44 protein-coding genes and 1 pseudogene (1 of these 45 only partly in view) are annotated in these 57,671 nt (G+C 61.4%); 20 read left to right on the top strand and 25 right to left on the bottom strand.

Going from position 1 to position 57,671, the window contains the following annotated elements; translation table 11 throughout:
• Both ACIQLF_RS01950 and ACIQLF_RS01945 read right to left on the bottom strand, forming a co-directional pair.
• Positions 1–2,821 carry the 5' portion of a DUF4011 domain-containing protein gene (locus ACIQLF_RS01950; protein WP_400295002.1) on the bottom strand. The gene continues 3,557 nt to the left of window position 1, outside the view, so only the first 2,821 of its 6,378 coding nucleotides appear in the window; the start codon lies at positions 2,819–2,821; its stop codon lies beyond the left edge, outside the window.
• Between the two features lie 215 nt (positions 2,822–3,036).
• A complete protein-coding gene (locus ACIQLF_RS01945; protein WP_400293907.1) occupies positions 3,037–3,927 on the bottom strand; it encodes an Lrp/AsnC family transcriptional regulator in 891 nt (296 codons plus the stop codon).
• 283 nt (positions 3,928–4,210) lie between these two features.
• Here ACIQLF_RS01945 and ACIQLF_RS01940 point away from each other — a divergent pair, with 283 nt between their 5' ends.
• The 5 genes from ACIQLF_RS01940 (at position 4,211) to ACIQLF_RS01920 (ending at position 10,530) form a co-directional block, all read left to right on the top strand.
• Entirely contained in the window at positions 4,211–5,500 is a 1,290-nt protein-coding gene (locus ACIQLF_RS01940; RefSeq protein ID WP_400293906.1) for an MFS transporter, read from the top strand.
• Positions 5,497–7,242, top strand: coding sequence for an amidohydrolase (locus ACIQLF_RS01935; RefSeq protein ID WP_400293905.1), 1,746 nt, complete (start codon positions 5,497–5,499; stop codon positions 7,240–7,242). Before ACIQLF_RS01940 ends, ACIQLF_RS01935 begins: the two co-directional genes overlap by 4 nt.
• Positions 7,235–8,890 carry a thiamine pyrophosphate-binding protein gene (locus tag ACIQLF_RS01930; RefSeq protein WP_400293904.1) on the top strand — a complete coding sequence of 552 codons (1,656 nt, stop codon included), beginning with the start codon at positions 7,235–7,237 and terminating at the stop codon, positions 8,888–8,890. Before ACIQLF_RS01935 ends, ACIQLF_RS01930 begins: the two co-directional genes overlap by 8 nt.
• 113 nt (positions 8,891–9,003) lie before the next feature.
• Positions 9,004–9,990: a C-terminal binding protein gene (locus tag ACIQLF_RS01925; protein WP_400293903.1), complete on the top strand. Its 987-nt coding sequence runs from the start codon at positions 9,004–9,006 to the stop codon at positions 9,988–9,990.
• A 93-nt stretch (positions 9,991–10,083) separates the two neighbouring features.
• The gene (locus ACIQLF_RS01920; RefSeq protein WP_400293902.1) at positions 10,084–10,530 is read left to right on the top strand and encodes a UPF0158 family protein; all 447 of its coding nucleotides are present in this window, start codon (positions 10,084–10,086) and stop codon (positions 10,528–10,530) included.
• 38 nt (positions 10,531–10,568) lie between these two features.
• Here the strand turns inward: ACIQLF_RS01920 and ACIQLF_RS01915 are convergent, their stop codons facing one another.
• The gene (locus tag ACIQLF_RS01915; RefSeq protein WP_400293901.1) at positions 10,569–11,342 is read right to left on the bottom strand and encodes an aspartate/glutamate racemase family protein; all 774 of its coding nucleotides are present in this window, start codon (positions 11,340–11,342) and stop codon (positions 10,569–10,571) included.
• Between the two features lie 405 nt (positions 11,343–11,747).
• Here ACIQLF_RS01915 and ACIQLF_RS01910 point away from each other — a divergent pair, with 405 nt between their 5' ends.
• The 4 genes from ACIQLF_RS01910 to ACIQLF_RS01895 all read left to right on the top strand — a co-directional run bounded on the left by ACIQLF_RS01910 (position 11,748) and on the right by ACIQLF_RS01895 (position 16,706).
• Positions 11,748–13,418, top strand: a complete 1,671-nt coding sequence (locus ACIQLF_RS01910; RefSeq protein ID WP_400293900.1) for an amidohydrolase — start codon at positions 11,748–11,750, stop codon at positions 13,416–13,418.
• 88 nt (positions 13,419–13,506) lie between these two features.
• On the top strand, positions 13,507–14,700 hold the full coding sequence (locus ACIQLF_RS01905) for an MFS transporter (RefSeq protein WP_400293899.1): 1,194 nt from the start codon (positions 13,507–13,509) through the stop codon (positions 14,698–14,700).
• Positions 14,701–15,015: 315 nt separating this feature from the next.
• A complete protein-coding gene (locus ACIQLF_RS01900) occupies positions 15,016–15,624 on the top strand; it encodes an NADPH-dependent FMN reductase (RefSeq protein WP_400293898.1) in 609 nt (202 codons plus the stop codon).
• Between the two features lie 248 nt (positions 15,625–15,872).
• Positions 15,873–16,706, top strand: coding sequence for an alpha/beta fold hydrolase (locus tag ACIQLF_RS01895; protein WP_400293897.1), 834 nt, complete (start codon positions 15,873–15,875; stop codon positions 16,704–16,706).
• Between the two features lie 169 nt (positions 16,707–16,875).
• On the opposite strand, the gene ACIQLF_RS01890 is transcribed toward ACIQLF_RS01895, so the two are convergent.
• Both ACIQLF_RS01890 and ACIQLF_RS01885 read right to left on the bottom strand, forming a co-directional pair.
• Entirely contained in the window at positions 16,876–17,544 is a 669-nt protein-coding gene (locus tag ACIQLF_RS01890) for an alpha/beta hydrolase (RefSeq protein ID WP_400293896.1), read from the bottom strand.
• Positions 17,545–18,116: 572 nt separating this feature from the next.
• Positions 18,117–19,781, bottom strand: a pseudogene (locus tag ACIQLF_RS01885) (amidase); the annotation flags it as partial.
• Positions 19,782–19,944: 163 nt separating this feature from the next.
• On the opposite strand from ACIQLF_RS01885, the gene ACIQLF_RS01880 reads away from it, so the two are divergent.
• The 3 genes from ACIQLF_RS01880 to ACIQLF_RS01870 are packed head-to-tail and all read left to right on the top strand — an operon-like array spanning position 19,945 to position 23,103.
• Positions 19,945–21,444: a purine-cytosine permease family protein gene (locus tag ACIQLF_RS01880; protein ID WP_400293895.1), complete on the top strand. Its 1,500-nt coding sequence runs from the start codon at positions 19,945–19,947 to the stop codon at positions 21,442–21,444.
• Between the two features lie 2 nt (positions 21,445–21,446).
• Positions 21,447–22,013, top strand: coding sequence for a TetR/AcrR family transcriptional regulator (locus ACIQLF_RS01875; RefSeq protein ID WP_400293894.1), 567 nt, complete (start codon positions 21,447–21,449; stop codon positions 22,011–22,013).
• A 58-nt stretch (positions 22,014–22,071) separates the two neighbouring features.
• Positions 22,072–23,103, top strand: coding sequence for an agmatine/peptidylarginine deiminase (locus ACIQLF_RS01870; protein ID WP_400293893.1), 1,032 nt, complete (start codon positions 22,072–22,074; stop codon positions 23,101–23,103).
• A gap of 133 nt (positions 23,104–23,236) precedes the next feature.
• On the opposite strand, the gene ACIQLF_RS01865 is transcribed toward ACIQLF_RS01870, so the two are convergent.
• From ACIQLF_RS01865 to ACIQLF_RS01850, 4 genes are all read right to left on the bottom strand, one after another.
• Positions 23,237–23,668 (bottom strand): cupin domain-containing protein, encoded by a 432-nt coding sequence (locus ACIQLF_RS01865; RefSeq protein WP_400293892.1) that lies wholly within the window; start codon positions 23,666–23,668, stop codon positions 23,237–23,239.
• Positions 23,665–25,098, bottom strand: a complete 1,434-nt coding sequence (locus ACIQLF_RS01860; RefSeq protein ID WP_400293891.1) for an NAD(P)/FAD-dependent oxidoreductase — start codon at positions 25,096–25,098, stop codon at positions 23,665–23,667. Before ACIQLF_RS01860 ends, ACIQLF_RS01865 begins: the two co-directional genes overlap by 4 nt.
• A gap of 70 nt (positions 25,099–25,168) precedes the next feature.
• Entirely contained in the window at positions 25,169–25,537 is a 369-nt protein-coding gene (locus ACIQLF_RS01855) for a DMT family transporter (protein ID WP_400293890.1), read from the bottom strand.
• 18 nt (positions 25,538–25,555) lie between these two features.
• The gene (locus ACIQLF_RS01850) at positions 25,556–26,989 is read right to left on the bottom strand and encodes an APC family permease (RefSeq protein ID WP_400293889.1); all 1,434 of its coding nucleotides are present in this window, start codon (positions 26,987–26,989) and stop codon (positions 25,556–25,558) included.
• A gap of 195 nt (positions 26,990–27,184) precedes the next feature.
• Between ACIQLF_RS01850 and ACIQLF_RS01845 the strand changes: the two genes are divergently transcribed.
• Positions 27,185–28,642: an aldehyde dehydrogenase family protein gene (locus tag ACIQLF_RS01845; RefSeq protein ID WP_400293888.1), complete on the top strand. Its 1,458-nt coding sequence runs from the start codon at positions 27,185–27,187 to the stop codon at positions 28,640–28,642.
• Between the two features lie 158 nt (positions 28,643–28,800).
• A complete protein-coding gene (locus ACIQLF_RS01840; RefSeq protein ID WP_400293887.1) occupies positions 28,801–29,307 on the top strand; it encodes an Lrp/AsnC family transcriptional regulator in 507 nt (168 codons plus the stop codon).
• A gap of 38 nt (positions 29,308–29,345) precedes the next feature.
• Here the strand turns inward: ACIQLF_RS01840 and ACIQLF_RS01835 are convergent, their stop codons facing one another.
• Complete coding sequence (locus tag ACIQLF_RS01835) at positions 29,346–29,711, bottom strand: nuclear transport factor 2 family protein (RefSeq protein ID WP_400293886.1); 366 nt, start codon at positions 29,709–29,711, stop codon at positions 29,346–29,348.
• Between the two features lie 104 nt (positions 29,712–29,815).
• Positions 29,816–30,553 (bottom strand): VOC family protein, encoded by a 738-nt coding sequence (locus ACIQLF_RS01830; protein ID WP_400293885.1) that lies wholly within the window; start codon positions 30,551–30,553, stop codon positions 29,816–29,818.
• 135 nt (positions 30,554–30,688) lie between these two features.
• Here ACIQLF_RS01830 and ACIQLF_RS01825 point away from each other — a divergent pair, with 135 nt between their 5' ends.
• Positions 30,689–32,059, top strand: coding sequence for an MFS transporter (locus ACIQLF_RS01825; RefSeq protein ID WP_400293884.1), 1,371 nt, complete (start codon positions 30,689–30,691; stop codon positions 32,057–32,059).
• On the opposite strand, the gene ACIQLF_RS01820 is transcribed toward ACIQLF_RS01825, so the two are convergent.
• The 7 genes from ACIQLF_RS01820 to ACIQLF_RS01790 form a co-directional block, all read right to left on the bottom strand.
• Positions 32,056–32,553, bottom strand: coding sequence for a winged helix-turn-helix transcriptional regulator (locus ACIQLF_RS01820; RefSeq protein ID WP_400293883.1), 498 nt, complete (start codon positions 32,551–32,553; stop codon positions 32,056–32,058). The genes ACIQLF_RS01825 and ACIQLF_RS01820 overlap by 4 nt on opposite strands.
• A gap of 153 nt (positions 32,554–32,706) precedes the next feature.
• Positions 32,707–33,672 (bottom strand): peroxidase-related enzyme, encoded by a 966-nt coding sequence (locus tag ACIQLF_RS01815; RefSeq protein ID WP_400293882.1) that lies wholly within the window; start codon positions 33,670–33,672, stop codon positions 32,707–32,709.
• 73 nt (positions 33,673–33,745) lie between these two features.
• On the bottom strand, positions 33,746–35,671 hold the full coding sequence (locus ACIQLF_RS01810) for an FAD/NAD(P)-binding protein (protein WP_400293881.1): 1,926 nt from the start codon (positions 35,669–35,671) through the stop codon (positions 33,746–33,748).
• A complete protein-coding gene (locus tag ACIQLF_RS01805; protein WP_400293880.1) occupies positions 35,668–36,636 on the bottom strand; it encodes a carbohydrate ABC transporter permease in 969 nt (322 codons plus the stop codon). The genes ACIQLF_RS01810 and ACIQLF_RS01805 overlap by 4 nt, the downstream gene beginning before the upstream one ends.
• A complete protein-coding gene (locus tag ACIQLF_RS01800) occupies positions 36,633–37,538 on the bottom strand; it encodes a carbohydrate ABC transporter permease (RefSeq protein WP_400293879.1) in 906 nt (301 codons plus the stop codon). The genes ACIQLF_RS01805 and ACIQLF_RS01800 overlap by 4 nt, the downstream gene beginning before the upstream one ends.
• A gap of 45 nt (positions 37,539–37,583) precedes the next feature.
• Positions 37,584–39,059 (bottom strand): ABC transporter substrate-binding protein, encoded by a 1,476-nt coding sequence (locus tag ACIQLF_RS01795; RefSeq protein WP_400293878.1) that lies wholly within the window; start codon positions 39,057–39,059, stop codon positions 37,584–37,586.
• Between the two features lie 2 nt (positions 39,060–39,061).
• The gene (locus ACIQLF_RS01790) at positions 39,062–40,090 is read right to left on the bottom strand and encodes an NAD/NADP octopine/nopaline dehydrogenase family protein (RefSeq protein WP_400293877.1); all 1,029 of its coding nucleotides are present in this window, start codon (positions 40,088–40,090) and stop codon (positions 39,062–39,064) included.
• Between the two features lie 130 nt (positions 40,091–40,220).
• Between ACIQLF_RS01790 and ACIQLF_RS01785 the strand changes: the two genes are divergently transcribed.
• Positions 40,221–40,901: a GntR family transcriptional regulator gene (locus ACIQLF_RS01785; protein ID WP_400293876.1), complete on the top strand. Its 681-nt coding sequence runs from the start codon at positions 40,221–40,223 to the stop codon at positions 40,899–40,901.
• A 243-nt stretch (positions 40,902–41,144) separates the two neighbouring features.
• On the opposite strand, the gene ACIQLF_RS01780 is transcribed toward ACIQLF_RS01785, so the two are convergent.
• From ACIQLF_RS01780 to ACIQLF_RS01770, 3 genes are read right to left on the bottom strand one after another with little or no spacing between them, the layout of a single operon-like run.
• Entirely contained in the window at positions 41,145–41,945 is an 801-nt protein-coding gene (locus ACIQLF_RS01780; RefSeq protein ID WP_400293875.1) for an enoyl-CoA hydratase/isomerase family protein, read from the bottom strand.
• A 14-nt stretch (positions 41,946–41,959) separates the two neighbouring features.
• A complete protein-coding gene (locus tag ACIQLF_RS01775) occupies positions 41,960–43,180 on the bottom strand; it encodes a CaiB/BaiF CoA transferase family protein (RefSeq protein ID WP_400293874.1) in 1,221 nt (406 codons plus the stop codon).
• Between the two features lie 45 nt (positions 43,181–43,225).
• Positions 43,226–44,611 (bottom strand): SLC13 family permease, encoded by a 1,386-nt coding sequence (locus tag ACIQLF_RS01770; RefSeq protein WP_400293873.1) that lies wholly within the window; start codon positions 44,609–44,611, stop codon positions 43,226–43,228.
• Positions 44,612–44,747: 136 nt separating this feature from the next.
• Here ACIQLF_RS01770 and ACIQLF_RS01765 point away from each other — a divergent pair, with 136 nt between their 5' ends.
• Positions 44,748–45,512 carry an IclR family transcriptional regulator gene (locus tag ACIQLF_RS01765; RefSeq protein ID WP_400293872.1) on the top strand — a complete coding sequence of 255 codons (765 nt, stop codon included), beginning with the start codon at positions 44,748–44,750 and terminating at the stop codon, positions 45,510–45,512.
• Between the two features lie 37 nt (positions 45,513–45,549).
• On the opposite strand, the gene ACIQLF_RS01760 is transcribed toward ACIQLF_RS01765, so the two are convergent.
• A complete protein-coding gene (locus ACIQLF_RS01760) occupies positions 45,550–48,702 on the bottom strand; it encodes a DUF3427 domain-containing protein (protein WP_400293871.1) in 3,153 nt (1,050 codons plus the stop codon).
• Positions 48,703–49,008: 306 nt separating this feature from the next.
• Here ACIQLF_RS01760 and ACIQLF_RS01755 point away from each other — a divergent pair, with 306 nt between their 5' ends.
• Positions 49,009–49,581: a recombinase family protein gene (locus tag ACIQLF_RS01755; protein WP_400293870.1), complete on the top strand. Its 573-nt coding sequence runs from the start codon at positions 49,009–49,011 to the stop codon at positions 49,579–49,581.
• Positions 49,582–49,644: 63 nt separating this feature from the next.
• Here ACIQLF_RS01755 and ACIQLF_RS01750 read toward each other — a convergent pair whose 3' ends face one another.
• Positions 49,645–50,736 carry a UvrD-helicase domain-containing protein gene (locus ACIQLF_RS01750; protein WP_400293869.1) on the bottom strand — a complete coding sequence of 364 codons (1,092 nt, stop codon included), beginning with the start codon at positions 50,734–50,736 and terminating at the stop codon, positions 49,645–49,647.
• The gene (locus tag ACIQLF_RS01745; RefSeq protein ID WP_400293868.1) at positions 50,714–52,318 is read right to left on the bottom strand and encodes an ATP-dependent nuclease; all 1,605 of its coding nucleotides are present in this window, start codon (positions 52,316–52,318) and stop codon (positions 50,714–50,716) included. The genes ACIQLF_RS01750 and ACIQLF_RS01745 overlap by 23 nt, the downstream gene beginning before the upstream one ends.
• 903 nt (positions 52,319–53,221) lie before the next feature.
• Between ACIQLF_RS01745 and ACIQLF_RS01740 the strand changes: the two genes are divergently transcribed.
• Both ACIQLF_RS01740 and ACIQLF_RS01735 read left to right on the top strand, forming a co-directional pair.
• Positions 53,222–54,169 (top strand): hypothetical protein, encoded by a 948-nt coding sequence (locus ACIQLF_RS01740; RefSeq protein ID WP_400293867.1) that lies wholly within the window; start codon positions 53,222–53,224, stop codon positions 54,167–54,169.
• A gap of 363 nt (positions 54,170–54,532) precedes the next feature.
• On the top strand, positions 54,533–55,708 hold the full coding sequence (locus ACIQLF_RS01735) for an ATP-binding protein (RefSeq protein ID WP_400293866.1): 1,176 nt from the start codon (positions 54,533–54,535) through the stop codon (positions 55,706–55,708).
• A 270-nt stretch (positions 55,709–55,978) separates the two neighbouring features.
• Here the strand turns inward: ACIQLF_RS01735 and ACIQLF_RS01730 are convergent, their stop codons facing one another.
• The gene (locus tag ACIQLF_RS01730; RefSeq protein WP_400293865.1) at positions 55,979–57,247 is read right to left on the bottom strand and encodes a PIN-like domain-containing protein; all 1,269 of its coding nucleotides are present in this window, start codon (positions 57,245–57,247) and stop codon (positions 55,979–55,981) included.
• Between the last annotated feature and the right edge of the window lie 424 nt (positions 57,248–57,671).

Raw genomic sequence — 57,671 nt, 5'->3', positions numbered from 1 at the left:
GCCTGCGGGTGGAGGCGGCCAGGTCGTTTTCGGCCAGCGACATCCCGGCCTCGTCGGCGAAGACCAGGTGGTCCAGGGACGCCTTGATCTGCGCGCGCACGGCATTCGGGGACGAGCCCTTGTCATGGAGGTCGAGCGCGAATTCGCCCAGGCCCACCTCGTTGAGGCGCCTGCTCACCACTTCCAGCGCTGCACGTTTTTCCGCCACGAAAAGCACCCGCTGCCCCGTGGCCATGGCGTGCGCCAGCAGGTTGGTGATCGTCTGCGACTTGCCCGTGCCCGGCGGGCCCTCGAGCACAAACGTGCGCCCTGCCCGCGCGGCGGCGACGGCCTCAAGCTGGGACGCGTCGGCGGGCACCGGGCAGTCGGCTGCCAGCCGATCCAGGTCGACAGCTTCCTCCGCGGAATTGGGGCCGGCGGGGTCGGTGAATTCGTTGGTCGGGGATTCAACCAGGTGCCTGACCAGCGGCGAAGACATGAAGGTTTCCCAGTTGTCGTCCAGGTCCTTCCACATGCGGAACTTCGCGAATTGCAGGATCGCCAGGTCGGCGCTTCCCTCCACGTGGAACGGGAGGTCCGCCGCCAAGAGTGCATCGCGCAATGCGCCCAGCGCCACCTCGATGTCGATGCCCGATTCGTCGCGGACCGGGTCCTCGAACCCCGGAATGCGCAGCCCGAATTGCTCGTGCAGCTTTTCGCTCAGGCAATAGTTCGGGGTGGAGGTCCCCGTCTCATCCATCTCGATGCGGAAGTGCTTTCCGCGCCCCGCGGGTCGCAAATGGACGGGGACCAGGAACAGCGGGGAACGCAGGGCCCGACCGTCCATGGACCAGTTCAGCGAACCCAGGGCCAGATAGAGGTTGTTGGCGCCGTTCTCGTCAACGATCCGCTTCGCCGCGCCGGCCATCCTGCGCAGCTTGGAGAGATAGGTGGCCGAGTCCAGTCGGGTGTACGCCTTTCCCCGGGAAAGCAGCAGTTCGATCCGGCGCTCGACGGGCAACAACGGCCCGGTTTTGTACCGCTCTTTGTCCAATGCGCCGATCTCGTCGTCGGGCAGCAACTCGATGGCCCTGCCGTTGTTGACCAGGTCTTCGAGGCCGTCGACCACGCTGTCGGGGACCGCCAGCGTGAGGCGGGAGCGGTCCGTGAAATTCAGCAGGCGGTTGCGCAGGGAAAGATCCAGCAGCCCGTTCTTCCAGGCAGTGATGCGCGGCGGTGCCGTCTGGCCCGTGGCGGCCGGGGCCTGTTGCCGGCGCTCGGATTTCTCCCTGAAAAAGCGCTCAAGGGTGTCCGACTGCGCCGCACGGTACTCAACCACTGTGGGCTTGCCCGTCTCCGTGAATCCCCGGGCCGGCAACGGGTTGATTCCGCTGCGGCGCGCCTGCCGGATGTCGATGGCGTAGGCCAGCTTCCCGGTTGCATCGGGTCCCTCGTCAACGGGGCTTTGGGCGAACTCGCGCTTCGTCGCGTCGGAGGCCTCGACGATGGACATTCGTCGGTCGATGGTGATGGCTGTGGTTTCCACGATGCGCAGGTGGTCGGCACCCACAAGGTTCACCAACGCGCGGGCGCCCTCGACATCGAGGCTGCTGCTGGGCAGTCCCCCGTCGGGGATACGCCAGTACGCAAGGAATGCGTGCCCGCCGGCAAGCCAAATCACCGAGTTGATGCCCACTCGCTCGAGCAGCGCCGCCATGAGCAGCGTGGTGTCCAAGGCGGTGCCGAAGCGTTCGGTCAGCACCTCCTCCGCGCCGCGGATGTACTGCCCGCCGGCCTCGGCCAGATCCCAGTTCGCCCGCGGGTTGCCCAGGCGGATGCCGCGCGTGCACAGCACCTCGAAGAGGGCCTCGACGGACTGGTCCACCCGCTCGGCGCCGCCCAGTCGGACGTCGGCGTTCTCCCCGCCGGCGCGCATGCTGAACAGGTCGCCGGCTTCGGAGAGCAGTTCGGCGAGCCGGGGATGCTGCGGCTGCACAAACGCGGCCAGCAGCTCGGCGGTGGCTTGGCTGCCCGCGCCCGGCCAATGGCTTGCGGGCAGCAGGTCGACGTCGGCGGACTTCTCGGCCAGGAGCTTCGCATTCTCGGCCACCCGGACGATGAGTTTTCCCGGGCGGCGGGAGTCGATCAGGGCGAAGGCCGCCGGGTCCAGCGCCACGTCCAGGTCGTGGAGGGTCGTCTTGCCCGTCGGCAATTCCATGCGGCGCTCGGCCACCGCGGAGACCGCCAGGTTGCCGCTCATCACCACGGCCGTCACCAAGACCTGGCGCGCCTCCTCGCCGTGGTTGTCGAGCACCACCCGTTCGATGATGCGGGCATGCGTGTGCGCGGAGGCATAGGTGATTTTTCCACTATGGGCGATGTCGACCAGAATGGATCGTCCGCTCAGCACGCGGCCGGAAGCCGGAGGCTGGTCACCCGCGGCGAAAGATTGAACCAGCTCTGCCACTTGGCCCGCCGAATAATCCAGGTCCAGTTCGGCCAGGAAATCTTCGCAGGTTGCCAACGCCCGCTGCACGTCCGCTTCGGCGAATGCCGTGCCGTTCTCCCAGATTCGGTGGATTTCCTGCAGCCGACGGGTCCGTGCTTCCTGCTCCGTCGATGGCCCGGGATCAGCGGAAAACGACAAGTGATCACGCAATTGTGTGGAAAGGTCAACGATGGCCGCGGGCTGCGCTTGACTCCCCAGCGCCTGGTCGAGCTGGCCCAGCAGCCCCGTCCAGCCGGCGGCCGCGGTTCGCGCCGCGCGCTTTTCGGCCTCCAAGGAGTCCAGTGCCAGTGAGACGATTTCCAGCGCCGTTCCCACATAGTCACGGTGAATCATCAAGAAGGCCATCCTCAGTTAAAACGTTTGCACCGCCCGCCGCGGGACTCCGGATTTGTCCCTCCAAACCTATCCCACGCGGGAAATCAGCGGGCCACGGGCGCGTGAGCCAGGATCATCGAGCGGGGTTCGCCAAACCGGACCTTCGACGACACCCGCCGGCGAATCATTCGCCGCTCTCCGCCCCGCCCTCATGCGCTTCCCTGCCCGACAGGTCAGACCCGTCTGGCGTAGTCTTCCTTGAGCACTTCCAGGTGCGACCACGATGCCGTGCGCTTGATCCCCGGCAGCGCCCGCAGCTCCTCGAGCGAATCAAGCAGCGCGGCCGGCGACCTGCCCACCAGCGTCGCCACGGCGTCGAACCTGCCCACGGTCTCGGCGGCAAACTCGACGTCCTTCGAGTTCCGCAGCTGTTCGAGCACCTCGCCGTGGCCGCCGTTGAGGTTCAGCCCGACCCCCATGGAGAGCTGCCGCCCGTGCGCGCCGCGCGCCTCCACCGCGCTGATCTTGATGATGCGCAAATCCAGCAGCCTTTGCACCCGCACCCGCACCGCGGTGGCCGAGAGGCCCACCTCCGCGGCCAGGCGCCGGTAGCTGGCCCTGCCGTCGGCCTGCAGCAGCGCGATCAGCCGGGTGTCCGTGGGATCGATCGCCGCGTCCCCGGTGTACTTGGAGATGAAGAAACCCTTGAGCACCGAGGTGTAGACCAGGGTGTCGATCTTTGCCACGCCCGGCAGCCGGCGCACGTTCGCCAGGGTCCGGTGCAGCTCCTCGTGGCTGGTCACCCGGACCTCGGCGATCAGGTCGTGGGCGCCGCCCACCGCCGAGACCAGCACGGTGTCCGAGTCCCGGACCAGGCCGTCGGCAATGGCCCGGACCGGCCCCTCCGCCACGACCGACACGTGGGCGATCACCCGCTGCCCCAGGAACGACGGGTCCACCGCCGCGATCACCCGTACGGTCCCCGAATCCAGCAGCTGCTGCACCCGGGTGGCGATCGTCGCCCGGGGCGCACCAAGGTCCCTGGCAATGTCAAGGAAGCTGGCGCGCCCATCGACCTGCAGGGCCCTGATGATCGCCGTGTCGAAGTTTTGTGGGTCTTTCATGGCACCTTCTATATCTCAGGTTTGTTTCGACTCTGGTACAAAAACTGCTGTTGACTGCGTGATTCGTTTTTCTCTTGCGCACAAACATCGAAAGATCCAAACAATAGTGAAGATTACCGTACAAACTACGTATTTATTGTGTTTGCCGTCACGCTCATCCGTGGCTACAGTTGTCCAAATCACAAACAAGTTCTGGCTAGAGCCGGAAAAGGTGGAATCTCCCATGGAACAAAATAGGGCCGCAGTGAAAGAATTCAGTCACGCCCGTGCAAGGCGTGCCGGGATGGCAGCCTTCGTCGGCACCGCCATCGAGTGGTACGACTTCTACATCTACGCAACGGCGGCGGCGTTGGTCTTCGGCCCGTTGTTCTTCCCCGAGGCAGACCGGGCGGTCGGCATTGCCGCGGCCTTCGCGACCTACGCCGTGGGCTTCGTGGTCCGCCCGCTGGGTGGCATCATCTTCGGGCACATCGGCGACAAGTTCGGTCGCCGCCCGTCGCTGGTCATCACCCTGCTGGTCATGGGAATTTCCACCGCCCTGGTGGGCCTGCTGCCCACCTACGCCAGCATCGGCGTCTGGGCACCGACGCTGCTCATCGTCCTGCGCGCGCTGCAGGGCCTGGCCGTCGGCGGCGAATGGGGCGGCGCGGTCCTGATGGCCGTGGAACACGCACCTGAAAAGCACAAGTCCTTCTACGGCGGCTTCGCCCAGCTGGGCAACCCCGCCGGCGCCCTGCTCGCGACACTGATGTTCAGCGCCCTGAGCTCCCAGGGCGACGACTTCCTGCTCAACGGCGGCTGGCGCATCCCGTTCCTGATCTCCTTCGTGCTGATCCTGGTGGGCTTCTGGGTCCGCAACCGCGTCGAGGAATCCCCGGTCTTCGAGGCAAAGGTCGAGGGCGCCGTTCAGTCCCTTCCGCTGAAGACGGCAATCGTCGGCAACTGGAAGGCGCTGCTGATCGGCGTCGGCCTGCTGCCGTTGTCCACCGGCGGCTACCAGCTGACCACCACCTTCGCCACCGCCTACGGCACCGATCCGTCGGTGGGCCTGGACGAAACCCTGATCCTGAACGCCCTGGCAACTGCCGCGTTCATTGAACTCGTGGCGACCCTGGGCGTTGCCTGGCTGGGCGACAAATGGGGCCGCAAGCGCGTCATGTTCATCGGCCTGCTCGGCTCCATGATCCTGGTGATCCCGCAGTTCCTGGTCATGTCCACCGGACCGGAATGGCTGATCTTCGTGGCCTTCTGCGCCATGCGCCTGGTCATGACGGCAACCTACGCCCCGATGGCAGCGATCATGTCCCAGCTCTTCCCGCCGCAGGCCCGCTACACCAGCATCTCGCTGTCCAACGGCGTTGCCGCAGCCTTCTGGGGCGGCATCTCCCCGCTCGCGGCCACCCTGCTCTACGCGGCAACCGGAAACATCTGGCCGGTCCTCATCCTCTTCCTGGCCATGGGCGCACTGAGCATCTTCTGCCTGGCCATCGCCCCGCAGCACCGCGACGAGGAACCGACCTACGAAGCCGCACCAGCTAACACCATGAACGACCCGATCGAGGCCTCCAAATGAGAAAACTGCAGACCTTCGCCGCCCCGGCACGCACCTTCGTCCCGCAGTTGGTCACGGCGTCCAACATCCACACCATGGACACGAAAAACCCCTCCGCCACCGCCATGCTGCTGCATGACGGATACCTGCTGGCCGTCGGTTCCGAGGCCGAGTGCCGCGCCGCCGGCGCCGCACTGGGCCTGCCGGACCCTCGTGTGCAGGACTTCGGGGACGCCACCCTGGTCCCGGGCTTCATCGACGCCCACGCCCACCCACTGATGTACGGGCAGCTGAAGACCTGGGTCGATTGCGGGCCGGACAAGGCCAAGAGCATCCCGGAGATCGTGGCGCTGCTGAAGGAACGCGCGGAGCAGACCCCCAACGGCCTGCCGGTGCGCGGCTACGGCTACGAGCAGAGCAACCTCATCGAACAGCGCCACCCCACGGTCGCTGAACTCGACGAGGTCGCCTCCGACCGCGAGGTCTACCTGATGAACGCGTCGGGCCACGGCGGCGTCGTCAACAACCACACCTTCGAGCTGCACAGCGTCACCAAGGACACCCCCAACCCGGCGGGCGGCGAGTTCTTCCGCGACGCCGACGGCGAACTCACCGGCGAGCTCTCCGATGCGGCCTGCAACATCCTCACGGGCCTCGAGGGCGTGAAGATCGGGCACCACGGCCCCAACTTCCACCTGGCCGACGCCCCCGAGGAGCACCTGCGCCAGCTGCAGATCGCCCAGGAGGGCTTCCTGGCCGGCGGCGTCACCACCGTGGGCGACGCCCAGGTCTCCCGCCGCGAGTTCGACATGTACCTGCGCATGGCCGAGGCCAACCAGCTCAAGATCCGCGTGAACATGTACCTGCTCTCGCACCTTTTGGACGAGGCCGCCGACATGGGCATGCACGGGGCGTTCGGCAACGCGCAGCTGAGCTTCGCCGGCTTCAAGTTCTACGCCGACGGCACCCTGGGCGGCTGGACCGCCTACTTCCCCGACGGCTACGTGGGCGACCCCTGCCGCACCGGCCAGCTCTACCACGAGCCCGCCGCGTACACCGAACTGATCGCCAAGGCCCACCGCCTGGGCCTGCAGACCGCCACCCACGCGCAGTCCCCCACCGCGCTGGAGATGGTCATCTCCGCCATCGAGGCCGCCCAGGCCGAGCGCCCGGACGCCGACGCACGCCACCGGATCGAGCACTGCGGCCTGCCGACCCTGGAACAGATCGACCGCATGGCCGCGGCCGGCATCCACCCGGTCAACCAGCCGCAGCACTACTACAACTGGGGCGAGGGCGTCACCGAAGCGATCGGCACCCCCGGCGAGCGCTTCAACCCGCTGGGCGAATTCATTGCCGCGGGCGTGAGGGTGACCATCTCCTCCGACGCACCGGTGGCCGAGCCGCTGCCGCTGGAGGCCATCCAGGCCGCCGCGACCCGCGTGACCCGCCAGGGCCACAAGCTGGGCAGCGACAACCTGCGCATCACCGCCAAGCAGGCACTTGCAGCCCACACCATCAACGCCGCCCACGCGCTGGGCCGCGAGGACGACCTGGGCTCGCTGGTTGCCGGCAAGCGCGCGGACTTCGCCGTGCTGGCCGTCGACCCGCTGGCCGTGGAGGCCGGCGAGATCGCCGGGATCCGCGTCCTGGAAACCTGGGTGGACGGCATCTGCCACTTCACCGCGGACCGCACTGTCGATCGAAATACCGACCGCGACACCGTAAACACCAACGCACCCCAGGAGCCGGCACATGTCTAACCAGGAAACCGCCGCCACCATCGAGCTGCCCGAGGGCGTCGTGGCCAACAACGCCGGCTTGGACGTGATGACGGTGCTGCGCAACTACGGCATCGACACCATCTTCGGCATCCCCGGAACCCACAACCTGGAGTTCTACCGCCACCTGGCCCCGCTGGGCATCCGCCCGGTCACCTCCCGCCACGAGCAGGGCGCCGGCTACGGTGCCGACGGCTGGGCCCAGCAGACGGGCCTGCCGGGCGTGGTCATCACGACCTCCGGCCCGGGCCTGCTCAACGCGCTCTCCGCCGCGGGCACCGCCTACTGCGAATCCCGCCCGCTGATCATCCTTTCCCCCGGTGTGCCGGTGGGCGAGGAGTTCGCGGACATCGGGTCGCTGCACGAGACCAAGGACGCCACCGGCGCCGTGGGCGCGATCGTCGAGTGGTCCCGCCGCGTGCACTCGGGCGCCGAGGCGGTCCAGGCCGTCCACGACGCGTTCGAACTGTTCCGCTACTCCCGCCCGCGCCCCATCCACATCGAGATCCCGCTGAACATCCTCGAGGGCCCCTCGGACGCCCCGGCCCAGCTGCTGGAAGCCGTCGCCCCGCGCACCCCGCAGGCGGCCAACCCGGAGGCCATCGCCCGGGCCGCCGCGGCGTTGCGCACCGCCACCCGCCCGGTCATCCTGGCCGGCGGCGGTTCGCTGCGCGCCGGATCCGACGTCCTGGCCCTGGCCGAGGCCCTGCAGGCCCCGGTCGTCACGACGCTGAACGGCAAGGGCTCGATCCCCGAATCGCACCCGCTCTCGCTGGGCTCTGACATCCGCCTCGACGTCGCGCAGAAGTTCTGCGAGCAGGCCGACGTCCTGCTGGTGCTCGGCTCCAAGGTCGGCGAGGCGGAGCTCTGGTTCAACGAGCTCAAGCCCACCGGCACCGTGGTGCGCGTGGACATCCTCGAGACCCAGCTGAACAAGAACCTGGCCGCCGGCATCGGCCTGGTCGGCGACAGCGCGGCGGTCGTTCCGCAGCTGATCGCCGCGCTGGGCGACCACCGGGCACCCGCCGCCCCGGACCTGGCGGCATTGCGCGACCGGATGCGCGACGACGCACGCGCGCTCTCCCCCGCCTTCGCCGCGCTGGCCGAGCAGGTCGCCATCGCCGTTCCGGCCAACACCATCATCGGCGGGGACTCCTCGCAGGCCACCTACCTGGGCACGGCCAGCTTCGTCCCGCAGGACACCCCGCACTCGCTGCTCTACACCCCGGCCTACGCGACGCTCGGCTACGGCCTGCCGGCCTCCATCGGTGCCCGCATCGGTGCCCCGGAGCGCCCGGTGGTCTGCGTGATCGGCGACGGCGCCCTGATGTTCGCCATCCAGGAACTTGCGACCGCCGTGGAGCAGCGCCTCGACCTCGTGGTGGTCTGCGCGGACAACGGCGGCTACGGCGAGATCAAGCAGAACGAGCTGGACCGCGCCATCACCCCGGTCGGCGTGGACCTGGTGCAGCCGGACTGGGCGGCGCTCGCCACGGCATTCGGCGGCAACGGCACCAAGCTGGCCGACGCCGACGAACTGGCCCCGGCCATCCGTGCGGCACTTGCCGCCGGCGGCGTCCAGCTCATCCACGTGCCGATGGCGCTGTTCAACCAAGCACCGCTCAACTAACCGCGCATATCCAAGCGGCAACAAACCGGTGGGGTTGCGGGGAAGCACTTCTGCTTTCCCGCAGCCCCACCGGCATATCCGCCACCACCGTCTTCCCCGAACAGGAGTTTTCCGTGTCAGCCACACCGCTTTCCAAGCCTCAGGTCTTGATCACCGACGCCGCCGACCTCGACCACACCATTGCCCTGGACCTGCTCTCCGCGGCCGGCATTCAGGCCGAGTACCTGAACTCCCGGGACCGCTCGGAAATCCTCGCCGCGGCCCGCGGCTGCTCCGGCATCATCCTGGGCTACGCCTCCCTGGATGCCGGAATGATCGCCGAACTGCCCGAGCTCAAGGTCGTCGCCACCATGTCCGCGGGCTTCGACATGGTCGACGTCCGCGCCGCGGCCGACGCCGGCATCACCGTGTGCACCGTCCCGTCGGCGGCCACCCAGGACGTGGCAACCCACGCGTTCGCCGGGATGCTCGCGCTGATCCGGCAGATCCCCCGCTCCCAGGCGCTCACCCGGGCCGGGGACTGGACCGGCACCGGGCTCCCGGTTCCGCCGCGCCCGAGCAACCTGGTGTTGGGCCTGGTCGGGTTCGGACGCATCGCGCAGTACCTGGCCGAGCTCGCCGCCCCGGCGTTCAAGGAGATCATTGCGTACGATCCCTTCACCCCGGCGGAGTTCTGGCCCGCCACCGTGCGCCAGGTCGGGCTGGACGAATTGATTGCCACCTCGAATGTGTTGAGCCTGCACACCCCGCTGACCCCGAACACCGAAAACCTGATCGACGCCACGGCGCTGGCGGCCATGCCCGACGGCTCCTACCTGGTGAACGTTTCCCGCGGCGGACTGGTCGACGAAACCGCGCTGCTCGCCGCCCTGGATTCCGGGAAGTTGGCCGGGGCCATGCTGGACGTGCTGGCCCAGGAACCCGCCCCGGCAGACCACCCGTTGGTGGCCCACCCCTCGGCCATCGTCACCCCGCACACCGCCTACCGCAGCGACGCTTCGCTGCGCGAATACATTGCCCTGCCGGCCCGCAACGCCATTGCCGTCCTGCGGGGTGCCGAACCGGAAACGCCGCTGCGGGTTGCCGCCGCCGCACACTAGGACAAGGACCGCTATCTCTACCAGCCTTGCGCGATCACCACCCACGCGCAAGGCTGGTAGAGACACTGCACCGACCCGCGGCAAGGAAACACCATGCTGAAACTTGAAGACCTCGATCTGGAACGGATCGGTTGGGCCATGCAGGACGACGGTTCCATGGGTGCCCAGTTTTACCTAAGCCTGGACACTGGCGATGTCGTGATTCCCGGCTTCGAGGAAGACCTGTCCATGGAGGACATCGAGGAGGGCAACTACGCCCCGATCGAACGCATCGAATCCTACGAGTCCTACCGACACATGGAGGCCTTCACGGTTTCGCTGCCCGAGGGCCCGGCCCGCGCGGCGCTCGAACAGACGCTGATCCGCAGCCACCCCTTCCGGCACTTCAAGGACATCCTCGGATCCTTCCCCGACGAACGCGAGGCCTGGTTCGCGTTCAAGGACGCGGCCATGCGCACGGTTATCATCCGGTGGCTGGTCGGCGTCGAGGCCATCGAAGACCCCGAGCCCGGTTTCAGCGGAGAGTACGACGACGAATAGTTACCCCGCCGGACCGTGAACGCGTCAGCTCCGGAAGGCTATGCGCCCGCCGGATACCGCACGCAGTAACGCTCCAGGTCGCCGGTGGTCGCCACGTAGTGGGCCGCTCTGGCGTGGAGCAGCGTGCTGTCCAGCAGCGGCAACGGGGACAACGTGAACTGCTCGGCCAGCAGCGTCAGATCGGTGCACCCAAGGATCACCGAATCCGCGCCCTGGCTCTTGAACCACGACACCGCATCCAGGATGGTTGTCACGTCCTGCTCGATGCAGATGCCGCGGATCAGGCGCTGGAAGATGGCCTCGTCGACGGCCTCGGCAATCCCGGCCGGCGGCGTGATGACCGAGCAGCCATACGCCGCAGCCCCGTCCTGGTAGATGCCCGACCGTGCGGTTTGCGAGGTGCTGAGCAGACCCAGCCGGGACAGTCCCTGTTCCCGCGCCGCGGCGAAGACCGCCTTGGTGATGTCCAAAACCGGCACCGACACCGCGTCGGCCAGGTCCCCAAGCATCGCGCTGACGGTGTTCGCGGTGACCACCAGGAAGTCGGCCCCAGCCCGCTGGACCGCGGACAGCGCCTGCCGGATCGAGGCCTCGGCCGCAACCCGGCGGCCGGTCTTGAGGTCGTCGATCAGTTGGCCGAAGTCGATGGCCTGCAGGACCATCCTGACACTGCTGACTTGCGGCTCCACGGAGTTCAACGGATTAGCCCGGTTAATCTCCTGCAGGTACACGCAATCCGTGTGCACCGACATCCCGATGAGGCCGGGCACCAATGGTTGACGGTCTTTCGCATCGACCTGCTGTTCGGACACGGGGAATCCTTTCTGCGGGGCCGGCGATGGTGTTCCGACCGGCTGACGGGTTCAGCCTAGCGCCATCAGCCACAGAAATTGGCCCTATTGCTGGCCGTTGTTTTAGAGGATCGTGCCTTGAACGCCGGTGACTTGAACCCACGCGTGACAACGATTTTCAGGTGCGGGAACACCCCGCCGGACTACCCAACCGGCACCAACCCGGCCTCTGCGGCACTTCTTTCCAGAAGGTGAATCCCCCACCCGCCAACGAAGCGCGATTAAACAAAGTACGGGCATGCAAAGCCAAGCCAGATGGCATGTCAGGCGCAAAGATGGAATCAAGTCACTCGTGATGAAGCGCGCACCCGCGATTACGGTGGGTCACTCCTTTTCTCGCATTCCCACTTGAGAGGTCGAAGTTTCTTGAACAATCAGCCGGAATTGGTTCTCATCAACGGAATCATTCACACACTCGACACGCATCTTCCCCACGTTTCCGCGTTGGCCATTGTCGACGGAAAAATCATCGCCGTCGGCGCCGAAGCCCAGGCGCTGGCAGGGACAGCTACCGAGGTGCTCGACCTCCAAGGGGCAGCGGTCCTTCCGGGCCTGATGGACGTGCACAACCACCACATGCTCGCCGGACAGATGGACCTGTTCGAACTTAACGCGGTGCCGACCCTCGGGCTCGATGAGCTGCTCACGGCACTCGCCCGCTGGGCCGCGGAGCTGGGACCCGACGAGTGGATCGTGGGCGGCAGCTGGGGCTCGGGCCTCCTTCAGGAATTGAACTCCGCCGAGGCGCTGGCCCGCTTCGACGAAGCAAGCGGTGGACGGCCGGCACTCATCAAGGATGACTCCAAACACAACCGCTGGGCCAATTCCAGGGCCATGCAGTTGGCGGGGATCGATGACGCGACCGCGGATCCCGAGGGCGGACAGATCTTCCGCGATGCCAACGGCAAAGCCACGGGCGTGCTGCTGGAGGCCGGCGGGGTGCTGGTTGAGCAAGCCCGTGAACGCCTGCATCCGACGAGCACCGCAGACTTGTCGCGGGCCGCGGCACACGGCATCAAAATCCTTCACTCCTACGGCATCACGGGGTTCCAGGACGCCGCGACGTCCTTGCAGCTGATGCAGGCCTTGAAGGAATTGGATGACCAAGGCGATCTTCGGGCATGGGTTGTCACCAGCATGCAGGCCAACGACTTCATTTTTGGCACCCAACCCCTGGGTGAGGGGATCATCTCTGAACGCGAATCCACCCGTTCCGAACACCACCGCCCGGACTTCATCAAGATCTTCCTCGATGGGGTCCCGCCGGCAGGCACCGGCGCATTCATCGAGCCGTACCTGGACGGTGTCGGGTTCCCCGAATGCCACCGCGGCCACACCACCATGGACGCCTCCGACCTGGAAGGCTGGCTCATGGGCACCGCCGAGCGGGGAATCTCGGCCAAGATCCACTGCACCGGCGATGCCGCCGTGCGGCTGGTCCTTGATACCGTTCAGAAGGTGCGAGAGGCGGGCTTTGAGGGTCCGAAGTACCACATTGCCCACGGGCAGTTCGTGCACCCGGACGACATCCCCCGCTTTGCGGAACTTGATGTCACCGCCGACATTTCTCCCTCACTGTGGTTCCCCGGCGTGATCGCCGAGGCCATGACCACCGTGCTTCCACCCGAGCGCGCCTCAAGGATGCAGCCGAACAAGTCGCTGCTTGATGCCGGCGCGCGCATCGCCGGCGGTTCGGACTGGCCGGTGAGCGTTTCGCCGAACGTCTGGGAAGGAATCTACGGATTGATCACCCGCCAGGATCCCACGGGGCAGTTCCCCGGCACGCTCTGGGCCGAACAGGCCATCACCCTGGATGAGGCGATCCGTGTCTACACGATCAATTGCGCCGAGGCCATGGGTGTCGCGGAGCTGACCGGCTCACTTGAGGTCGGCAAGTCCGCGGACTTCGTGGTGCTTTCCGCCGACCCGTACACCGTGGACACGGCGCAACTCCCGGCCATCACCGCAACCCAAACCTGGTTCGCCGGCGGCAAGGTCTACGACCGCGCGGCCGACCGCGCGGTCCCCACCCGCTAGTTCCCTCCCACCGCACGCCCGCCGCCCCAACGGGACGGCGGGCGTCCACCCCTTCGCGGCACCCCGCCGCCCTCTTGAAAGAGGCCACATGACTACCTCCCTGGCTACCTCGCGCCTAAAATCGGCGACCGATCGAGGAACCTACACCTATATCGCCGTCTACAGCGCCGTGCTTTACATGACCCTGCTCATTGCCCCGATCATCGCCGCAAAGCTGGTGAACCAGTTCGGCCTGAGCTCCACGGAAGTCGGTGGATTGCTTTCCCTGGAACTGGGCGCGTTCAGCCTGGCCACCGTGCCCGCGTACCTCTGGCTGCGTCGGGTCAACCTTGTCACCGCCACCCGGGTGTTCACGCTGATTGCAGTGGCAGGAAACGTGGCCTCCGGCTTCGTCGACAGCTACGGGCTGCTGGTGGCCAGCCGCATCGTCACGTCCCTGGCCGCGGGCTCCATCACCGTCATCATCCTGACCTTGAGCAGCAAGACCGCCAACCCGAGCCGAGCCTACGGGTTGTTCGTCACCGCACAGCTGGTCATGGGAGCCATCATCCTGGCGGTGTTCCCCGCGGTGTTCGCCAACGCCAATGTTTCCGCCGTCTACTGGTCCATGGCAGGCTTGGCACTCTGCTGCCTGCTGTTCTCCGGACGCATCGACGGAAACGCGCTTCGCGCCGGTTCCAAGGCCGCCGATCCGGGATCGGCATCCGCCCGGGCCGTGCGCGTGCCGAAACTCAAGGCCGGGCTTGGACTGGCGGCGGTCATACTCTTCTACATCTCACTCAGCGGGGTCTGGTCCTTCATGGCGCAAATCGCCGGCGGCGCGAATATAAGCCTGAGCACCACCAGCCTGATCCTCGCCCTGGCCACCGTGCCCGGAATCGCTTCGTCCATGCTCGCGACATTCCTGGGAGACCACCCCAAGCGGGCGCTTTTCCTGGTCCTTGGCTATGTCGGGCTCGCCGCGTCCGTCGCCATGCTGGTCGGGCTCACCGGTGCCGTCCAGTTCGCTCTGGCAGCGATCCTCTTCAAATTCACGTGGACGTTCATCCTCCCGTACCTGCTGTCCTCGATCTCCGACCTGGATGCCAGCGGCCAGCTAATGAACACCACCAACCTGATGATCGGCACCGGTTTTGCGGTTGGCCCGCTCCTCGGTGGAATCCTCATCGAGGCCACGGGCGGATTCACGGCCATGTTGACCGTGGCCTGCGTGGGAGCCCTGGTTTCGATGCTTTTCGCCGCCAGCATTCAGCGCCGCACGCCCCGCGTGCTGGCCGGCTAGGGGCTCGCTGGGAAGGCCGTGCCCACCGTTTCAGATAATCGGTGGGCACGGCCTCGACATGTCCGCGATGCCGACAGGGTGAACTGCGAGGACAAAAACCGAACATCTTTGGCGGACGGGGGCGGGGGGCCAAATCCACCGCGCTATTTCACCGGCAAGCATCGGCATCCCCGGCGACGAACCCGAGACGCGGCTGCAGCGGATCCAGAACCTGATTTGGGACAACCGGGATCAGGGAGAAAACCCACAAGACGTTCACCAAATAAGCAGCCAAATCCTCTGGACGGCAGTGTTCCCGAGTGCTGGACTAGCCCCATGTCTACCTACAACATCGGCTACTTCGTCGGGTCCCTGGCCACCGGCTCCATCAACCGCATCCTGTCCAAGGCGCTGATCAAGCTGGCGCCCGAATGCCTCGCCTTCACCGAGATCCCCATCAAGGACCTCCCGTTGTACAGCTACGACTACGACGCCGACTTCCCGCCCGCGGGCCTGGCCCTCAAGAAGTCGATCGCCGAGGCCGACGGCCTGCTCTTCATCTCCCCCGAATACAACCGCTCCATTCCCGGAGCGCTGAAGAACGCCATCGACTGGGGCTCCCGTCCGTGGGGCACCAACTCCTTCGCCCGCAAACCCACCGGCATCATCGGGGCATCCGTCGGAGCCATCGGCACCGCGGTCATGCAGTCCTCCATGCGCAGCGTGCTCAGCTTCCTGGACGCACCGCAGCTGAACTCCCCCGAGGCCTACATCAACTTCAAGCCCTCGATCTTCGGGGAAGACGGCACCGTCAAGGACGAGTCGACCGCCGATTTCCTCACCCACTACATGCGCGAGTACGCGGCCTTCGTCCAGCGCGTCCTGGACGCCAACGCCGCGGGGCACATCGGGGATCCGGATCCGATCGCGAAGGTCGAGAAGTAGCTGCTGTCCTTACGTATCGGACTCCGCAGTTCCTATTGTGAGTGGCAGTCGTAAAGTGGCGTGGTGCGACGAATGCACTTTTTCGTGGCACCACACCTCAAGCCCGAAGCATGTACATGGCCAGTTCCATCGATTCTCCGCGGCATTCGTTCTGGCTCCCCGATCCCTTGCACGCCTGCTGCCTATTCCCTAGGGTGGGTCACGCGAGCCGGAACGATTATTCCGGCCACCCCGGGAGGAGCACCGTCATGGCCACACTCACTGTTGGCACCGAGAATCATGCACCGATCGATCTCTACTACGAGGACCAGAGCAGCGGAGTGCCCGTCGTTCTCATCCATGGATATCCGTTGGACGGCTCATCCTGGGAAAAACAAACCGTCGCACTCTTGGAAGCCGGCTACCGTGTCATCACTTACGACCGGCGCGGCTTCGGCAAGAGTTCAAAAGTCGCCTCAGGATACGACTACGACACCTTTGCCTCCGACTTGAAAGCGGTGCTGGACGCGCTGGATGTAAACGATGCCGTCTTGGTCGGTTTCTCCATGGGCACCGGCGAGGTGGCCCGCTACCTTTCACGCTACGGTTCGGGGCGAATCGCCAAGGCAGTCTTCCTGGGCTCGCTCGAGCCTTTCCTTCTACAGACCTCGGACAACCCGGAGGGCATTCCGCAGTCGGTTTTTGATCCGATGCTTCAGGCAGTTTCCAAGGATCGCTACGCCTTCTTCACTGAATTCTTCAAGAATTTCTTCAACACCGATGAGTTCTTGGGTAATCGACTCAGTCCGGAGGCGCTGGAGGCCAACAAGAACCTTGCTTATAGCGCTTCCGCGTATGCCTCAATCGCGGCCCAACCCACATGGCTCACGGATTTCAGGGCGGATATCGACCATATCGATGTGCCTGCTTTGATCGTGCATGGCACGGCCGATCGCATCCTGCCCATCGACAATACGGCGCGCCGCTTTGCGGCTCTCTTGCCCGCGGCCGAGTACCTCGAGATCGAGGGAGCACCACACGGGTTGTTGTGGACGCACGCAGACGAGGTGAACTCGATTCTATTGGAGTTCCTCGCGCGCTAGATCAAGCGGTTTTTCGGAGCGCTGAGGCCCGCAGGTGGCCAAGCGCGATCGACACATGGCGACCGGATCCCGTCGCGAAGGTCGAAAAGTAGCCTCCGACCAAGTGTGGGGATCGGGATGAAGCCCGATCCCCACACTCTGCCTTTGTCGGTTTCCCGGTCGGCCGCCCCTACTGCGTCAGCGCAGCCCGGCTGGCTGGCAGCACCTTGGCGCCGATCTCGGCGGAGATGAAGTCGCGCACGTCGTCGAGCTCGGCGGCGTTGATGCCGTGCGCCAGCCCCGGGTAGACCTTCTCGATGAGTGAGGAATGGACCGGAAGGAACTCGGCGGTGCGGGTGATCGCGACCGGTGCGATCACCCGGTCCTCGAAACCACGGCCCCAGAACACCGGCGGAAGGTTCTCGCGCAACGTCTCGTCTCCCGGCTGCGTTGCGCCCAGGACGAATCCGCCGAGAATCACCGGGGCAACGACACGTTCGGGCCGGGTGCGCAGCAGCTGGCTGGCCATGAGCCCGCCCTGGGAGAAGCCGACTGGCACGATCAGGGTGGCAGGGTCGACGTTTTCCTCGATCCAGGCCCAGATGGCCTCGGTTGCTTCCTCGACCGGCGCCGCATCCGGGTTTCCGGGCGTGGTGATCTCGAACCAGGCGGCCCCGCCGTTGCCCAATTCAAGCGGCGCCCGAAGGGAGGCCCATGGAAGGTCGAGGCCAAGTGCGGGAGCCAGGCCGCTGAGGTCCTGCTCGTTCGAACCAAAGCCGTGCAGGAAGAGCACGACCGCGGCGGGAACGTCGCTGGCGGTCCATCCGGTCGAGCGTACGTCGCGCAGTGTGGTGGTCATTCGGGGATCGACTCCTTGGGTTGCGGGATCCGGACGCCAACATGCGGCCCGGGCGCCCGGCGGATCGGCAGTTCTTCCGTTCCAGCATACATCGACTACTTGTAGCTTCAACCATTAATGTCGGACGGCCAACTCACGCCGGCCGCCACGCGATCGAACCTCGAAGCAAGACGTGGATGGCAGGCCATCGGGCCGCCATCCACGTTCGACCAACAACCCCGGGCCTAGATCTCGGCGAAGGCCCCCGCCGCAAGACGGTCGGCAGTCACGATGTGCGCAACAACCAAAGCCTGGCTTGAGGCGGGGTTGCCACCGACGGCCACCGGGATAACCTCGGCGGGCAGCATGGCCGAGGCTTCCCAGGTGCCGCCGGTGCGGCGCACCACCGCCGGGGCGCCGTTGACGGTCAGGGTGATCGCGTCCCAGGCCTGCGCGTCCACGGTGCCGCTGACACGTAGCAGCCGCGCACCCTCGTTGTAGTTCACTGGGTCGATTGCCGCACTCACCGTGATGGCAGGACATCCGCCGGCGGCGCCGAAGACTGCAGGGGTTGCGCGGGTGAACGTGTCACCGGTCAGCGCGGGAGCCAGCCCCGGGGCGCTGCGCAGTGCGGCCGTGGAATCGAACGCGTAGCCGTAGGCCAGCAGGCTGTTGTCGTCGTAGGCCGCGCCGGCAAAGGTCAGGCCGACCGGCATTCCCGTGTCATCCATGGTGCCCATGGGCACCGTGACGCTGGGGATGCCCAAGTGGCGCAGGACGTAGTTGCCATTGGAGTAGAACACGCCGTTTTTCCAGGCCTCGTCGGCGGAGGCGACATTGATGTCGGCATCGGCGAGGGCCACGTCGGCGTTGGCCGGGAAGACTATGCCATCGAGGCCTTCCGCCGTGAGCCAGTCCTCGAAGTGCTCCTTGCGCATGTTTTCGAGTGCGTTCAGGGCGTCAGAAAAGCCGGTCAGGGATGAGACGTCGCCCAGGCCGTCTGCCGCCATGCGCACCACGTCGCGGTAGCGGTTCTCATAGTCCTCGACCTCGATGTAGCGATCGGGCAGCGCTCCGGGAGGGGTCGGGAAGATTTGGTTGTGGTCGACGTCGGCCAAGCGATTGAGCGCCGGGTCGCTGTTCGCGCGCAGGAACGTGTCCCAGCCGTGGGCAATCAGTTCGTTGAATTCCATTTCCATCCACGGCTCGGGCATGATGCCCAGCGCGTTGAGCCGTTCCCCTCCGGGAGTGTCGCCCTCATACTTCTCCACGACAGGCAACCCAACCTCGATGACCGTGGCGCCCAGGGACTCGAGCCTTGTCCTGGCGTTTTCCCACAGCGCCAGGATGGAGGGGCGCACGGCAATCGGGAAGGCGGGGTCCTTGCCGAGATACATTTTGGGAACACCAAACCGCTTGCCTTCGAGGGCATGCGGATTCTCCAAGGAGTCGTACGATGCGGGGCGGACATCCGAGGCCATTGGAAGCCTGACAGCTTCCTGGTCGCGCCAAAAATCCCCGGTGGTGCATTCGTCGTCGGCGACGATGACGTCAAGGACGCGCAGCATGTCGGCGACCGTGCGCGCGTGCGGGACCACGACGTCGCGGGTGGGGAACAACGGCCAGTTGCCGCGGATCGAGATGACCCCGCGCGAGGGGGTGTAGGCGCACAGGGCGTTGTTCGAGGCCGGGCTTCGCCCCGAAGAGACGGTCTCCTCCCCCATGCCAAAGGCACACAGGTTCGCCGCGGTGGCAACGCCGGAACCGTTCGAGGAGCCCGACGCGTAGGCTGCCGCCAGGTAGTTGGTGTTGTAGGGGCTTTCCGCACGGCCGTAGACGCCGCGCTGCATGCCGCCGTCAGCCATGGGCGGCATGTTGGTCTTGCCCAGCAGGATTCCGCCCGCCTCCCGGATGTGGGCCACGGTGAAGGCGTCGCCCTGCGCCACCAAGTCCTTGAAGGCCGGGGAGCCGCCAGCCACCGTCAAACCGCGAACCATGTAGCTGTCCTTGACGGTGAACGGCACACCCTCCAAGGGCCCGGCCTCGCCGCCGCGGCGGCGCTCGTCCGAGACCGCGGCCTCGGCAAAAACGTCGGGATTCAGGATCGGCACTGCGTTCAGGCGAACGCCCGAACGGTCGTAGCCGCCGATGCGCGCCAGGTACGCCCCGACCAGTTCGACGGCGGTGGTCGAACCGTTTTCGAGCGCTTCGAGAATGTCGTCGATGCTGGCTTCAATGAGGCTAAACGGGGTTCCCATGGGGTCTGATTTCCTTCAAGTTGCTGGCGACTCCGGCCGAATCCGGCGGGTGCCACGGTGCGGACTGTGGGCCTTCAATCATTATTGACTGGATTTTCAGTTAATGCTAGTTTGTGATCCGCATAACAATCCTGAACCAGCAAAAAACGAGGAGGGGAAGCCCATGGAGAGCGAACAGCAACAGATGCAAGCACCAAGCCGGGACGAGCTGAAAGCGGCACGTCCGGACAAGTTCGGGCGCGTAGAGCGTGCCGGTGTTGAACTGATTCCGGAAGAGCAGCGCGATTCGACTCCCAAGAATGTTTTCGCCGTCTTCGTGGGCGGAAACCTCGCCTTCTCCGTCATCATTTTCGGCTGGCTGCCCATCACGTTCGGGCTGAACTGGTTCCAGGCGGTTTCGGCCAGCTTCGTTGGATTGGTCCTCGGACTGTTGATGGTCTACCCGATGACCCTGCTCGGGCCCAGGACGGGAACGAACAACCCCGTTTCCAGCGGCGCACACTTCGGAGTCCGCGGAAGGCTCATCGGCTCGGCCGTGACCCTCCTGTTCGCCATTGCCTATGCTGCAATCGCCGTCTGGACCTCGGGCGAAGCCTTGATCGTCGGACTCAACCGCTTGTTCGGAACACCCGACGGGCAGAATGCCATGATGATCGGCTATGCGGTCATCGCCGCCGAAATCATCCTGATTGCGCTCTTCGGCCACGGAACCGTCGTCACCATGCAGAAGTACGTGATCCCCGTGGCGCTTCTTCTTCTGGTCATCGGCGTCTTCGCCTTTGCGCCGGGCTTCGACCCGACAGTGGTGCGGGCCGAGTACCTAATGGGCGACTTCTGGCCGACCTGGCTCTTCGCGGTCACCATTTCCATGGGCGGCCCGATCTCCTACGCCCCGTCGGTCGGCGACTACACCCGCCGGATCTCCCACAAACGCTTCACCGACAGGCAGATAGCGCTGGCTTCCTGCGGGGGAATCTTCCTTGGCTTGTTTGCCGCGGCAATCTTTGGGGCCTACACCGCGGCCTCTTTCGTCGAGCTCTCCCCGTCCTACGTTGCAGACCTGATCAGCTACGCCCCGTCCTGGTACGTCGTCCCGATCATCCTCATCGCCTTGGCGGGCGGCCTTGGCCAGGGCGTCATCAACATCTACGCCAGCGGGCTGGACCTCGAGTCGATCGTTCCGCGCCTGACCCGAACGCAAACCACCCTGATCACCTCCGGCATCGCCGTGGTTGTCATGTACATCGGCGTCGTCTCGGCCAACGCGATCGATTCGATCACCGGCATGACCGTTGTGCTCAACGCGGTTGCCGGCTCCTGGCTGGCCGTCAACATCGTCGGCTTCTTCATGGCCCGCAAGGGCGTCTACGACCCGGCGGACCTGCAGCTCTTCGGGGACGGCAAGACGGGCGGCAAATACTGGTTCACCGGCGGCTGGAACCTGCGGGCGGTGATTCCCTTCGGCATCGGATCCGGCGTTGGGCTCATGATCGTCTCCAACAACTTCTACGCTGCACCATGGGCAAACATCGCCGGCGGAGTCGACATCAGCCTGCCCGCCGCCGCCCTGGTGACTGGCGCGCTTTATGCCCTGTCGCTACGGTTGTGGCCGGAGCATGTGGCATCAGGGTCGGTGCCCCGGCGTGAACACCTGGAGGGGTAAGCATGGCAGTTGACAACCAAAGACGCATTCTCGAGGCATGCGCTCGACGCATCGCGGAGAACGGCGTCAGGGGGATGCGGGTACAGGACGTGGCCAAGGAAGCGGGCGTTTCCTCGGGCCTTCTCTACTACCACTTCACCGATCGCGAAGGGCTGCTTGCTGCAACCCTGCGGTACGTCAACGATGCGTCACTGAGCAGACGGCACAATCTTGAAGCCAAGAACGACGAAACCTACGTCGAAATCCGCAGGCACCTGCTGGCCGAATTCGAGGACATTGAGTCGGTCAAGGCCAATTCGATCGTGTGGAACGAAATCCGTGCGATTGCGGTTTTCGAACCCGCGCTGGCGGAGCACTTGGAGGCCTCAACCGCAGCGTGGCAGACCTTTGTCGCGGATCTTGTCCGGGCGCACCGACCCATGGAGGAACCCGCTGCACAACAAATTTCACTGCTGCTAACCTCCCTGGTCGAGGGACTGTCGGGACGCTGGCTATCGGGCCAGATCACGACGGAACAAGCACACTCTGCCCTCGAAGCGGGAATCGAAGCGCTGCTTCCCCGGCCTTGAGAACAAATCTGTCATTCGGTGGAAAGGATCCACCGAATAGTTGAAGGAGAACACCCCCATGAGCACCTGGACGATGCCCAGCGAATGCGACCCGCAGGAAAAGATCTGGATGGCTTTCCCGCCGCATGGCGAGAGCTTTGGCGAAACAGACGAACAAACCGCCGACGCGCGTGCCGCATGGGTGGCAGTCGCCCACGCAATCCTCGAGTTCGAACCCGTCACCGTCATCGCGGACCCGCGCGACGCGGCACTGGCCAGGGAGATGCTGCACGCCGACATCGAGGTCCTCACCGCTCCCCTGGACGACGCCTGGCTGCGCGATTCGGGTCCGACCTTCGTCCTGAACGAAGCCGGCGAGCTCGGCGCCGTCGACTGGGTGTTCAACGGCTGGGGCCAGCAGAAATGGGCATCCTGGGAGAACGACTCCAAGCTTGGCGTCTTTGTCGCCGAACTCGCCGGCGCCCGGATCATCGACTCGGACATGGTCAACGAGGGCGGTGGCATCCACGTCGACGGCGAGGGCACCGTCCTGCTGACCGACACCGTCCAGCTTGACCGCTTCCGCAACCCGGACATGTCGCGCAACCAGATCGAGGCGGAGCTCAAGCACACGCTCGGGGCGCAGCGCGCCATTTGGCTGCCGCGCGGCCTGTACCGCGACTCCCAGCGCTTCGGCACCCGCGGCCACGTCGACATCGTGGCAACCATCCCGAACTCGGGCACCATCCTGCTGCACCGCCAGACGGACCCGACGCACCCGGACTACTTCCTCTACGACGTGCACCGCTCGACCATCGAGGAGTCGACGGCCCCGGACGGAAGCCCGTGGAACATCGTCGACATCCATGCACCCGCCACGCTCAAGGACGAGGAAGGCTGGGTCGACTACAGCTACGTCAACCACCTGGTGGTCAATGGCGGCGTGATTGCCTGCTCGTTCGGCGACGAGAACGATGCCGCGGCGGCAGAGGTCCTGGCGAAGGTCTACCCGGGCCGCAAGGTCGTCAGCGTCGATGCCCGCAACATCTTTGCCTACGGTGGCGGCATCCACTGCATCACCCAGCATCAGCCGCTTTCCAAGAAGGCCTAAGGCCCGGATTCCGCCAGGTGGTTCGCATCCCCTTAGGGATGCGAACCACCCGTTTTTGCTGCCCTGCCCCCGGCCGCCGATCCGGAATCCTCCGGCGATGACTTGGCGACCGCGGAAAGCGACAGGCAGCTTGCTATTCGTTGCCTGCCGGTCCGGGAGCACCCGGGGTGACGTAGACCTTGCGCAGGGTTTCGGTCACGGTCCAGACGGTCTTCATTCCCTCGCTCAGGCGCATGAGCGTCCCGGGGAACAGCTCGACGATCTGCGCCGGCAAGCCCGCGAACGGCCCGATGACCACGGTTCCGCGGCCGGCCGTGACCACGAAAATTTCCTCGGCCTCGACATCGAACATGGTTCCGGTGCTCATCTCCCAGACGCCGAAGTCGACACCGGCCAGGGAACCAAACCCGACCGCCCCGGTGGTGGGTGCATCCCCGCCGTCCTGCTCGGGCGCGACCGCCTCGTGCTCAAGTTCCAGTGCCGGGACGTCGACCTTGCTGCCGCCGCGCAGGGCCTGCTGCTCGTCGTTGGTTAGTGCTTCTGTGGTTGCTGCTGCGTTGCTCATGAATCGAATCCCATTCCCAGTGCGTCCATTGTTTTCAAGAAGAGTCCACGTTTGCCTTGGTTGCGGTCGGCCCTGGCCAGTTCGCCGGTCATCATCTTGACCCCGACGAAGGCCACCGGTTCCGGAGGGAACGGGATCGGCTTTTTCTTCACCATCTGCAATTCGGTGCGCTGGGTCTTTTTCCCGGAGAGCAGGTCCAGCATCACGTTCGCGGCGAAGCGGGTCGCGCCGACGCCCAGCCCGGTGAAACCTGCGGTGTAGGCGACGCGTCCGTTGTGCGAGGTGTCGAAGAAGGCGAAGAACCTGCTGCAGGAATCGATCGCCCCGCCCCAGGCGTGCGTGAACTTCAGGCCCTCCAGCTGCGGGAAGGTGAAGTAGAAGTGCGTGACAAGCTTGCGGAAGGTCTCGTGGTTCTGGTCGTACTCCGGCTTGATCTTGCCGCCGTAGTAGTACTCGGCGTCGTAGCCGCCGAAGAGGATGCGGACGGCCCCGTTGGCGTCCCGGGTCTTGCGGTAGTAGTGGAAGCGGTTGTTCAGGTCGGCCAGGCCCTGCTTGTCTTCCCAGCCCAGGGTCGCGAACTGCTCCTCGGTGAGCGGCTCGGTCATGATCGCGTAGTCGTAGACCGGGATGGTGTGCAGCCGGTGGCGCTTGAGCAGCGACGGGAAGACGTTGGTGGCCAGCGCCACGCGCCGGGCCTTCACGCTGCCGGCGGTGGTGCCGACCGTGATGGCCTCCGGGGTGTCGGCAAGGCCCGTGGCGTGGGTGTTCTCGAAGATCCGCACGCCCTGTTCCAGGCACACACGCCGCAGTCCCCATGCCAGCTTGGCGGGGTTGATCATCGCGGTGCCTTCCTTGTCCCAGAGTCCCGCGCGGTACACCGGCGACTTCACGCTCGACTGCACCTCTTCGCGGTCCAGGAATTCCAGCTCGGGGTAGCGCTTGGCTTCATTGCGCAGCCATTGCACCTGGTGTTCCTCAGTGGCCAACTTCAGGACGCCCGAGTAGGTGAATTCGCAGTCGATGTCGTAGCGCTCGACGGCCTCCGCCAGTTCGCGCAGGTTTTCCAGCCCGAGTTCGCGCAGCAGGTCGTTCTCCTCCGGCAGGTGCTGCCGGCCGTTGGAATCACCGTGCACCAGCGAGGCCTCACAGAAGCCGCCGTTGCGCCCGGAGGCTGCCCACCCCACACGGTGGCTTTCGATCAGCGTGACGGTGCGTTCGGGGTCGCGCTCCTTGGCCATCAGGGCCGTCCAGAGGCCGGAATATCCGCCGCCGACCACCAGGAGGTCGGTTTCCGTTGCCCCCTCCAGCGCGGGAAGCGCCGCGGGACGTTCCGGATCGTCCAACCAATAGGGAACATGGCTGATGGCCTGCAGGGCCGCATCGATCAGCGCATCGTCGTAGGCTTCGGCCACGTTTTCGTAGATACTCATTGTTTTCTTTCGTTTTCGATAACGCGTGACGAGGCGCTGCGCGCAGCGCCCCGTCACGCCTGTTGCGGGGTCAGTTGGACTGTTGTTCCAGTCCGGCGACCCCCAGCGGTGCGGCGGCTTCCGGCGCCGCACCCAGGTTGATCATTGCCACGCCCGCCACGGCGAGCAGGATTCCGGCGACCTGCCAGAGGGTGAGTTTCTCGGAGAACCACAGCACGCCAATCAGCGCGATGACCACGGTTCCCCCGGCAGACCAGATGGCATACGCCATGCTCAGCGGCACGTATTTCAGCACCATGCTCAGCAGGTAGAAGGCCACGCCGTAGCCGAGCACCGTGCCGATGGTGGCCAGCGGCTTGGTGAATCCCGCGGACATCTTCAGCAGCGTGGTGGCCACGATCTCCGCCGCGATGGCCGCAGCAAGCAGGAACCAGTGCATGGCGTGCGACCTTCCCGTTTACCTTTGTTCTTGGATGTCCTGCGGCTGCCGCTCGGCGGCCTTTCGCGCGTCGTCCTTCTGCACGAAGACCCACATCACCACGCCCGTGGCGAGCACGCCCAGCGCGATGGCCAGTTCCTTGTACCCGCCGTAGCCGGTGACGGAGAAGCCCGTGGCGCCGACAACCAGGATCACGACCATGAAGGCGGTCAGGACCAGCGAGAGCGGAACGAACCATGGGGCAAGCTTGATCGGACGGGTGGCGTTCGGGCGGTCCTTGCGCAGCATGAAGAAGCCGGAAACGGCGAAGATGTGCGTGAGGATGTAACCCAGGTTGCCCGTGACGATGATGGCCAGCGGCGACTGCAGCACCACCAGGACCACGATGTTCAGCACGACCATGACGTTCAGGGCCCGGACCGGCACGCCACGCTTGTTCAGCTTTCCGACGGCGCGGACGGTGATGCCGGACTTGCCCATGTTGAACAGCACGCGGGACGCATCCGCCACGGAGGTGGTCATGATCAGCAGCAGCGAGGCGATCAGGCACAGGACCATGACGTCGGATGCGCCGCCGACAAGGGAACCGAAGCTGTCGACGAAGAAGGTTGCCGGGTTGGCCTGGATGGCTTCCTCGCCGGCGTAGCCGCCGAGGGTGATCGGGATGAGGAAGAAGACGCCCATGCAGAAGAGCACAGCGGCCTTGATGGCCTTGGTGGTGTCCTTGACGGAGTCGCGGTATTCGGGTGCGAACGTTGCGCAGACCTCGATGCCGAAGGTGGTCCAGGCCATGATGTAGAGCCAGACGAGTGCCTTGTGCAAGCCCTCCATGCCGTGCAGGTTCCAGGTCAGTTCGGCCGGGGCCCACTGGCCACTGAAGAGCGGCAGGACGATGAAGGCGAAGAGCGGGATCATCAGGATGCCAGCGGTGATGTAGACGAAGGCCATGGTCATGCGCACGCCAACGATGTTGATCAGGTACATGAACAGGATGACGCCGATGCCGATCACGATGGGCAGGCTCAGCTCAATCGGTCCGAGGTTCACAACCCAGGTCGATTCGGGGAACCACTGCGCCTGGATCAGTGCGCCGGTGATGGCGCCGTAGGTTGCCAGGTTGGTGCCCCACGGGAACCAGTAGCCGACGCTGGCCAGCGGCGCGACCCAGGGTGCTCGCTTCTTCCAGGCCTCGGCCGCGTAGTGGGTGATGCCGCCGGAGGATTCGGGGAACATCGTGGCGAGTTCGGTGTAGATCCAGTTCACGCCCATGGCGATGATCATTGACACCGCCCACAGGAAGGCGGCTCCCCAGCCGCCGAGGTCTGCAATCGAGGCTCCCAGCGTGGCAATCAACGCCGCAGGCATGGTCATGGACATTGCGAATCCGTCGAACCATCGCATCTTCTTGGGTAATTGCTCTTCGCTCTCCGGGAGCGTCAATTGCTCGGACATTCGTGCCTTCCAAATCGATCACTGTCATTAGGACAAGTAGAAGCCTGCCAAAATTGCCGAAAAAGTCAATAGATTGGCTCTTGATTGTTTTTTCAGCAAGAAATGTTGCAAATTTACTCTTGACGCCAATCGTAGCCCGACTATAGTGATCTACATCATCAACGACGGATTCCTCTTGAAAGGGTTTTTGATTCCATGACCGCTGTATCCGTGCCGACCCGCACACAGCTATTTATTGCCGGAGAGTACTCAGATGGAAGCGGCCAGGAGCGCTACGACGTCATCAGCCCCTCCACCGGTGAATTCATCGCCTCGATCCCGGTTCCCACCGAAGAAGACCTTAACCACGCGGTGGCCAAGGCCCACGAGGCCAAGGGTGCCTGGCAGAAGCTCGGCGTCTTCAAGCGAGCCGAAATCTGCCACAAGATCGGTGACGCCATGGAGCGTCGCATCGACGAACTCGCCCACCTGCAGTCCATGGAGCAAGGCAAGCCGCTGGCCGAGTCCATCGCCGACGTCACCGAAGCCGCCCAGCTCTTCCACCTGCACGCCGAAGACGCCGTCCGCCTCAACGGCGAAACCATCCCATCCTCCGACACCGACAAGCGCATGTTCACCTTCCGCGCAGCAGTCGGCGTCTGGGGCATCATCACCCCGTGGAACTTCCCGTTGCTCATGTTCGCGGAGTTCGTTGCTCCGGGCCTTGCCACCGGCAACGCACACGTCGTGAAGCCGCCGGCAAACACCTCACTGACGGTTCTGGCCGCCATGGAATGCCTCATCGAGGCCGGCGTTCCGGAGGGGCTCGTCTCCATCCTTCCGGGCGAGGGCGACTTCGGCGCCAAGCTGGTCTCCCACGACGGCATCGACGCCATCGGCTTCATCGGCTCCTCGGCCACCGCCGCAAAGATCCAGAAGACCGCAGGCTTCAAGCGCTCCATCATGGAAGCCTCCGGCAACGGCCCGGTCGTTGTCCTCGCCGATGCCGACCTCAAGCGTGCGGCCAAGGCCGCCGTCGACGGCGCGTTCTTCTGCGCCGGCCAGGTCTGCTGCGCCACCGAACGCGTCATCGTCCACAAGGACGTTCACGAGGCCTTCGTCAAGGAAGTCCTTGAATACGCCAAGGCAACCGTGAAGCTCGGCGATCCGTTCGCGGAAGGCACCAACCTGGGCCCGCTGAACAACGAACTCGTTGCGGTCAAGATGGATACCCACATGGCGGATGCCCGCGAACGCGGCCTGGACATCGTCTTGGGCGGCCGACGCAGCCCGGACTTCGCCACCGATCTCTACTACGAATTCACGGTGGTGGACAACGTGACCGAAGACAGCCTGCTGAGCAAGGAAGAGTCCTTCGGCCCCGTCCTGCCGATCATCGTGGGCCAGGATGACGATGACATCCTGCGCATCGCCAACGGCGACGCACTGGGCCTGCAGTCCGCCGTCTTCACCCAGAACATGAAGAGCGCCTTCCGCTTCATGGAAGAACTCCAGACCGGCCAGGTCGTCGTCAACGACTCCAACGGCTGGTGGGACATCAACATGCCGTTCGGCGGAGCCGGCGGCAAGGGCACCGGTTGGGGCCGCATCGGCGGCGTCCACACGCTGCTCGACATGACGGACCTCCGCACCGGCGTCATCCACCTCAGCTAAGGTAAAAGACAGGTACGGCTGTGGCGATACGGAAGTATCGCCACAGCCGTACCCACTTAACAAGGAACCAGTGGTGCCAAGGTCAGGCCAACCGAATCAGGTGCCTGCCCGGTGTTCGCAATGAACGGTACCAATGGACGTTGCCCCGAAGGAATCCGATGACCGAACTCGATGACATTGACCGCCAGCTCATTGCCGCGCTGCAGCTCAATGGGCGAAAGTCCTTCAAGGAAATTGCCGAGGAAACCGGCATTCCCGCATCTTCCGTGCGCTACCGCGTGCAACGTCTGGAGGATTCCGGGACGCTGCAGATTGTCGGCATCGCCAACCCCCTCTCGATCGGCTTTGACCGCTTGGCCCTGATCGGGGTGCGTTGCGCACCGGGCAAGGCCAGAAGCGTCTGCAAGGAAATGGCGCAGCTCACCGAGTCCAGCTACGTGGTGCTGACCACCGGAAGCTACGACGTCATGGTCGAAGTGGTGTGCCGGGACCTCGAGCACTACACCGAGCTGCTCTACGACCGCCTGCAGCTCATCGACGGCGTCGTTGCCACCGAAACCTTCTTCGTCCTCGAGGCACACAAGCTGGCATACGGGTGGGGCGTGGGTACGCCGGCGGGCCTGAGCAAGCACCACATGGGGATCAAGCCCGGCGAAGAATCCTGATCACCGGCTGAGCACACCCGGTTCACGCCGGGCCGCGACTACTTGTATTCGTTCTCCTTGAGCTCGACCAGGAAGGCTCGCCGCTCGGCGATCTTGGCATCCCGCATCACGAACACCTCGCCCACCACCATGCGCATGACTTCGCCGTCGGGTCGGGGTACCTCGCCCGAAAGCTCGGCCATCACGACATCGTCTTCCTCGACCATCCGGACGACCTTCAAGACCGGCGGACCCGCGAACTCCTGGCCATCGATCTCGTTGTCGTAGGCTTCCTTGCCAATCAGGTGAAAATGCCCGAACACCGTCCATTCGATGTCGTCGGTCAGGCAGGACAAGATCTGTTCGTGGTCGTTCTTGTTGAATCCGTCGATGTATTTCTTGACGGTCTCCTTGTTTGCGGACATGGGTAACCTCCAAAATTCGTGCGCCACCGTGCGATGATTTCGAGGCTAGTGGCCTTCGCGCCGCAAGTGAAGACCGCTGTCGGCAAGAACAAAGCTGCCTCGCGTCATCGCGGGGAGAGGACGCAGAACTCATTGCCTTCCGGATCGGCGAGGCACACCCACGGCACATTTCCCTGGCCGACGTCGGCGTCCGTGGCACCCAGCGCCAGTAGCCGGTCCACCTCTGCCTTCTGGTCGTCGCCGGGGTACGGCATCACGTCCAGGTGGACACGGCCGCAGGCGCTATCCGGGTCGGCTGTGCGAAGGAATTCCAGATACGGCCCGACACCCGCGGCCGAACGCAGCCTCGCATGGTCATCGGTCACCTCGTCCAACGTCCAGTCCGTCGCCTCGCTCCAGAACGCGGCCATGGCCCGCGGATCCGCGCAGTTGACCACCACCGTGGCAATCGGCCCGGTGTCCGCGTAGAGCTCTCGCGGTTCCAGCACGCAGAACAGGTTGCCCTCAGGGTCGGCCAGAACGGTCCACGGCACGTCACCCTGTCCGATGTCGGCGGGTGTCGCACCGAGCTGCTTCAGGCGTGCAACCAGCTCCTCCTGGTGGGCCAGCGAGGTGGTTGCCAAGTCGAGGTGCGCTCGGTAGTTCACCGTCTCGGGGTCCGGGACGGTGACGACATCGATGCAGACCGCGGTCGGGTCCGGCCAGGTGAAGTCCGGTGGTTCGACGTTGGTCACGCCGGGCCCCTCGCTGGAAACGCCCCAGCCGAGCGCGTCCGCCCAAAAGCGGCCGAGCGCCGAGTCGTCCCGGGCCTTGAAATTCACCTGTACAAGTCGCAGTGCCATACCGCCAGATCCTATACCGAGGCAGCACTCGATTTGGAGGTGCATCGCGGAGGTCCGCCCCCGTAACACTTTACTTTCCTAAGGAAAGCGTGGAAGGGTGGTGCGACGAACCACCTTCGCGAGAAAGCCTGAACCATGTCATTGCCTTCGTCACCCGCCGAACCCGCGCTTGCCGTCGCGAGCCGACCACGGCCGCGGTTGCACCGCGCATGGCTGGTGGTTGCGGTGACGGTTTTGGCGCTCGTCGCGGCAGCGGCCTTCCGTTCCACCACCGGAGCGTTCTTCGAACCGCTGGAATCCGAGTTCGGCTGGACGCGGTCCCAGCTGTCGATGGCCGTGACAATCAACTTGGTCGTTTATGGATTGGCTGCACCGTTCGCCGCCACGCTCCTCGAACGATTCTCCATGCGAGCGGTTGCAGCCATAGCGTTGACGCTGGTCTCCGCGGGTGCCGGGCTGGCGGTGTTCATCACCCAGGTGTGGCACCTATGGATCTTGTGGGGCGGGCTCGTTGGCATCGGTACCGGTGCCATGGCCCTGGTCTTTGGCGCGGTCGTGGCCAACCGCTGGTTCGTACGCAGACGTGGTCTTGTCATGGGAATCTTCTCTGCCGCGAACGCCTGCGGCCAGCTGATTTTCCTGCCGACGATCGTCCACCTGACCGGCCACCATGGCTGGCGCGTTGCTTCACTCTTGGTAGCGGGGTTCGCTCTGGCCATCGTGCCGTTGTTGTTCTGGCCCTTTGCCAACTCCCCCGCGGCGGCAAAAACCACCGCCTATGGTGCCGATGAAACCGATGCATCCGAGAGCGCCCCGGCCGCATCGCAGCGGCCCGCGGGCGGTGCCGTCGCCGAAACGTTCAAGGTCCTAGGACATGCCATGAAGTTCCGGGCCTTCTGGATCCTGGCATTCACCTTCTGGATTTGCGGCTGGTCAACCAACGGACTGATCCAAACGCATTTCATCCCCGCATCCCACGACCACGGAATGCCGGCAACAACCGCTTCCGGGTTGCTGGCGCTTATCGGCGTTTTCGACATCATTGGAACCATCGCCTCGGGCTGGCTGACCGACCGCGTGCGCCCGTGGCTGCTGCTTGTCGTCTACTACGGCCTGCGCGGGGTCTCGTTACTGACGGTCCACTCGCTGATGGGTCCCACGGTCGAGCCCGTGTTGTGGATCTTCATCCTGTTCTACGGCCTGGATTGGGTGGCAACGGTTCCGCCAACCGTCGTGTTGTGCCGCAAATACTTCGGGCCGGTGCGTGCCACCGTGGTCTTTGGCTGGGTCTTCGCCTTCCACATGGTCGGAGCCGGAGCAGGAGCGCTGACCGCCGGCATTGGACGCGACATCTCCGGCAGCTACCTGATTGCGTGGATTACCGCCGCAGCGCTCTGCTTCATGGCCGCCGGCAGCTTGTTCTTCCTGCCAGGTGCGCCCGAGGCGTTCGATGCAACCAAACAAGCAGAGACAGACACCAACGAGTCAGTGCCAGAGCCGATCTAACCTTCGCCGCGAGTGCCAAGCGGCTTGGGAATCCGGTCCTTCGAGATGGGCCGGATCCACGAAACGTTGTCCATGTTCAGGAGGGCACCGCATTCACTGCAGGTTTCCCCTTGGGATGATTCCCGACCGCAATCACGGCAAACGATGACCAGGCGCTGTTCGAGGCCCTCGGTTGGGGTGTGTTTTTCTGCCCACAAGGCGAACGCATGAAGAATCGGCAGCGCATCGATGCCGGCCTGCGTCGGCTCGTACTCATAGCGTCGTGTCGAGGCATTTCCATAGGGAATGCGCGTGGCCAGACCGCCCTCGACGAGTTGGCGCAGCCGGTTGGCCAGGACCTTGTCCGACACTCCCACCGATTCACGGATCTCGTCGAAACGCCTCACTCCGGAGATGAGTTCACGAATGATCAGCAGTGTCCAGGGATCGCCGACGGCGTCGATTCCGCGCGCGATCGAGCACGGCCGCTCAGACCAATCCGAACGCAATGGCATGCCCGACTCCTCAAGGTTCACGACGCAAACTATCCTGAGGAAAGCTTAGCTCTGTTCGCTGTCAGGACCCTGAATCCAGCGAAGAAAGATCCCGGACGCTGCCAGTCCGAACGCCAGCGCCACGTGGCCGTCAAGGCCAAGTGGCGAATAGTCCTAGTTGTTCGAGATCCCTTCGCCCAACGTCAGCATGAGCCGGTTGGCCCAGCTGAACATCGCCGAGACTGCCGCGGCATCCAAGATCTGTCCGTCGTCCAACCCCTGCTCCTTCAACGCTTCCAGGTGGCCGGCTTCAACCGAGGATGGTGAGGTTGCCATGGCGCTGGCAAATCCCGCAAGTGCACGCTCGCGCGATGACTCGAGTCCCGCAATACCAAGATGCTTGAGCCTCGGGCTGGAGATGGTGTCCTTCGATAGGAAGAAGTGCCGACGGCCGTGCACCGTGGCACAGAATTCACAGCCGGTCTCCAAGCTGGTGGCCAGGGCGACGAATTCGCGTTCGGCGCGTTCCAGTTGCCCCTCCCCGGTCATGATCGTGTCGTATAGCTCGGTGCGGACTCCCAGGAAACCTTCCTCGTGCCTGAGCACCGAGTAGTAGTCCGAGGCCCCCTTGGCCTGGTCCGCACGCACGTCTTCGGGCATAGTCCGGACGCCAACGACAAATCCACGCCAATCCATCAACGGGTATTCCTGCCGGGGATGCCCGAACGTCTGCTCGCTGGTTTCGGTATAGGGAATCCGCTGTGGCTCGACCTCGGCATTGCCGACGTCCAACAGCTCGGCGGCCCTGCGAAGCCTGCCAAAGTATGCAACAAACGAGGTGACTTGGCTTGCAGCCACAATCGCTGCCTCGTTGTGGCCTGCCTCGCGCAGGGCGATGATTGCGGTTTCCCCGGTTGACGTCGGATCCACGGCCATCTCGATCGCATGCTCAAAGAGTGAGATCTCGCGCGCACCAAAGGTAATCTCCCAAGCGTATTCGTCAATGATCGCAGCGTAGCTGCCGGCTCCCGCTATCGAGTCCAGTTCACGACCAAACTCATCTGCAAGTCTCTGGTCACCGCAATAAGGGGCTACGCAGATGGCAATTCGGAGTCGGTCAGCAACCGAAATTGAAGTCAACGCTTCCTTCACCGTGTTCGATTCGCCGAATGCCGCCTCAAGCGAAACACTTGTCAGCCTCGCAACTTCACTTCTAAGCGCGTTGGGCGCTTTCCAATGCAGCAATGTTCATCCTTCCGAAATTTATTGCGGCTCGCGCCACGGCGTCATTGTCACGCAGGAACCGGGAATTGGTGTGCCCTAAGGGACCTAGTTGCGTACCCCAGTGGATGGATTCCAGCGGAACTCCCACCACATAGATTCCGTCCTGCGAGGTTCCGTCGGCGGCGATTAGGGCATACGGTTCCTGCCCTACCTCGAGTGCCCCGGATATGAAAGGTTCTTGGCCAGGGTTCGGGATGTGGAAAAGCCGTCCGGTCCCGTCTTCAACAATTCGGCGAAGCAGCGATGAACTGCTTCGGCTTGCGTGGTTGCCAGGTAGATGGGCCTCAAGCAATCCAACGCATTCATGGATCATTCCGGGAATCGCAGGCGAGAAGGCCCTGAAATACCTGTTCGATCTTTCAACAACCATGTCGGGGCCCAGAGGGCAGACGATTTCGGCCTCAACGAGGGCCTTGAGTTCGTTGATGCGCTGTGCCGGCGGACCGCTTGCGACAGAACCGGCAAAGCCGCGCATCCATCCCTGCACATCCTTGGCATAGGATTCCCCCGTGAACCCTCCGTACCGTGCCAGCCTACGAATCGCCCCTCTCGCTGCACCAATGGTGACCGCCGCACACTTGGTGGCGCTTTGGAAACCTTTGGTTGCTTCCGCGTAGTCCTCAGCCAAGTCGGTTTTCCACCAGTCAAGGAAGTCGTCATATGTACCAAAGGTTTTCCCGGCCAGTGGCTTGTCCATTGCGTCGAAGTCAATCCGATGCTGTTGTCCTGGCACGGCATTTGCCAAGACCTTCTCCATCTCGGGGCTTTCCCAGTTGAAGCTGTCCAGGCCGCCAACAATGTCCTCAAACGTACCGGCGAAATGCTCTGGATGCTGCTCGAAAAGGACCCTGTAATAGGTATACGCCGCGTCCTTGACCGCAAGCGGCCAAAGGTCTTCCATGAAATTGAGCTGACGTTCCAGGGATGCGAGATCTTCAACGATGGCCGGTGTCAGATAGCGGGCTACAAACTGTGGTGTCATCTGACCAAAGACGCCCTTGGCCCGGTATGGAACCCCGCGCCGTGACCCTGCCAGAAGGACTGGCTCCTGCCCGGATGCCAGATAGGTCAGCGACCCATCCGCTTCTTCCACAAAGCGGCCCCCTCGGCCTTCGGTAAGAAGTGAGACGTAGTCAAAGAAGTTCATGCCCAGTCCACGCACCGCGATGACCGATCCAGGCTGGATACTGCTCAAGTCCTGGCTTATCGGGTTGGACGGCAAACCATAGTAGAGGCCATGATCCGCCGCGAAATCGCGATTCGCTGACTCCTGTTTACTGGGCAGCGAATCCGTGTGCCCGGTGGCGAGAACGACAACGTCAAACTCGTGGATGTCGGTTTCTGTTTCCACTATGGTTCGGGCACCAACACGATGGAGACCCGTCACTTCGCGTTGTTCGAATGCCACGGTGAAGTTCTCAGGCAGTTGCTCGAGGTCCTTGCCGTAACACCATTCAAGGTAGTGTCCCAGGATCTTTCGCGAAGGATGGCTGTGGGGTTCCATCCGGCTTGATTCGGCAAGGATGCCAGCGTCCACGGTTTCTATAGTCCCGTTGGCTACCATCTGGGCCCATTCGTAGAGATTTGGGCCTTCGACGATCGGGCCGTCGCACTGAACCGAACGATCCGTGAAGTGTGTGGCATCGGCGCACAGGGTGTTCATCAGCAAATGCTGCGGTTGCGCGCTGGCCCACACCCGTCCCCCTCCAGGTTCGAAAGGGTCAAAGATCGTGATACTTGTTGATGCACCCTGGGCCAAGGCACCATTTGCAGAGAGCCGCTCCAGCACAGAGATTCCGCGCGGGCCCGCACCCACAATAGCTATGCGGATCGCAGCTGCATCAGATTCTGTCATTCCGATGCCTTTTCACTCTTGCGGTAGCCCCGGAGGTAGAAGTAGGCAGCTCCAGTCAACAAGGTTGCCGTACACACAGCCAATGCGGAGGCCTGCCCCAACTGCTGCTGGTCAAATGCCAGTGCCCTGATTTGGAGCGGCACGGTGACGGCGGAGCCAGAAGGTCCACCTCCGTTTGAAAGCAGGTAGGGGACGTCAAAATCGTATGCCGTCCAGATGGTGCGCAAGAGCATGCCGGCAAGCACCACGGGAATGATTGAGGGCAGTGTTACCGCCGTGAAACGGTGCCACCAGCCGCCACCATCGATGGATACCGCTTCGAAGAGATCCTTCGGGATCGACTGCAGCCTGGCAAGGACGACGATAATGAAGAATGGGGAGTATTTCCATACATTTACGGCGACCAACGTCGGCATCATCATCGCTGGATCGGAAAGCCAGTTGAGCGGTTGATCGATGAGTCCAACTTTCATCAGGACAAAGTTCACTACGCCTGTGACGTCGTTGAACATGAATCTAAAGACCAGCGCAGCAACGATGGCCGGAACCATGTACGGGATCAGTACCAAGACACGGGCGATACGTTGGCCCTTGAGGTTCAGGTTCAGCAGCATTGCCACCGCGACGCCCAAAACAACCTGCAGGATCATGTTCGACGTTGTCCAGCTGATGCTTCTTAAGAACGAGTCCCGGGTATTGGCATCGGCAAAAATGGCTACATAGTTCTCCATCCCAACGGGCGTTTTCATGCCGGTGTTGATGTCAACCATGTTGAAGCTGTTGATGACGGCGACAATAAACGGATAGACGGCGAAGACCAGGATAAGAACCAACGCTGGCGATATCAACAGGTAGGCCAATGCCCTGTCGCTAAGGTACCGCTTCGGCTTTGGCTGTTGATCCGAGCCTTGTCCACGGCGAACAACCAACGATTGCTTGGGCGCTTTCTCAAGTGTTGTGCTCAACCCTTCACAGCTCCTTCAGTCAGGCCAGCAACCAGCCACTTTTGTGCCATGAAGAACAGAATCATGACCGGAAGAATGATGGTGAGGGCTGCTGCCATGAGCAGGCCCCACGATTCGGTACCCATATGTCCCATCAGCAGGAACACTGCCGGGTTGGCTGGCAGCTTTTCATTGCTCGTCATGAGCGTGGAAGCGAACAGGTACTCGCTCCAGGCTGCATTGAAGGTGAAGATCGCGGTCGAGGCAATTCCCGGCAAGGTTTGCGGCAGTACCACCCGAATGAATGCCCCGAAGCGGGTGCAACCATCAATCATTGCCGCTTCCTCGGTATCGATTCCCAACCCCGAGAAGTACGAACGCAGGATCCACAAGGCAAACGGCAGCAGCGTCGCCACGTACAGCACCGCAAGTGCTGCACGGTTATCGCCCAGGCCATTTCCGAAGAGAATTTGCGTGATGGGCACCAGGACCAGGATGGGCGGCAAGAGGTAGGCGAGAAGTGACAGCTCGCCAACGGCACGCACCCCCTTGAATTCGAACCGGCTCATCGCATAGGCCGCCATGATGCCGAAGACCAGGGCAATCACAGTGGCTATCGAGGAAACAATCAGGCTGTTGGTGAGGTACTGCTGGAATCCATAGACCTCAAAGAGATCGATGAAGTGCTTGAATGTCAGTTCCTTCGGGAAGATCGTCGGCGGATACGCGGCGATTTCCGAGTCTGGACGAATCGCATTCACGACAATCCAGTACATGGGAACGATGGCGGTTAGGACGACCGTGACAAGTGCGGCATATTGCAATGTCCGCCCGAGGGTTGCCATGGGGCTGCGTTTCCTTGCCGCTGCCTTGCTTTCTGGAGCAATAGGTTGTGCAGCTCGTGATTTGACGTCGATACTCATCGGGTCAGCGCTCATTTCGGAGTATGGATAAGACCGGGAACATGGCTAGATGATTTCCGGTTTCCATGACGGATTGCTCTTCCGGAAGTTGTCGACGATGTCTTGCATCTTCTTGCTGGCGTCTTGCCATGCTTCCTTGGTGTTTCGGTTCTCCAAAAGGATCTCCTGGAACATCACGCCGTCGACCGCAGGTGCGGCCCAAATTTGAGAACCGAAAGGAGCCAAGTTTGTGATTCTCTTTTCGTACTTTCCGTCGACCACCGCGCCCATGCTGACCGAAGCCGTCATGGCGTTTGGAGCGCAGTCCATAAAGGTCTGAACCCAGTCGCCATGCTTCTTGAAGAATTCTTCCTTGGGGTTTGCCAGCTCCTTCTTGAACTCCGTCATGACGCTCTTCAACGGTGGAAGCAAGTGGCCGGGAACCGTTTTCGCGAAAGCGAGTGCATCGGGACCTGTGGTCAGTCGCTTCAAGAATTCGCGGGCCATCTCCGGGTTGGCCGTCTTCGAGTAGATCGCGTACTGCTGGCTCGAACCAAAGTGCAGATCTCCGGTCATGAAGTCGCCGGCCGGGATGCGCATGACACCGGTCTTGGCGGCCAGTTCCGGGTCGCGCTCCGCGATGACCGCTCCCATGCGTCCGGGGAATGTGGCGAAGGCGGCCTGTCCGGCCGTGTATGCGGAAACGATGTCTCCGAATGCCGCGTTGTGCATGGACTTCGGTGCGAATTTCATGACGGATACGAATTTTTCAACGGCGCCGAGGACGTCGGGGTTGTTGAAAGTGACATTGCCTTCACGGTCGAAGTAGTCGTGGCCCGACTGGTAGATGTACGGAGCAAAGAACTGCAGGGGCAGCTGCGGGGTCGGGCCGACCGCCATCGCCATGCCGGCGATCCCGTCCTTGCCGTGCAAGGTTTCGATGGCGTTGTAGTACTCGTCGAAGGTCTTGGGGACGGATAGACCGGCACCCTCCAACAGGTCCTTGCGGTAGTAGACCAGAGACGAATTGGATTGCAACGGCATGGCGACGTCATGTCCGTCGACGATGATGCGGGTGCCGTCCATGAAATCATCGGCCCCGATCTCTTTGACCAGGTCATCCAGGTTCGACAAATGACCGGCCCGAGCGAAGTCGGGGAATGAGCTCACCGCCGGGGAGAAGATTCCGACGTCTACCTTGTTCTGGAATGCCGTCGTGAGGTACTGGAGTTGGTTGGCATCCGCGTAGACGGTTACCTTGACGTCCATGTCGGGAAAGTCTTTTTTGAAGTTCTCAATTGTCAGGTTGTAGAAGGCCAGCGTGGCCGGATCGTTTTCTACCGTGTACAGAGGAATGACGTTGCTGGTTTTTCCTGGCGAACCAGCGTTTGAGGCAGTGCCCCCGGCACAGGCGCTCAGGAGCACCGAGGCCGAAAGACCCATGGCGCCGGCAAGAAACCCTCGGCGTCCAAGGTCTCCATTGACCAAACGTTTTTTGAGGTTCCGCAGAGTTGCGTGTTCGCTTTCCATTCCAGCATTCATTGTCAGACTCCTTTGGGTAGTGCGAGGTGATCGAGGAACAGTTCGGTGGTGATCGGATCGGCTTCCAGGGGGACTCCAACCGCGAGAAGTTCTATGTTGCCCAGCAACGCATCCATGGCGGGCGTTTCTATCCCCAAGGTCCTGGCCAAGGAAGCCCACTGTGCGACGCCGAATGGGACGTCGTCAGCGATATATCGGTAGTCGAGACTTGGTGGTGATGGAACCCGCTCGAAATTGGCGAAGTTGAGTAGGCACTCGACAATTCCGTTGCCCATCATGCCTTCTTCGCCGTAGAAACGAATCATCCATTCACGAACGGTGAGTGCCTCGGCTCCGACGCGTCGAGCAATTTCGATTCGTTCGGCATCTATTCGTTCGATGAGACGTCCAGCGGCGGGTGACAACCCATTGCGGTAGAAACTGAATTCTTCGCCGTTCTCAACACGGATCGCGTTGAGTAGCACCACACTGGGGTGAATCATATGGTTCGTATTGGACAGGGACGTCGTGCTCAGGTCGCTCAAGGTAAGTTCCGGCAGGTAGCGCTCGAACAAGCTCAATAGCTCCTGTGTCGCCACAAGCGATTCAGCGGCGAACGGGAGGGAATGCTTGAGTGTGTGAGATCTAAGGTTTCCGTTTTCGATGGTTCCCGAGACTGGGAATCCGGTGGTCTCCGCCAGGCGTGGTGGAACCAACGACCATTCCTCGAACCACTTTTTGACCCGCAAAACGCCACCAAATCCGCCTGGTGCAAGCAACAGCGGCTTTCCGGAAAGCGCAAATCGAAGGGGTTCGATGGCCTCTCGAAGCCTGCGCGACTCCGTGACGACGATTGCCGCCTCGAATTGTTGGCTCGCTGCTTCCCTCACCGATAGCGGAATGACATCGACTGCCAGCACGCCGCCATCTCGTTCTACTGCTACGACTGGAACTTGATTGCTTGCACTGAGATACACCATCTCGCCAGAAACGGATGCAACATATCCAGCAACGTTGACAGCTTGCTGGTCTCCAAAAATTAGAATGGACAACTTTCACCTCCGACTCTCGATTGCCCGTGTGATCTGAGTAACAGTCCAATCTAAAATTTGAGTCGTGTCAAGCAAAAATCCAACTTAAATTTCAGTAGAATTTTTCGGATTAGATTGGTAATCTTGCGAAATGATGACCTCATCCAAGGTGTCGCTTGTCGACCGTGCCTACCACCTAGCCAAAGGTCGAATCCTCAGCGCACAGCTCATGCCAGATTCGGTCATTGACGAGAACGCCCTTGCCGTCGAACTCGGCGCCAGTAAAACGCCTGTCCGCCAAGCACTGGTCCGACTGTCTTCCGAGGGATTCATTCGGATACTCCCCCAACGGGGAACCTTGGTAAACCGAATTTCTGCAAACGACATCCGTCACGTCTACTTGCTTCGTGCACTCCTGGAGCCAGCCGCAAGTGAAATAGCCGCATTGAAAGCCACGGCTGCCCAGATTGCTTATCTAGAGGACCTGGATGAAGTGTTCCAACGGAGCGATGAAAATTCCCCGGACTTGGATACTCATAGTTCCATCCATGTTGGCATTGCTGCGCTTGCGGGAATTCCAAAGATGACCAAAATTATTGCCGAATTGCAGGACCAAATGCATTGGTTCTTGTCGGTTCGTGCCGCCGAAGGTGGTCCATTGCCGCCGCGACACAGGCACACTGAACTCATCGACGCCATCAAGAGCGGTGATCCACATCGTGCCAGAGCAATCACCGAAGAGAGCATCTCAAGGTCACGTACGCAGATAACATCACAGATGGCCGAAGAGCAAGATTATGGGCTACTTACCGGCAAGAGCGACACCCGCTAGATTACGCAGATCCTTGGCACTCGACGGTTAGAACTTTCCATTCTCCGGGCTGAATCAAAAGATCAGCTGCGCGAACCACTGAGAGATTGCAGAGGTCTCGTCACTGTATTGCCCGCAGCATTTCGCCGGCCGACGTGTAACTAGGCTCAAACAGTGCGGGGGCATTGCGTCCGAATACGGATGCCATGCCCCCATTTGGTTTCTATCAGTACTGCGTCGGCGGCGACCACCACGGCACTGATCTTATAGTGCGCTCCACGTAAAATTCGGTTGCCCCCCGGCCAGGAATGCCGCCTGTCCTACGCGGAAGTCCTCACTATCCGGCAGTTGCGCCCATTCGGCATCCCACAATGCCTCACTGCCCCGACCATCTACGGCAACCATGGAATCAATGAGCGCTTTCATGGTGTGGACCGAGTATTGAGAGCGTTCGGCGATTCGCAGAACCAATGACTGGCTGGACTCCTCGAACTCTGCCTCCGGCATCGTTTCGGTCAGCAGACCCCAATCTGCCGCTTTCTTGGCGGGGATCAGATCTGCGCTGAACAGCACGTATTTTGCCTTGTCGGCACCAAGGCGCTGCACCAGCCGCTCAATGCCGCTGCGTGGATAGATGATGCCGAGTTTGGACGGGGTCACCGCCAGTTTCACCGTTTCGGCGGCAATGCTCATGTCGCAAGCCGATGCGATCTGCCACCCGCCGCCCATGCAGATTCCTTCCACCAACGCGACGGTTGGTTTGGATGCCGACTGGAGCGCAGCGTCGGCCTCGCTGAGCCGGTCAATCATCTGCCCGTCGGGGCCGTTGTCGAAGAGCACCTGGTGCAGTTCATTGATCGCGGCGCCGGCGGAGAAGTCCTTTCCCCGTCCGCGCAGGGTGATGACCTTGACCCGTGGGTCGGCGTCTGCCCGTTGCACGGCCTCCGCCAGGGAGATGCACATGTCCCGGGTCATGGCGTTGCGTTGGCGCGGATTGTCGATCACGATCCGGCCGATGCAGCCGTCAACTTCGAGGTTGATCTGCCCGCACTCGGTGGCGGCCACCAGGGTTTCCGTATTCATCGTGCTGCCACTCCGCTCTGGCTCAGCGCCTTTGGTTCGCGAACGATGCCCTCGATGACCAGTAAATCTATCTGTTCCGCGGACAACCCCATGGAGTCCAGGATCTCTCGGCTGTGTTCCCCGAGCGCAGGTGGCGCCTGCCTGACAGGCGTTGGTTCGTTGTCGACGCTGATCGGCCCGCGCAGGAGACGCAGTCTTGAACCATCTGCCCGCTGGGTCTCGGCAATGAGTTTCAGCGCCTGCGCCTGTTCGCTGTTGACCGCCTTCAGGTAATCGAGCACCGGGCCACACGGGATTCCAACGGCATTGATCGTTTCAATCCACTCGCTCGCCGGCCGCTCAACAAGGACTTCCAGAATGCACTCGTTGAGTTCATCCCTATTAATCGCCCGGTCCCGACTCGTGCCGAAGCGTGGGTCATTGAAGAGTTCGGGACGGTCCAGGATGGAGCAGAACACCTTCCACTGGGCCTCCGTGCCGACAGCAACCACAATGTTTTCCGTCGCCGTGGCATAGGCGCCATAGGGCGCAATCGTCGGGTGGTTGTTGCCCTGCGGCACCGGCGCCCGGTTCAGCGAGAGGGCGGTCTGGCCCTGGAACGCGGAGAGACCAAGCGCGGTTTCAAACAGGGAGGTGGAAACCCGCGCGGCCCCGTTGCCGTTCAGCCGAGAGTAGAGTGCGCTCACCAACGCGAAGGCCGCGGCCATGCCCGTGGCGATGTCGACCAGCGGGATCCCCACGCGGTAGGTTTCCTCGGCGTTCTTGCCCGTCACGGAGGTCAGCCCGGAAGCCGCCTGGATCACCTGGTCCAGTCCGGCCCTGTCCTTCCACGGTCCGGCCGCGCCGTACCCGGTGATCGAGGAGACGACCAGGCGCGGGTTGATTTCACGGAGCCGGTCCGGGCCGAGCCCCATCTTTTCCATGGTGCCGGGCTTGAAGTTTTCCACCAGCGCATCCGCATCGGCCAGAAGCCGGTCCAGCAGGTCCCGGCCTTCCTCGCTGTAGAGATCCACGGAGATGGACTTCTTGTTGCGGTTGGTCGAGTCGAAGTAAAGGCTGTGGTCCCCCTGGAAGGGAGGCCAGGCGCGCGAGGAGTCTCCCCCGCTGGTTGTCTCGATCTTGATGACCTCTGCACCCATGTCGGCCAGCAGCGCCGTGCAATAGGGGCCGGCAAGCGCGCGGCTGAGGTCGATGACTCGGATTCCGTTCAGTGGCATCAAGTGGTGCTCCTTGGTCAAGGTAGTGGTGAGTGGCGGAGGGCGCTAAAACATCGTCGGTACGACGAGTGCCCCAACCAGTAGCAGTGGGCCGACAACCACCATTGACAGTCCCCAGCGCGTCAACAGCTGGTTGATCCGGGGCCGTTCCTCTTCGTCGACGGTTGCCACCAGTGTTGCGCCCACCGTTGAGAACGGGGAGACGTCCACGATCGAGGAGCAAACTCCGAGTGCCGCGATGACGGCCCATCCGGCGATGTCTCCTGAGGCGACCAACGGGATTGCCAGGGGAACCAGTGCCGCCAGCATTCCGGTGGTCGATGCGAACGCCGAGACCAAGCCGCCGATCAGGCAAATAACAAGCGCCGCGATCAGGGGTGTGCCGATCTGGCTTGCAGCGTCGCCCAGCATCTCCACGGCGCCCATCTTCTGCAGGACGCCCACGAAGGTGATGATTCCTCCGACCATCAGCACCGTTGACCAGTCGATCTGGCTGACAGCGGCCTTGCCGGTCTTCGGGTCGACGAGTGTCATGACCGCTGCGAAGGCAAAGCAGAGCACACCGATGTCCGGGTTGCGGTCGAACACGGCCAAGGCAATGACGCTTGCCACCAGGCCGGCCATGCATAGGACGGTGATGAGCTGGGTGGCATTCATCTTGGTGCGCGGTTCAACCGGGACATCGACGGTCTCAAGGACCCGGACGCCGGCCTGCGCCGCCTGGCGACTGCGTTCGGTCAGGCCTTCGCGTTCGAACGGATGGGCGGGCAGTGGTTTCCTGTTGCTGAAGCGCGGCATGGCGGTGTTGTCCAGGCCGCCGGTCTTCTGCGAGCGGAGCAATCCGAAGCCCCCGAACATCACGTACGCGGCGAAGAGCAGGATCAGGTTGGCGCCGAGTGCCACGCCGAAGAGAACCAGCGGGTTCAGGTCGATGCCGACCGAGTGTGCGGTACCGTAGGTGACGATTCCGAAGAGGCTCGTGGGTGCGAAACCGCCTGCGCTCAAGCCGCAGCCAATCGCCAGGCCCATGAGCATCCTGTCGATTCCGTACTTCTTGGCCAGCGGCATTCCGATGGGCGTCATGACCAAACCGGCAAGTGGCGATCCCATGGCGGAGATACCGGCAGTGAGCGCGAAGAAGACCAGCGGGAGGATGAAGGCGTTGTCGCCCACCTTGGCGATGGCGGCTTCGATGATCCGATCGACCGTCCCGTTCGCCTGGGCGATCGCGAAGAAGTAGGTGACGCCCACCAGTAACACGAGGATGGAGATCGGGAAACCGTCGATCACCTCACTGAGCTTCATGTCGGCCAGCCAGATACCAACGCCCGCTGCTGCGGCGAACATGATGACGCCCAGGTGGACCTTGCGTAGGGTTGCCAGCGCGAAAATCCCCACGAAGATCAATAGAGCAAGAACTTGAGAAAGCATGCCTAACCTTTCACAACAACGGGAATGGTTCATCCAGTGAACCGACGGTTCATTTCTGGAATGTGGATGTAAGCTATATCACAACCCGTGGTTGGTCAAGGAAAGATCGGTAAACATCTAAATGAGTACGCAGAGCGTGGTGACGGCAATCAAAGTCATCGAGACGATTTCGTTGCACCAGCCCATCGGGCTCTCGGATATCGCCAAGCAGCTGGACTCATCGAAGGCAACGGTTCTGCGCATGCTCAGCACCCTGAAGGAGCTGAATTGGGTCACGCAAAGCGAGTCGCGCGATGCGGCATGGTCTTTGACGATTCACGCCTACGCCGTCACCGCGAGGGCAAGCATAGGCGCGAATCTCCGCGATGTGGCCATCGGTCCCATGAACGGCCTGCAGCTGGACACCCAGGAAACGGTTCACTTGTGTGTCCCCGATGGCGACGCATTGGTCGTGGTTGAACGCCTCGATACGCCACACGTCCTGCGGGCCTTCCTGGCTCTGGGAACCCAGATTCCGCTCCACGCCTCGGCGACCGGATTGGCATTTCTCGCAGCATCTTCGGACGCATATGTGCACGACATCCTGGGCGGCTCGCTCGAGAAGGTCAGCGACCAAACAAAAACCCAACCCAGCAGCGTTTGGCAGCTCATCAGGGAATCCCGGGAACGCGGTTATTCAATCAACGAAGAGGGGCTGAGTAGCGGCATCACGTCGGTGGGCGCGGCAATCGTCAGCTCATCCGGAAAGCCCCTCGGCTGCGTGTCGATTTCCGGCCCTTCCAGCCGAATTGTCGCTGCGAAGTTTGAAGATTTTGGCACTGCGGTGGCGCGGACTGCCCGTGAAATCAGCGTCCTTCTGGGAAAACGCTCATTGGACGGTGCGGGGCGCGTTCGCCGTTGAGGTGGACAACAAACTGGCAGCCTCGGCCGCTTTTGCCTTAGCGCGCCACCGCATTAGCAGTGGTAAATACGCTGACAGGCATTTCACGCTGCAATTTCCAGGTGATCGCGATCGGCTTGGAACCCTGGTGCTTGACGTAGTCGACGGCACCCAAACAGGTGAATGGCATGACCATCCCGTCTACATCTTTTGCGACGTCGCGGGTGAACAGCAAGATATGTGAGTCGTGTTCCTTGCGGTTCAGGTAGCGCCGTCCTGTTGGGCTGGTTGGAGCGGTTGCGTTCTGTGATTCCCAGTGGAAGAGTCGTGGGCTGATCGCGTAATCCTTGTAGAGCGTATTGGGACCTTGGACGGCTTCATCCTTGTTCAGCGTCACGAAAAGAGCATCTGCACTTACCTGCGGACACCAGGCAACGCCCTCGCGGTGGTTAACGCCCTTGCCCTGTTCCAAGGAACCATAATCTAGGGCCGCGAGCACTTCAGATCGCCGGTAGGTGGCGTGGGAGTACAGCGGAATCTGCTGCAACCCCAGTGGCAGTCCCTTGGGTGCATGCGGGTTTCGAGCAACGCCACGTGAAAATGCTGCAAGCAACTCCTGCACCAGGTATCCGTTGGCACGGATACGATCTAGCCCGTCGTCGTAGGTGGCAAAGCCTCCGCCGTTGTCCCAGAACGTGAAGAACAGCATTCGCGCGAATACCTGTTTCCGATCCCCCAGTTCCGCATAACGTGGAGCATCGATGGAAAGCAGGTCTGAATACGCCTCGGCGCGCTCGGCATCATCAATGTGAAGGAAACGAGTGACTCTCTTGAGCATCTCACGCTCCTCGTCCTGCTGGGCGACTTCAAACTCAACCAGGCTTTCCTCCCATGGGGAACGCGCTGAGATCAGCCCAGCACGGCGGAGCAGGTCCGTCCAGGAATCCCCCGTCTTGCGGTAGACGTCCTTGACGTCCCTGCCGGATTCTTCAAGATAGTTATCCAGCCCAAGCAGTCCATGGGACCTGATTTCACGAACAAGCGCCGGCTTGTTGAGCTTGAGTTGGGATCGAATGTTCTCCAGCACGATGGTGCGCGCCACCCGGTCAAGCATGAGCTGGCATCCCGATGGCAGCCCTGGCGCGCCCTCGTCAATGATGCGTTCCAGCTTCTTGCGCGGAACATCCAACAGGGCACGATACTTGACGTCGAAGCGGAACTCCCGGCGTTGCTGGCCAATGAAGTCCAGCACGGTGAGCACTGCCTTGTCGTCGGCGCGACGCAGTCCACGTCCGAGTTGCTGAAGGAATATGGTCGAGCTCTGGGTGGGACGCAGCAGAAGGATCGTGTCGATCTCCGGCACGTCGAGTCCCTCGTTGAAGAGGTCCACGGCGAAGATGCAGTTCAGTTCCCGGGCACGTAGCTTGGCCAGTGCCCCCTCGCGCTCCTCGGTACTCGAGTTTCCCGACACTGCCACCGAAGGGATACCAGCCTCGTTGAAGACCTTGGCCATGTAGATCGCATGTTGTACCGAGACACAAAAACCCAGCGCGCGCATCATGGGGGTACTGAGCACCTTGTCGCGAAGTTCGTTGATGATCTTCAGCGCACGCATGTCGTTGCCCGTGTACACATTGCTCAGCTGCTCCAGGTCGTAGGACCCTCGTTTCCATTCGATCGCGCTAAGGTCGACGCCGTCCGCCACCCCGAAGTAGTGGAAGGGAACCAGCAGATCGGCGTCCAGGGCATCCCACAGACGCAGCTCAGAGGCAATCCGTCCATCGAAGTAGGTGTCCGCCACGTTGATGCCGTCACCTCGTTCGGGCGTTGCTGTAAGTCCCAGTAATTCGATGGGTTTCAAATGCTCAATGAGCTTGCGGTACGAGGATGCCTCGGCATGGTGGAATTCGTCGATCACCACGACGTCAAAAGCCCGTGGGTCGATCTTGCCGAGACCGAATGCCGCCAGTGACTGCACGCTGGCGAACACGTGTTTCCAAGCGATCGGCTTTTGCCCGTCGACAAACATTTCGCCGAAGGAACCTTTGCCCAGGACCTTGCGATACGTTTTCAGGGATTGCTCAAGAATTTCCTTGCGGTGTGCCACAAACAAGAGAGTGAGTTCCCGTCCCGCTGATTCGCACAGGCGTTTGTAGTCCAGTGCTGCCAGAACCGTCTTGCCGGTGCCCGTCGCAGCAACCACCAAGTTCCGGTGCTCGTTGCGGTTTGTCCGTGCGGCATCAAGCTCTTCCAGCATTTCCTTCTGGTGCAATAGCGGATGCACCTCCAAGCCAGTGGATCCGAGCGTTCGCTCTGCAGTTGTTCCGCCGGCACGTTTCAATGCAGCATCCAGCCGCTCCGCGTCCGTGTCAGGATCGTAGGGAACGAAGGCGTCATCTTCCCAGTAGCTGTCAAAGGTCAGTGCGAATTTTTGCAGGAGTCCGGGGGTTGCGACGCCCGATAGCCGCACATTCCATTCGAGCCCGTCAAGCAGAGCTGGGCGGCTGAGGTTTGAACTCCCAACGTAGGCGGTATCAAACCCCGAGTTGCGGTGGAACATCCATGCCTTGGCATGGAGCCTCGTCGCGTTGGTCTCGTAGTTGATCCGGACTTCAGCACCGAATCGGCGAACTAATTCATCAATGGCGTGGCGCTGGGTGGCACCCATGTAGGTCGTGGTGATGACGCGTATCGGGATGCCGTGGTCTTTGAGCGCCTCGAGCGATTCGGAAAGCAGCCTCAAGCCTTCCCACTTGATGAAGGCGCACAACAGGTCAATACGATTCGCTGAGGAAAGTTCGGCTCGCAGTTCAGCGGCCAGCTGTGGGTCTTCGCGACTGTTCGTGAGAAGTGCTGCTGCACTCATGGAGGTTTGTGGTCTCTTGAATGACCGCGCACGGACGTCGTCCTCGCGTTGTAGCTCTATGAGCTTCTGCGGCCCTGGCAGAATGTCGTCGTCGTGACCTATGAGTTCAAGCAGCTGATTGGTCAGCGTGATCATCTGAGTTGGTTCCAGCGTACTCAGTCGGTTTTCGATGGCCCGGCCAAGAAAACAGGCCAGTTCACTCGGTGCGTTCTCAGCCCGAACTGCCTCCACCGAACGCCTGTAACCAGCCAACGATTCCAGCCGGTTGGCCAACCGCTCTGTCAGCAGGCTCTCGAAAACCCCTTCACCCAAGTCGAACTGGTTATTTGTTCCGGCAATCTCCATGTGGCCAGGCTACTGGAAATAGGCATCCATTAGGGGGTTCTCGCAACTATTGATGGGCAGTCCTGCGTTCCTCAATTTTTGAGGAATCCATCGTTTTGTGCAGGCGCTCATCTTCGAATCTAGTTATTGCGCAATCGGAGGCCTATCTGGGTTCTTTATTAAGGATCCCCCACCGCGACATCCGAGCACCAAAAATCAGACATTCAAATACATTGAAAAGCCGGGGATCTACCTGGCCTCTCGATTCGCGGTTGCCCCGCCCGCAAAACCGTCCCGCCAAGGTGACACAAACGCTACACTCGAGACATGTCACCGCACCTGGTCGGGTACGCCCGCGTCTCCACCAACTCCCAAGACCTCAGCTCCCAACAATCCGGGCTCAAGGCCCTCGGCGTCCCGGACGACCTGGTCTACGTCGACCACGGACTCACCGGACGCAACCGCGAACGCCCCGGACTCCAACAGGCCCTCGCCGCCTGCCGCGCCGGCGACACCCTCGTGGTCACCAAACTCGACCGACTCGCCCGCTCCCTGCCCGACGCCCGCGACATCGTCGAAGACCTCACCAAAAGAAACGTCAAGCTCAGCCTCGGCGGATCCATCCACGACCCCACCGACCCCGTCGGCAAGCTCCTCTTCAACGTCCTGGCCATGGTCGCCGAATTCGAATCCGACCTCATCCGCGCCCGCACCCGCGAAGGCATGCAAATCGCCAAGGCCAAGGGCAAGCTCCGCGGCAAGCAACCCAAGCTCTCCCCCGCCCAGGAAAAACACCTCGTCGCACTCCACCAAGGAGGACAACACACGTCCGCGGAAATCGCCGAGCTCTTCGGGATCGCCCGGAGCACGGTGTACCGAATCGTTCAACGGACTCAATGAAACCTGCTCGTAAAGGATCGCAACCAGCGAAAGTAAGTCGTTCCCCCAATCTTCCCCCAAGTCCTACGGATCAATTGACGGTGGATTCCAGTAGGGAATCTCGGAATTGCCCGGCTTATCAAGGACGATGGCAACGCTATGGCGAGCTCGGGTTATGCCAACGTAGAACTTCGCTCGAGTCCCGTCCTTGAGTTCGGCACCTGACGTTAGGTGCTTGATCATCGTGGTCGTCGGGTTGATTAGGACGCGGTCGTAAGTAAGGCCTTTCACGTCGCCCATGTTTCGCCCCCTCAGTCCATACGTTTCTGAATTCTTGTCCCACACTAGGAGTTGTGGGGAATGTCTGCCGGCGTAGAGGGGCACGTCGGCACTCTTAACTAGAAAAATGCCATCATGGTCTGTGAATTTTGAATTGCGGGATTGTGTCTGCTCCAAGTCGGGGTAAAGCGCATCGGAGAAATCGCAGATCGACTGGTTGCAGCGCAGGGAATGTCGGTGAACTTCCTTTTCGATCATTCCCTTGGCCTCCAGTGCATCAATCCATCTGACGATGTTTGACTTTGTGAGGGCTCGGTTGGTCCGGGACTGCGTGGTGGAGAAAGTTCCTTGTCGGGGATCCCCACTCACGGTGACCGTTGTGGTGGAACCCATAAGTAGTTCGAGGAATTCAAAATCCCGCGCTGAGATGTCCTGAATTTCATCAAAATATAAGTGATCGAAAATGCCGGATATCCGGTCAATGACGGCCCCGCCGGATTGCTCGTTCAAGAGAACCGCGAGTTCCGCCAAGAACTCGCGATAGACATTGCCGGATGGGTCGAGATAGTAGCGGTGGACATCTGTCTTCTTGGGACGCCCTGGCCTCGGGTCGAAGTGAAGTCCGCCTACGACGTTTACGCCCAGGGTCGGGTTCTGGTACGGCCTGATCCCATGTCGAAGCAGGAATGTGAGCCACGGGATCACTTCGATGTTCGCTGGGAGGATGCCAGCCTTCTTGATGAACCGCGCGCGGATCTCGTTCGCGCCGTTGTCAGTAAACGTGGTTAACAGCACCCGCTGCACTGGTGGAACGGAGAGGGCACGAACAACAAGTTCTTCCGTCTTGCCGGAGCCGGCGGACGCCACGATGGCCTTATTGGACAAATTCAATGGCATTTTCAATGTATCCAGGCATGTTGATACTGATCGGGGATTCGAAAATGGTCAGTGCCGATTCAGTCTTTCCAGCTGTCAGGGCCTTCGCCATCTCGGCCGCTGTTCCATAAGAGGTGCCAAAGACTGTGTTTAGCGCTGGCCCGGCAGAGGCAACCAACTGTGGTTCAAGAGTGCGTCCGTGCTCCACTTTCCCGACGAATCCTTGGATTTGGCCGTGGACTTCGAAATCCTCAAAGCGCTTGCGCGCTTTGGCATCGCTACTGTCGTCGTCAAGATCCGTGACGACCGCGATTTTGCGCCCCAGCGCGGCACCAAGTTCAAGGAAGCGTTTGAAGGCGAGGGCCTGGACACTGATCACATCAACTCCATCTGCAATGGGCAAGTGGCCGTACTTTTGGAGATACGCCTTCTGGACGATCAGTTCGTCCGAAGGGCCTTCGACCAGAATGACAGCTCTGGCCAACACCATCCTCAACGTGTCATAGCCGGCCAGGCGCAAGAAGTAGCTTTTCGTTTCTAGGCTCAAAGCGCTCAGCGTGGTGTAGGTAGAACCGGACATCAGACGAAGCTTGTCGATGCCGAGTTTGTTGAGCACGAATGAGCTATGGGTCGTGATGATCAGTTGCTGACCGACGATCCTGTCCCTGATCCTTTCGATCAGGGTATTTAGGTTGGCATGTGAAAGGTGATTTTCTGGCTCTTCGACCATGACCACATGGCGGTCCTGACCGCCCTTGTCGAGTGCCAGCAAGATCTTGAATGCGGACTTCTCACCTTGCCCAATGAGGTCGAAGGGTACGCCGTCGAGATGGGGAACGAGCCCGGACTCCCACGAAGATTTGGCCGAAGCGTCCGTCGCAAGTGTCAGATTCTTCTTGCTCATCGTTGTTCGAGTAGCGCTGATGGAGGTGTTGGCCGCCGTGAAAGCCGGGTCTTTGATCAGGCCTTCGCGGTGGGATCGAAAGGCCAACGAGAGTTTGGCTCGTGCATCCGGGGAAAGGTGTTGGCTGATGGTCCTTCGAAGGTAGTAGTCCGTCCCGCTCTGTAGCTTCAGCGTTGAAGCGTCGATCACCGCCGTCGTCACCAACGGGCGCGTGCCGGCAACATTCTGGCCGGCAAAGTCTGTGCGGTTTATTCGGTAGAACTCCACCGGAATTGAGACGACCTTGTCAGGCTCGCCCATATAGGTGGCATATTCTGCGGCGTAAGAAGAATCCAATTCAATTTCCACCCGGATCCCAGGAACGTCGAGCGCCAGTGAGTTGTTCTTGCCTTTTTGCACGCTGAGTGATGCCTCGTCGCGGAAATAGGCCTCAATAACAATCGCCGGTGGAGGCGTTGCTTTTCCGGCAAAGATGGCTTCAAAGAAGCGCTGGCAAACTTCTTGGTTGAACCAATGCGGAGTCAATTCTGTTTCTAGCGGGCGCCCTCCGATACGGCCGGTCAGGACCATTTCCAGTGCTTTGACAATCGTTGACTTGCCAGTGTCGTTGTCCCCCACCAAGATATTGAGCTCTTCATCGAACTCCATCTCAAGATGCTCAAATTGAAGAAAATTTTTCAGTACAAGCCGAGAAATCAATTCATTTCCTCATTACTAGATCGCCAACCATGTGCTGTTCTGATTATCGCCCATGGCGGCTGTCGTTTCGGGTCCGTTCAATGGCTGATTCACGATCCAAGAGGGTTGTGTGCCGGGGAAAAGTCGCGGTGCTTCAAAGTCCATTTCTCACGAAACTTCGGGTCATGAAAGTTTGCCGCAGGCGACTTTCTGAAAATTGGCACCGCAAGCATGTGGGCCGTTTACCATTTCGTCGGTGGCCAAGGATAGCTTTGGTTTGGGACGTGGGATCGTTTGAAATGGGGATAAGCAATGATCGGGAAACATAAGGATAATTTCGAGCGGGAGCAAGAAGCACCCAGAAGCCCGTTGAAGAGGTCTATCGACGAGATTGCTACTACTGCGGGAACCGATCACGATTCTGTTCTGAAGGCTGCAAGCCAGTTGGGGATAGTTGCAAATGATCGAAGTACCTCCCTCTCAGTAGGCGACGCCGCAAGGATCCACGCTCAACTGCTCCCGGCGCCCGAGCTCCCACGAGTCAGGGTTTCCAAACCAGAAAGGCCTGCAGCTAAAAAGAATCCGCTAGACGATGCTGTGATCGATTCAGTTCCGCAGGTGCAACAGCGGATTCCCCTACGCAATCCTTTCCACGTAAGACGAGAAAGGGTACAGCCGACGCCCCGTTACCCATCTTCGAAGAGGAAGACACCGCTGGTAACTAAAGCCCCGCCCGAGGGCGTCCCCACGGGTGCACTGATTCCACCTAAACCCCCCAGAACGCGCACTATCCCTGCCGTAGCTTCTAAACCTGTGGTTGCATCTGCTACTGGCTGGAGCGAAGGAAAGGTTCCTGCTCTGACTCCAGAAGATGCGCAAACCCGCGGCAGCAGGGACCCCTTGCCTGGGCTTCTAATGCCTGCGTTGGATGCATATGAAGACCTGCTCTTCGTGACGTCATTCCTCGACCTACTTAGTGATTTCCACCCCCGCGACTATGGAAGATTGTTCTTCTATCTGGGCGACGCCATCGACCTTGATCTGCGGGTGCGTCCCCTGATTCTCAAGAGCCAGCCAGGGGTTGATACGAATCAACTCAGCAGCCCCGAAGAACTCAGGTTCTTGCGGGCAATTTGTGACTACAGGTACGGAATATTCGGGTACCCGCCATCCGTCAGGCTTGTCGCTCGGGATGCTCGCCAACGCACGTCCACTGATGTATCCGAAACCGTCAACGCTGTATGCCGACTGCGTCCAATGGTTCGCGGCCTGATGACCGATATGGTCGGCAGACGATTCATTGCCTGGGATGTTGACCAAGAGACCAGACGCTTCCAGACTGTGGCCTTCGAAGATCTTGAACGATGGATCAGGGGTCTACTTTCCGGGCGCTATATCCGACTCCGCACGAGTTTCATCGATGTTCTCAAACCTGACGGTGAAACAGACTGGGAGACAATCCATTTCATGGTTGCTGCAGCTGAAAATCTTCGGACGTCGGTCCAATTCGTGAAGCAGAAAAGGAACCCGAGGCAACCGGCAGCGAGGCGCACGGAACGTTCTGTCACCTCCAAGGACGCTCATTTGGGTACCCCGGTGACTGTGAGAGACCACAATAAGCTTCTCATTCCAATCACCATTGAAGGTGGCCGGGACGTGTACTTCGGCTTGGAGGAAGGCTTCTTCGAATCAAAGGCTGCCGCTCCACAGAAACATGAGGTGCGGGAGTTTTATCGCAGAGCACCAGGTACCCCGCTTGACGCCCCAAAAACAATCCGCGTCACATCCCATACCCGAGGTGGGACCATATTCGACGATGCCCGGGCGCGCATGCCTGCTGTATCCATTCTGGGGTCGCGACGTCAGTTCTAACCTGGTGGTTCACACCATTCAGAAATCCTGGCTTCTCTGTCAGGCGAAGGCCTGCTCCATTGGGCGGGATACCCGTTGGAGGCGGGTCATGACACCTCGAAGGCTTCCTGAGTTGGGCAGCATTCTGGGGGCATGGGCTTCAGCAATACCGTAGGATAACTGCCCGGTTAGCAGCACCCGCGCTCGCGGTCTCATACAGAGCCCACGAACACTGGTCTTGCGCGGTGCGGGAAAGACGGCTTGTCGAGAACACCTGAAAACCGCAGCCTGAGGAATCTGGTGATTGAGCGAACAAGGATAACCGCATATATCCACTAATAACAAAAACTGTTATCCGATGGTAGATCCTTATATACTTGGGCAATGGATCCCGCATTGAACCCCTTCGCACCCGGCTCCGGAGTCAAGCCCCCGGAACTTGTTGGCCGGCAAAGCGAAATTGACGCCTTCGACCTCCTGGTCGCCCGAGCCAAGTCCAACACGGTGGGTGATCGCGGCATGGTCCTCTCTGGGCTCCGCGGGGTCGGGAAGACTGTCTTGCTGAATGTATTCGCGGAGCACGCAAGACGTCATGACTGGCTGGTCATTCAGCTCGAGGCCCAACCGGGCGTGGAGGGCAAAACCAAGACGCGCACGAAACTCGCGCGCGAACTCGAAGTCGGTGCACGACGGCTACGAGGAAAACCTGCCTGGTCATATCTCAAAGATTCTTTGGCAAGCATCAGCAATGTGTCCGGAAGCCTCGGAGTAACCGGCTTCTCCGCATCTGTGACGACGAAGCAGGGCCGAGCTGATTCGGGAAACCTTGACATCGACATTGAAGAGCTCGTCGAGGACCTGTCCATGGCAATGAGGAAGGCCAGGTCGGGATTCGGTCTATTCATTGACGAAATGCAGGATCTTGACGAGGAACTACTAACAGTTCTGCTGTCCGTCCAACACCTCGCGGGACAGCGAGGATGGCCTTTCTACCTCATCGGCGCCGGGCTCCCCAACCTTCCTGGAAAGATTTCCGAAGCCAGGACCTACGGTGAGAGACTCTTTCTTTACCGAACGATAGGACAGCTGGATGAAAAATCAGCAGCCGATGCGCTCACTGTGCCCATCGGCAGGCTTGGTGCCTCGACAACCGAAGATGCCTTGTCCGCCCTACTGGCAGCGGCGGATGGATACCCATTCTTTCTCCAAACATACGGCCGCGCAGCCTGGGACAACACACCCGGCCCAGTCATTGGCGAAGAAGATGCGCAGCTGGCGATCAAATCGGGAACCCTCGACCTTGACCATGGTTTTTTCGAAGCAAGGTGGCAGCGGGCAACACCGGCCGAGCGTAAGTATCTGCGAGCAATGGCTCAAGACGGCGAACGCGCATCACTGACAGGCGAGGTCGCTGCCAGGCTCGGAAAATCAACGAACAAGCTGGCCGTCATCCGCTCAAGACTTATAGCCAAGGGCGTGGTTTACGCCCCCGAGTACGGCTCCATTCAATTTACGGTCCCCGGGATGGCCCGCTTCATCGATCGACAAATCGAAGACTGAACGTCAGACGAGAGGTTCTTCATCCGGCGCCCTTATTGAGACAGCGACAACAAACGGTGGTGCGGATGGCCTGGTGATCTCGAAGCCTGCCTTCCTCCCGGGATTCCCAGTCCGCGGAGGAAGGCAGGAACGTCTATCGCGATGAGAACTCCGGCTTGTTACCCGATACACCACTCACAAAACGGCGGCATGATTCGCGGGACAGTTCGTGGTCAGTTCAGGACTCTCGACGATCATTGATTTTTTGAAGCTGGATGAGGATGCTTAAGCTCAGCTCTCTAATTCATCCAGAGCCAACTTCACCTCATGAAGCTCTTCATCGACCCGACGAAGTCGTTCATCCCACATTTTGGAGATTTGGTCGTTCTCGCGCACGGATTTCTTAAGCTGCGATTCAAGGCTTTTGCGGCGCTGAGCTATCTTTTCTAGACGTTCATGGTTTTCGGAGAAAGCATGCAGGCGAGCAATATTTTGCTCAAACTCTTCTTCATTTCGTTCCTCATCTCCGATCGCGGACAAATGCTTCAGCAACGCATCAGCCTCGAGTCTGCGCACTTTACCGTGTAGTGCCATTTTCTGCTCTTGGCTTTTGAGCGTCTCCAGTTCGTCAGACAATGCCTGTAGTTGATCAGAGTTCAGTGATTCTCTGCTGCGACGTTCAATGCTCCGAAGATACTGTGCATGTTGCGCCTGAAGATGATCTCGTCTCTCGCGAAGAACTCGTTGCGCACGCCCACTCGCGCTCGAAACTTCCTCGACTTCATCTAGCGAATCCTCGCTGACGTGAATGTGTGTTCGTTCTTTCGCGAACTTGAGAAACTGTAGCGGTTCATAGAAATGGATACGTTGCTCCGAAGCTGCCCAGTACTCATCGATGAGTTCTACACGAGGTCCTTGTGTCTTACCGCGTTCGATGCGCCACCAATCTTCCTTCGCATCGTCGGTGACAAAAATCACCGGCTTTTTCTGCGCTTCGCCGAGCTTTAGAACCTCCTTCCAGATAATGAGGTCGCCGAACTTGTTATCGTTCGACTTGTTCGCATCTTTATACCCAGGTGGAATCTTTTGCTCGTAGCGTTTCGCGCCGTCCTCGCAGATCTCGGAAAGTTCCTCGCCAGTAAAGCTAGCCCCAATGCGTCCAGAGAATAGGTCGCTGATCCTCACGAAGGTTTGTTGAGGATCGCCCGCACCAAGTATCCATTCCTCGTGCGTCTGCTGTCGGTTGTCGAGCTTTTCGCTGAAGGCATCGAAGAGTTCATCGAGCTCTGTCGCCATTTCCGCACGATTCAGTGACGGATGGTGCTTGTACTCGTTGAGCGTCTTTACTACCCCATTCTTGGCGCTTGCGAGTGACTCCTTGACCTTGGCGAAAGCCTCAGTAGTACTGCTTATAACGTCAAGCCTTCGTCGGTGGAACTCGAGCCCAACCTGATGCGGGATCCAGAGAGAGTCTTGGACACTCTCCAAAACGCTCAAGAACTCGTCTCGTGTACCTGATGTGTAGCGGAAAAAATTCAGCAACGTATTGGTGTCAAGCACAATCACGCCCTTTGACCAAAGGTCTTCCAATTCTTGCTCGCTCGGGCCATAGTAGGCCCTGAAACTATCCCGCAACGATGCGCCTTTCGTTTGTTGAGCTGCCAGTCTATCTATCTAACGACAGCAGATCCCTCGGGTCCTCGAAAGTTCAGGAGTTGCAGGCCAACAGCGTTCTCTCGCTTCCTTTCAACATGACAGATCTGGTGAAGAGCTCTAGCAACTTGCCCGAAATCGTTGGGAATCTCCTTGCGCAGCATGGAGATAATGCCCATTTCGTTCAATCTACAAACGGACTGTCGCTCGATGGATTCCCGCACTAGACTAAATCGTCCCGGTATTCATGCCGCCATTTCGCGAGACGAAATCGCCAGAGACATTCAGGTGCAATCGCCGATAACTGCACCTATGGAATGTTGGCCCTGAC

Source organism: Paeniglutamicibacter sp. NPDC091659, from assembly GCF_044756805.1.
Lineage (GTDB): Bacteria > Actinomycetota > Actinomycetes > Actinomycetales > Micrococcaceae > Paeniglutamicibacter.
This window is presented reverse-complemented; position numbering and strand designations above follow the sequence as displayed.

Coding starts and splice junctions, on each gene's coding strand:
- ACIQLF_RS01850 (WP_400293889.1), bottom strand. CDS start 26,989: ATGTCCGAGCAATTGACGCTCCCGGAGAGCGAAGAGCAATTACCCAAG.
- ACIQLF_RS01810 (WP_400293881.1), bottom strand. CDS start 35,671: ATGACAGAATCTGATGCAGCTGCGATCCGCATAGCTATTGTGGGTGCG.
- ACIQLF_RS01760 (WP_400293871.1), bottom strand. CDS start 48,702: ATGGAGATTGCCGGAACAAATAACCAGTTCGACTTGGGTGAAGGGGTT.
- ACIQLF_RS01835 (WP_400293886.1), bottom strand. CDS start 29,711: ATGTCCGCAAACAAGGAGACCGTCAAGAAATACATCGACGGATTCAAC.
- ACIQLF_RS01845 (WP_400293888.1), top strand. CDS start 27,185: ATGACCGCTGTATCCGTGCCGACCCGCACACAGCTATTTATTGCCGGA.
- ACIQLF_RS01870 (WP_400293893.1), top strand. CDS start 22,072: ATGAGCACCTGGACGATGCCCAGCGAATGCGACCCGCAGGAAAAGATC.
- ACIQLF_RS01895 (WP_400293897.1), top strand. CDS start 15,873: ATGGCCACACTCACTGTTGGCACCGAGAATCATGCACCGATCGATCTC.
- ACIQLF_RS01880 (WP_400293895.1), top strand. CDS start 19,945: ATGGAGAGCGAACAGCAACAGATGCAAGCACCAAGCCGGGACGAGCTG.
- ACIQLF_RS01930 (WP_400293904.1), top strand. CDS start 7,235: ATGTCTAACCAGGAAACCGCCGCCACCATCGAGCTGCCCGAGGGCGTC.
- ACIQLF_RS01940 (WP_400293906.1), top strand. CDS start 4,211: ATGGCAGCCTTCGTCGGCACCGCCATCGAGTGGTACGACTTCTACATC.
- ACIQLF_RS01795 (WP_400293878.1), bottom strand. CDS start 39,059: ATGAATGCTGGAATGGAAAGCGAACACGCAACTCTGCGGAACCTCAAA.
- ACIQLF_RS01935 (WP_400293905.1), top strand. CDS start 5,497: ATGAGAAAACTGCAGACCTTCGCCGCCCCGGCACGCACCTTCGTCCCG.
- ACIQLF_RS01875 (WP_400293894.1), top strand. CDS start 21,447: ATGGCAGTTGACAACCAAAGACGCATTCTCGAGGCATGCGCTCGACGC.
- ACIQLF_RS01855 (WP_400293890.1), bottom strand. CDS start 25,537: ATGCACTGGTTCCTGCTTGCTGCGGCCATCGCGGCGGAGATCGTGGCC.
- ACIQLF_RS01900 (WP_400293898.1), top strand. CDS start 15,016: ATGTCTACCTACAACATCGGCTACTTCGTCGGGTCCCTGGCCACCGGC.
- ACIQLF_RS01820 (WP_400293883.1), bottom strand. CDS start 32,553: ATGCCATTGCGTTCGGATTGGTCTGAGCGGCCGTGCTCGATCGCGCGC.
- ACIQLF_RS01775 (WP_400293874.1), bottom strand. CDS start 43,180: ATGCCACTGAACGGAATCCGAGTCATCGACCTCAGCCGCGCGCTTGCC.
- ACIQLF_RS01735 (WP_400293866.1), top strand. CDS start 54,533: ATGGATCCCGCATTGAACCCCTTCGCACCCGGCTCCGGAGTCAAGCCC.
- ACIQLF_RS01860 (WP_400293891.1), bottom strand. CDS start 25,098: ATGAGTATCTACGAAAACGTGGCCGAAGCCTACGACGATGCGCTGATC.
- ACIQLF_RS01755 (WP_400293870.1), top strand. CDS start 49,009: ATGTCACCGCACCTGGTCGGGTACGCCCGCGTCTCCACCAACTCCCAA.
- ACIQLF_RS01785 (WP_400293876.1), top strand. CDS start 40,221: ATGATGACCTCATCCAAGGTGTCGCTTGTCGACCGTGCCTACCACCTA.
- ACIQLF_RS01800 (WP_400293879.1), bottom strand. CDS start 37,538: ATGAGTATCGACGTCAAATCACGAGCTGCACAACCTATTGCTCCAGAA.
- ACIQLF_RS01840 (WP_400293887.1), top strand. CDS start 28,801: ATGACCGAACTCGATGACATTGACCGCCAGCTCATTGCCGCGCTGCAG.
- ACIQLF_RS01945 (WP_400293907.1), bottom strand. CDS start 3,927: ATGAAAGACCCACAAAACTTCGACACGGCGATCATCAGGGCCCTGCAG.
- ACIQLF_RS01920 (WP_400293902.1), top strand. CDS start 10,084: ATGCTGAAACTTGAAGACCTCGATCTGGAACGGATCGGTTGGGCCATG.
- ACIQLF_RS01770 (WP_400293873.1), bottom strand. CDS start 44,611: ATGCTTTCTCAAGTTCTTGCTCTATTGATCTTCGTGGGGATTTTCGCG.
- ACIQLF_RS01865 (WP_400293892.1), bottom strand. CDS start 23,668: ATGAGCAACGCAGCAGCAACCACAGAAGCACTAACCAACGACGAGCAG.
- ACIQLF_RS01905 (WP_400293899.1), top strand. CDS start 13,507: ATGACTACCTCCCTGGCTACCTCGCGCCTAAAATCGGCGACCGATCGA.
- ACIQLF_RS01890 (WP_400293896.1), bottom strand. CDS start 17,544: ATGACCACCACACTGCGCGACGTACGCTCGACCGGATGGACCGCCAGC.
- ACIQLF_RS01830 (WP_400293885.1), bottom strand. CDS start 30,553: ATGGCACTGCGACTTGTACAGGTGAATTTCAAGGCCCGGGACGACTCG.
- ACIQLF_RS01825 (WP_400293884.1), top strand. CDS start 30,689: ATGTCATTGCCTTCGTCACCCGCCGAACCCGCGCTTGCCGTCGCGAGC.
- ACIQLF_RS01750 (WP_400293869.1), bottom strand. CDS start 50,736: ATGCCATTGAATTTGTCCAATAAGGCCATCGTGGCGTCCGCCGGCTCC.